This window comes from Streptomyces sp. NPDC058373, from assembly GCF_042723275.1.
In the GTDB taxonomy this organism is placed as follows: Bacteria; Actinomycetota; Actinomycetes; order Streptomycetales; family Streptomycetaceae; genus Streptomyces.
This window is the reverse complement of the sequence record NZ_JBHXJE010000005.1, coordinates 114,515-162,414: the sequence shown is the minus strand read 5'-3', so window position 1 is coordinate 162,414 and position 47,900 is coordinate 114,515. Positions and strand designations below refer to the sequence as shown.

Below are 47,900 nucleotides of genomic sequence, written 5' to 3'. Positions count from 1 at the left end.
CCTCCTAGCCTGGCCGGCGCTTGAGGCCGATCGGTGACGGGCACGGGCGAGCGGCGCTCAGCCACCTCCTAGCCCGGCCGGCGCTTGAGGCCGATCTGTGACGGGCACGGGCGAGCGGCGCCCACCCAAGAGACCGCGCGGACCCCTGCTTGAGCCCCCGGGCGGAGCCCTCACCCCGGGATGTTGTCGAAGGGCGCCGTGAGGGCCCGCAGCAGCCCCGCCAGCTCGGCCCGCTGCGCCGGCGCCAGCTCCGCCAGGATGGCCCGCTCCTGCGCCAGCAGCCCGGCCAACGACCGGTCGGCCCGATCGCACCCCTCGTCGGTGAGACGAACGAGCACTCCCCGCCGGTCACTGGGATCGGGCAACCGCTCGACCAACCCCTTCTTGGCGAGCCGGTCGATCCGGTTGGTCATGGTGCCGGAGGTGACCAGGGTCTGGGTGAGAAGCTGCCCGGGGGAGAGCTGGTAGGGGCAGCCGGACCGGCGCAGCGCGGTCAGCACGTCGAACTCCCAGGGCTCCAGCTGATGCTCGGCGAAGGCGATCCGCCGGGCCCGGTCGAGATGGCGCGCCAGCCTGCTGACGCGGCTCAGCACTTCCAGCGGCTCCACGTCGAGGTCCGGGCGCTCCCGGCGCCACGCTGCGACCAGTCGATCGACCTCGTCCTCCATGCGGATCAGTGTAGTAGGTCTGTCGACGTGAAGTCTCTTGACGTCAAGATATGCATGGAGTGAGGATGGGCACGCCCCGGGGGAGAGCCCACCTCCCCGCTCCATCGGGGCGCCCGGCACCCCATCCCCGAGGAGGGACCCCATGCCCACCTGGGACCCCGCCCAGTACCTGCGCCACGCCGACCACCGCACCCGCGCCTTCGCGGATCTCCTCGCCCGCGTCCCCGAGCCGCCCCGCCCCGCGGGCCGCCCGCTGCGCGTCGCCGACCTCGGCTGCGGCCCCGGCAACTCCACCCGCCTGCTCACCGCGCGCTGGCCCGACGCCCGCATCACCGGCTACGACCACTCCTACGCCATGCTGGCCCGCGCCCGCACCGACCTCGCGGACACCGGGGCCGACTTCGCCCACGCCGACCTGCGCACCTGGACGCCGGACGAGCCGTACGACGTCATCGCCTCCAACGCCGCCCTCCAGTGGGTCCCCGGCCACCAGCACCGCCTCGCCGCCTGGACCGCCGCCCTCGCACCCGGCGGCAGCCTCGCCTTCCAGGTCCCGGGCAACTTCGACGCGCCCAGCCACGCCCTGATGCGCCGCCTCGCCGCGAGCGAGGGGCCGTGGCGCGAGCGGCTGGAGGGCGTCCTGCGCGGCGCCGACGCCGTCCTCGACCCCGCCGGATACCTGCCGTACCTCGCCGGTTCCGGCCGTACGACCGACCTGTGGGAGACCACTTACCTGCACCCGCTCACCGGCCCGGACGCCGTCCTCGACTGGGTGACCGGCACCGGCCTGCGACCCGTCCTCGACGCCCTCGCCGGCGACCCGGCCGCCCGTACCGCCTTCACCGACGCCTACCGCGACCTGCTCCGCCAGGCGTACCCGGTCGCCGGGGACGGCACCACGCCGTTCCCCTTCCGCCGCGTCTTCGCCGTCACCACGCTGCCCCTGGAGGCCCCCTGATGCTCGCCGCCGTCGACCACGTCCAGCTCTCCGCACTCCCGGGCACCGAGGACACCCTGCGCCGCTTCTACGCCGACGCGCTCGGCATGGCCGAGATCCCCAAGCCGCCGGTGCTCGCCGCCAGAGGCGGCTGCTGGTTCGCCTCCGGTGAGGTCCAGCTCCACCTGGGCGTCGACCCCGGCCACCAGCCCTCGCCCAAGGCCCACCCCGGCCTGCGCGTCACCGGCATCGACGCCTTCGCCGCCCGCCTCGCCTCCCACGGCGTCGGGGTCACCTGGGACGACAACCTCCCGGGTCACCGCCGCTTCTACGCCCACGACCCGGCCGGCAACCGCCTGGAGTTCCTGGAGCCCGACCCCGAGGCGTAAGACGCGGGGAGGTACGAGAAGGCGGGCGGACACCGTGGGTGCCCGCCCGCCTTCGTCCCGTACGCCTCAGTTCTTCCGGTGCCCTATCAGCCGGGGCTTCTGCTCCATCGCATCCAGCCCGTGCCAGGCCAGGTTGACCAGATGGGCGGCCACCTCGGCCTTCTTGGGCTTCCGGGCGTCCAGCCACCACTGGCCGGTCAGCGCCACCATCCCCACCAGCGCCTGCGCGTACAGCGGCGCCAGCTTCGCGTCGAAGCCGCGGTTCTTGAACTCGGTGCCGAGGATGTCCTCGACCTGCGTGGCGATGTCGCTGATGAGCGAGGCGAAGGTGCCCGTCGACTGGGCCACGGGCGAATCCCGGACCAGGATGCGGAAGCCGTCGGTGTAGGAGTCGATGTAGTCGAGCAGGGCGAAGGCCGCCTGCTCCAGGAGCTCGCGCGGGTGGCCCGCGGTGAGCGCGCTGGTCACCATGTCCAGCAACTGGCGCATCTCCCGGTCGACCACGACCGCGTACAGCCCCTCCTTGCCGCCGAAGTGCTCGTAGACCACCGGCTTGGAGACCCCGGCCTTCGCCGCGATCTCCTCCACCGACGTGCCCTCGAAGCCCTTGGCGGCGAACAGCGTGCGACCGATGTCCAGCAACTGCTCGCGCCGCTCGGCCCCCGTCATCCGGGTCCGCCGGGTCCGGCGCGGTTTCTCACCGCTGTTACTGGTGCTGGAGTCGGTCGCCACGCCCTCCATCATGCCGGGTCGGCGGTCTTCTGCTTACGGCGGGACTCGATGCGCGACGCCGAGGGCCACCGCACGTCGTACGCCCAGCCCAGCTGCTCGCACCAGCGGATGATCCGCGCCGAGGAGTCGATCTGGCCGCGCTGCACCCCGTGCCGGGCCGAGGTCGGGTCGGCGTGGTGCAGGTTGTGCCACGACTCGCCGCAGGAGAGCACGGCCAGCCACCAGACGTTGCCCGAGCGGTCCCGGGACTTGAAGGGGCGCTTGCCGACCGCGTGGCAGATCGAGTTGATCGACCACGTCACGTGGTGCAGCAGCGCCACCCGGACGAGGGAGGCCCAGAAGAACGCGGTGAACGCGCCCCACCACGACATCGTCACCAGACCGCCGATCAGCGGCGGCAGCCCCAGCGACACGATCGTCCACAGCACGAACTGCCGCGAGATCCGGCGGATCGCCGGGTCCTTGATCAGGTCCGGCGCGTACTTCTCCTGCGGCGTCTGCTCCTCGTCGAACATCCACGCCATGTGCGCCCACCACAGGCCCTTCAGCAGGGCCGGCACCGTCTCGCCGTACCGCCACGGGCTGTGCGGGTCGCCCTCCGCGTCGGAGAAGCGGTGGTGCTTGCGGTGGTCGGCCACCCACCGCACCAGCGGGCCCTCCACCGCCATCGACCCGGCGACGGCCAGCGCGATCCGCAGCGGCCGCTTCGCCTTGAACGAGCCGTGGGTGAAGTACCGGTGGAAGCCGATGGTGATGCCGTGGCACCCCAGGAAGTAGAAGAAGACCATCAGCCCGAGATCCAGCCAGCTCACCCCCCAGCCCCACGCCAGCGGCACCGCCGCCAGCAGCGCCAGGAACGGCACGACGATGAAGAGGAGAAGGGTGATCTGCTCGACCGACCCCTTCCGCTCGCCACCCAGCGTGGCGGACGGCGCCGCACCGGAATCCGGTGGTGAGGTCCGCTGGTCGTCGTCGATCACTTCGGAGGTCGAGGTCATGGGCGCCCCAGAGGGTTGAGGGAATGCGGTCGGTGGCCGAGGAACCGGGAAAGAGGAGGGCATCGGCCACCTACGGTTCCGTAACCTACGGTGACGTAAGTATGGCAGTGACCGGCCCTTCGGCAAGAGGCCCCGGGTGGGGGTGTCTCCTGTCGCCTGCCCCGCCGACCTATCCTTAGACGCGTCGGACAGCGCGGTCCGCCACCTCCAGAACGTGCTCGACACACTGCAAGGAGCCGCACCTGTGAGCAGTGCCGACGCCCAGGCCACCACGACCAGCGACACCGGCCGCCCTGGGCCCACCGAGACCCCTGAGCCCGCCCGCACCACCAGCCCGGAACTCCGCGCCGACATCCGCCGGCTGGGTGATCTGCTGGGCGAGGCCCTGGTACGCCAGGAGGGGCACGAACTCCTCGACCTCGTCGAGCGCGTCCGCGCCTTGACCCGTACGGACGGGGAAGCCGCCGCCGACCTTCTCGGCGGCCTCGAACTGGAGATCGCGGCCAAGCTGGTCCGCGCCTTCTCCACCTACTTCCACCTCGCCAACGTCACCGAGCAGGTCCACCGCGGCCGCGAGCTGCGCGCCCGCCGCGCCGAGGAGGGCGGACTGCTGGCCCGCACCGCCGACCGGCTCAAGGACGCCGACCCCGAGCACCTGCGGGAGACCGTCCAGCACCTCAACGTGCGCCCCGTCTTCACCGCGCACCCCACCGAGGCCGCCCGCCGCTCGGTCCTGGGCAAGCTCCGCCGCGTCGCCGAGCTGCTGGAGACCCCGGTCATCGAGGCCGACCGGCGCCGCCACGACACCCGGCTCGCCGAGAACATCGACCTCGTCTGGCAGACCGACGAACTCCGCGTGGTCCGCCCCGAGCCCGCCGACGAGGCCCGCAACGCCGTCTACTACCTGGACGAACTGCACACCGGCGCCGTCGGCGACGTCCTGGAGGACCTCACCGCGGAGCTGGCCCGGGTCGGCGTCGAGCTGCCCGCCGAAAGCCGCCCGCTGACCTTCGGCACCTGGATCGGCGGCGACCGCGACGGCAACCCGAACGTCACCCCGCAGGTCACCTGGGACGTGCTGATCCTCCAGCACGAGCACGGCATCAACGACGCCCTCGAAGTCGTCGACGAGCTGCGCGGCTTCCTCTCCAACTCCATCCGCTACACCGGGGCCACCGAGGAACTCCTCGCCTCCCTCCAGGCCGACCTCGACCACCTCCCCGAGATCAGCCCCCGCTACAAGCGGCTCAACGCCGAGGAGCCCTACCGGCTCAAGGCCACCTGCATCCGCCAGAAGCTGGAGAACACCAAGGAGCGGCTCGCCCAGGGCACCACCCACCAGCCCGGCCGCGACTACCTCGGCACCGCCGAACTCCTCACCGACCTCACCCTCATCCAGACCTCGCTGCGCGAGCACCGCGGCGGCCTCTTCGCCGACGGCCGGATGAACCGCACCATCCGCACCCTGGCCGCCTTCGGCCTCCAGCTCGCCACCATGGACGTCCGCGAACACGCCGACGCCCACCACCACGCCCTCGGCCAGCTCTTCGACCGGCTCGGCGAGGAGTCCTGGCGGTACGCCGACATGCCGCGCGACTACCGCACCCGGCTGCTCGCCAAGGAACTCCGCTCCCGCAGGCCGCTCGCCCCGAGCCCGGCCCCGCTCGACGCCGCCGGCGAGAAGACCCTCGGCGTCTTCCACACCGTCAAGCGGGCGCTCGCCGTCTTCGGACCCGAGGTCGTGGAGTCGTACATCATCTCGATGTGCCAGGGCGCCGACGACGTCTTCGCCGCCGCCGTCCTCGCCCGCGAGGCCGGACTGATCGACCTGCACGCCGGATGGGCCAAGATCGGCATCGTGCCGCTCCTGGAGACCACCGACGAGCTGCGCGCCGCCGACGTGATCCTCGACGAGATGCTCGCCGACCCCTCGTACCGCCTGCTCGTCTCACTCCGCGGCGACGTCCAGGAGGTCATGCTCGGTTACTCCGACTCCTCGAAGTTCGGCGGCATCACCACCTCCCAGTGGGAGATCCACCGCGCCCAGCGCCGCCTGCGCGACGTCGCCCACCGGTACGGCGTACGGCTGCGGCTCTTCCACGGCCGCGGCGGCACCGTCGGCCGCGGCGGCGGCCCCTCGCACGACGCGATCCTCGCCCAGCCCTGGGGCACCCTGGAGGGCGAGATCAAGGTGACCGAGCAGGGCGAGGTCATCTCCGACAAGTACCTCGTCCCCTCCCTGGCCAGGGAGAACCTGGAGCTGACCGTCGCGGCCACCCTCCAGGCCTCCGCCCTGCACACCGCGCCCCGCCAGTCGGTCGAGGCGCTGGCCCGCTGGGACGCCGCCATGGACGTGGTGAGCGAAGCGGCCCACGTCGCCTACCGCAAGCTCGTCGAGGACCCGGACCTGCCCTCGTACTTCCTCGCGTCGACGCCGGTGGACCAGCTCGCCGAGCTGCACCTCGGCTCGCGTCCCTCGCGCCGCCCCGGCTCGGGCGTCTCGCTCGACGGGCTGCGGGCCATCCCGTGGGTCTTCGGCTGGACGCAGTCGCGGCAGATCGTCCCCGGCTGGTTCGGCGTCGGCTCCGGCCTGAAGGCGCTGCGCGAGGCCGGGCTCGACGGCGTCCTCGCCGAGATGCACGAGCACTGGCACTTCTTCAGCAACTTCGTCTCCAACGTCGAGATGACGCTGGCCAAGACCGACCTGCGGATCGCCCGCCACTACGTCGACACCCTCGTCCCCGACGAGCTGCGCCACGTCTTCGACGCCATCGAGGCCGAACACGCGCTCACCGTCGCCGAGATCCTCCGCGTCACCGGCGGCGAGGAGCTCCTGGACAGCAACCCGGTCCTCCAGCAGACCTTCGCCATCCGCGACGCCTACCTGGACCCGATCTCCTACCTCCAGGTCTCCCTCCTCGCCCGCCAGCGCGCCGCCACCGAACGCGGCGAGGAGCCCGACCCGCTCCTCGCCCGCGCCCTTCTCCTCACGGTGAACGGCGTGGCTGCGGGGCTGCGCAACACCGGCTGACACCCGCCGGCCGACACCGGCCGACACCCGGCGCGCGACGTACGGCGGCGCCCGTCCCCTCCCTCTACGGGCGGGGGCGGGCGCCGCCGGCATTGCCGGTCACCCGTTGTGATGACGATGCCGCATGAGCCCGGTTACGGTGGGGAACGGTTGCTTGACTGCCGTCCATGGGAGGAACCATGACCGCCGAGTCCGTGCAACACCACTGGCCGGTGCCCCCGCAGGACGGGTACACCGTGGACGACCTGCTGACGCTGCCGGACCTCCCGCCGCACACCGAGCTGATCGACGGGAGCCTGGTTTTCGTGAGTCCGCGGCGGGAGTTCCACAGCGTCGTGATCGACCTGCTGGTGGCCGGGCTACGCCAGGAAGCGCCGCCCAGCCTCCGGGTGCGACGCGAGATGACGGTCGTCCTCGACCGCCGCAGCGCCCCGGAACCCGACCTTTGCGTGGTCCGGGCGGAGGCCGTCACCGGGCCCGGACTGACCCGCTTCGACGCGGCTGACGTACTTCTCGCGGTGGAGGTGGTCTCTCCGGACTCCTTGGCACGCGACACGCAGACCAAGCCCATCAAGTACGCCCGCGCGGGCATTCCCCACTTCTGGCTCGTCGACCAGGACCCCCGCAGCGGGCTGCCCGTGGTCCGCACCTATGAACGGGAACCCGTCACCCACAGCTACGTGCCGATCGGGACGTTCCACGACACGCTCAAGACCGACGTGCCCTTCCCCGTCTCACTCGATCTCACGGTGATCGACCGCATGTGAGCAGGACCCCTCACAGCAACAGGAAAGCCCCCGTCAGCAGCAGCGCACCCGCTCCCGCCAGCCCCCACGCCGTCCGGCGCATCCGCATGCCCCCGGCGACGACCACGGCCGCCAGCAGCAGGGCGCCGCCGAGTGGGACCCAGGCGTGGAGCAGGCCGGGGAATTCGCCGCGGACGACCTCGGCGGTGCCGGGCTTGACGACGACGGGCAGCTCGGCGCCCTCATCCGCGGCGACCGAGTGCTCGATGGTGACCTTGCTCCGCTGCACGGCGTTGTCCGAGACCGGCGCGAACGGGCCCGTGCACCGCTCCTCGCCGCACCGCTCGACGGTCATCGTGCCGTGCTCACGGCTCTGCGGGAACATCACGTGCTGGGCGGCGGGCCACGACGCCCACGCCCCCGCGACCAGCAGCAGCAGGGCGAGGACGCCCATCAGGGCCCGCCCGCCGAGCAGCAGCAGCCCGTAGGCGCTCTCCCCGGCGCGGCGGGCGCGGCTGCGCCGGGGCTTCTTCGAGGACGGGGCCGAGGCTGACGAGGGCATGGCGGGATACTGGGCCGTAGCCCCCGGGCCGGTCAATCTTCCGGCCAACCTTCGTCCCCGTGGACGTTCGGTGACGACCGGGGAGGTACGGGACAGGGCCCCCGCGCCCGCGGCTACGAGTTGAAGGCGCTCTGCGCCCGCTCCAGCCCGGCCACGACCAACGCCTCCACGGAGTCGGCGGCACGATCGACGAAGTAGTCCAGCTCCTTGCGCTCCGTCGACGAGAAGTCCTTCAGCACGAAGTCGGCGACCTGCATGCGCCCGGGCGGCCGCCCGATGCCGAACCGCACCCGGTGGTAGTCGGGGCCGAGCGACTTGGTCATGGACTTGAGGCCGTTGTGCCCGTTGTCGCCGCCGCCGAGCTTCAGGCGTAGCGCGCCGTAGTCGATGTCCAGCTCGTCGTGGATGGCGACGATCCGCCCGGTGGGCACCTTGTAGAAGTCCCGCAGCGCGGTCACCGGCCCGCCGGAGAGGTTCATGTACGACTGCGGCTTCGCCAGCACGATCCGCCTGCTGCCCGGGCCGGGCGCGCCGATCCGCGCCTCCAGCACCTGGGCGCGGGCCTTGTGCGCCTTGAACTTCCCGCCCGCCCGCGAGGCGAGCAGGTCGGCGACCATGAAGCCGACGTTGTGGCGGTTGGCCGCGTACTCGGGGCCGGGGTTGCCGAGGCCCACCACGAGCCAGGGGCTGTCGTCCGACACTGACGTTCTCCTCGGAGCGGGGGGAGGGGAAAGGGGAGCCGTACAGCGAACCGCCGTCCCGGCGCGAGGCGCGCGCGGGACGGCGGTGCGGTGCTGCGGGTTACTGCGGAGCCGGGACCGGTCAGGCCTCGGCGCCCTCCTCGGCGCCCTCGGCCGCCTCCTCGGCCTGCGCGGCCAGGATCTGGAGGACGATGGTGTCGTCCTCGACGCCCAGGGAGACACCCTTGGGGAGCTTGATGTCCTTGGCGAGGACGGAGTCGCCCGCGTCCAGACCGGCGATGGAGACGGTCAGCGCCTCGGGGATGTTGGTGGCCTCGGCCTCGACCGGCAGGGCGGAGAGGACGTGCTCCAGCAGGTTGGCACCGGGGGCCAGGTCCCCCTCGGCCACGACCGGGATCTCGACCGAGACGGTCTCGCCGCGCTTGACGGTGAGCAGGTCGATGTGGACCAGGAAGCCCTTCAGCGGGTCACGCTGAACAGCCTTGGGGATGACCAGCTCGGTCTTGCCGGCGACGTCCAGCGCGATCAGGACGTTGGACGTCTTGAGCGCCATCATCAGCTCGTGACCGGGCAGAACGACGTGCGCGGGCTCGGCGCCGTGGCCGTAGACCACACCGGGAACCTTGGACTCACGACGGATCCGGCGGGCAGCACCCTTGCCGAACTCGGAACGGGTCTCCGCGGAGATCTTCACCTCGGACATGTGCACTCCTCGTATAGCGGTACGGACGGTGGTCGTCACTCGGCCACGACTGACACGACCGGCCTGCTACGAAGAGCGCGTCGATAACGGACCACGAGCCGGAAGAACCGGGCTGGCGTCCCTCGCCGAGCAACGTGGGGGAGTCTACCCGGGGGCGGGGAAGCGGCGGAAATCGATCAACCGGCACCATGATCGGGCCGACCGGAGCCCGCACCGGCGACAAGCGGCCGCGACGGTGATCCAGTACCGGGGTGGAATCCGTCATCGCCAGCGCGATAGCCGTCCTGGGCATGCTACTTGGCTCCGTCGCCACCCTCGCCATCCAGCGCGGCACCGTCGAACGCGGCCACCGCTTCACCCGTGACGAGAAGCTCCGCCAGGAACGCCTCGACGCCTACGTCACCTTCGCCGGCGCCCTCGTCGACTACCGCCGCTGCCTGGTCCACCTCTGGTTCTGCCTCCACGAGGCCCCGCCCCCGGAGGACCCGGACGAGGTCCGCATCCGCAGCTACGACCTGCGCACCCGCGCTCGGGAGTCGCTGTTCCGTCTGCAGATGCTCACGGCGGACGAGAGGCTGGGTCGGGAGGGCTCCCGTCTGCTGGACGAGGTCTCCGAGCTGCACAAGGCGGGGACCAGGGAGGAACTGGATGAGGGCCGGGTGCGGACTCGGGACGGGATAGCTGGGCTGGTGCGGGAGGCCAAGGGGCAGTTGTGAGGCGGGTGAGATGGACTCGACGCCAAGAAACCTGGCGCCCCTCAATGCACCTCGATAGCGTTGGCCCGCTCAAGTTGCCCCCATCCGACGGGAGTCCAGCAGTGAACCGCCCAGCCCGGCTCGCGACGGCCGCACTCATCGCGTCCGCAGCCCTACTGCTCACCGCCTGCGGAGGTGGCGACAGCGGTTCCGAGGGAAACGACAAGGTCGCAGGTTCGGACGTCGGCGGTGAGACGTCGGCTCCGCCGACTGCGTCGGCCTCGGCGACCGCCGACCGCCCGAAGATCGAAGTGCCGTCGGATGTCACGTACAAGTTCGAGTGGGGGAGGACCGGCGATCCGGACAAGGACGCCGTGCTGAGTGACGCCGAGCAGCGGATCAGGGCCGTGGACATGGCCATCGCGGAACAGGACCCCCTCCATGGGGCGTACACGTTCTACTCCGAGGGCACGGCCGCGGCGGGAAGCCAGAAGTACATCCAGGAATTCATCGACCACAAGGCCCGCACGACCGGCCTGACTCGTTTCTACGGCGAGAGCGTGACGGTCGAGGACGACGGCACCGCTGCCCTCGTGTACTGCGAGGACCAGAGCAAGGCGTCCAACAAGTTCCTGGAGACCGGCAAGACGGACGCCACATCGGCGACGAAGAACAGTTACGTCCTCTACGCCAGCACTCTGCGCAAGAACAAGGACGGCATCTGGGTCACCGAACGTCTGGACTCGAGCAGGGGGAGCGCGAAGTGCCAGCCGTGATGCGGCGAGGCGGTCCGTTCGTCGTATCAGCTCTGGCGATCACCTTCCTGGCCGCCTCCGGCCCCGCCTACGCCGACAAGGGATTCGGCGGCACGGACGGCGGGGCGGACACGAGCACCGACGCAGGCGTCGACGGAGACACCGTGTCCGTCACCGCTGGAGGCGTCGTCTACGACCGTTCCAAGAACGGCGGCGGCGACTCGACCGGCGCCCTGACGTCCACGACCTCCTGGTCACCGCCCGCCTGCTGGTACGCCCCGAAGTACACCCCGGAACAGCTGCAGAAGTACCTGGAGCCGATCTGGCAGGCCGAGTCCACGGGATACGAGTGGGACGCGGCACAGCGGAAGAAGTACAACGCCGCCGACGAGGAGAAGGGCTTCAACAAGCACAAGTCCGGCAAGGGCTACTGGTGGGACTCGTACGTCGACGACACCTATCCGCCTGGCTGGGACGCCTGCGACGACGGACCCTTCTGGGTGGACACGGGCGACGCCCCGCCCGCCGCGATGCAGAACGCCGTCACACCCGAGATCCTCGCCCAACTCGCCTACGCCGAGGTCCGAGTCCCCGGCACCGAAGTGACCTTGGCCCCCGCGGAGACCACCAAGGTCAACCTGCCGACCTGGACCTGGCTGGACGGCGCCGCCTTCAAGCCCGTCTCCGTCACCGCCTCCGTCCCGGCACTCGGCATCGAGGCGACCGCGACCGCCGAGCCGGTCTCGCTGAAGATCGAGCCGGGTACGCCGGACGCCGTGACCTACCCGCCCTCCGGCACGTGCGAGATCACCGACGGCCGCATCGGCGAGCCCTACGCGAAGGGCAAGGCCGACAGAACACCGCCCTGCGGCGTGCAGTACCAACGCTCCTCGGGCAACGCCACGTTCCCGCTCCAGGCCACACTCACCTGGAAGGTCACCTGGACCGGCAGCGACGGGGCCGGCGGTGACCTTCCCGATGGGGAGTTCGGTGCTACGCAGGATGTGTTTGTACAGGAGATTCAGGCGGTCAATCGCTGACTGGGGGCCGGCGGGGAACCAATTGCAGAGCGGCAGAGAAAATACCTGTGGGTTTGTGAGGCCGGGTTGGATCACCGCTCTCTGAGCGAGTGACCCAGGTAATTCGGTGCCGTTAGACGGTCTTGTACGGCGGGAAGTCGTGCGGCAGGTACTCCCATGGGATGCCGGTGCGGTTGACGTATACGTAAGGCCCGACACCTGGGGAGGTGTCGGGCCTTACGGGTGAACTGTCGGTGCCGAAGCGTTTTTGCGGGGGTCTCCCGTGGTCCGGGGGTGTGCCGCCGCCTCCGCGTGAGGAGGGGTTACTCCTCCTCGAACAGGCTCGTCACCGAGCCGTCCTCGAAGACCTCGCGGACGGCTCGGGCGATCAGGGGGGCGATGGAGAGGACGGTGATCTTGTCCAGTTCCAGTTCGTTGGGGGTGGGGAGGGTGTTGGTGAGGACGAACTCGCTGACCTTGGAGTTCTTCAGGCGGTCGGCGGCGGGGCCGGAGAGGACGCCGTGGGTGGCGGTGACGATGACGTCCTCGGCGCCGTGGGCGTAGAGGGCGTCGGCGGCGGCGCAGATGGTGCCGCCGGTGTCGATCATGTCGTCGACCAGGACGCAGACGCGGCCCTCGACGTCACCGACGACCTCGTGGACCGTGACCTGGTTGGCCACGTCCTTGTCGCGCCGCTTGTGGACGATGGCCAGCGGGGCGCCGAGACGGTCGCACCAGCGGTCGGCCACGCGGACGCGGCCGGCGTCGGGGGAGACGATGGTGAGCTTGGAGCGGTCGACCTTGGCGCCCACGTAGTCCGCGAGGATGGGGAGGGCGAAGAGGTGGTCGACCGGGCCGTTGAAGAAGCCCTGGATCTGGTCGGTGTGCAGGTCGACGGTGAGGATGCGGTCGGCACCCGCCGTCTTCAGCAGGTCCGCGACGAGGCGGGCCGAGATGGGCTCGCGGCCGCGGTGCTTCTTGTCCTGGCGGGCGTAGCCGTAGAACGGGACGATCACGGTGATGCTCCGGGCGGAGGCCCGCTTCAGAGCGTCGATCATGATCAGCTGTTCCATGATCCACTTGTTGATCGGGGCGGTGTGGCTCTGCATCAGGAAGCAGTCCGCGCCGCGCGCCGACTCCTGGAACCGCACGTAAATCTCACCGTTGGCGAAATCGAATGCCTTGGTCGGTACGAGACCGACGCCCAGCTGGTGGGCGACCTCCTCGGCAAGCTCGGGGTGGGCGCGGCCGGAGAAGAGCATCAGCTTCTTCTCGCCGGTCGTCTTGATCCCGGTCACAGCACTTGTCTCCTCAGACGAAATCTTCCGCCGCTGCACCCGCCCCGGTTCGGACACCCCTGACGTGCCAGACCTTGGAACAGCGAGCCAGCCAAATCGCGTGCATCTATCACGGTACGCCGAGTCCGGCGCAGCCGTTTCCGGTCAGCTTTCGGCCGAGGCCTCCTCCGTGCTGGTCTCCGCGGCCTTCGCGGCGGCGCTTCCCGGGCGCTTGCGGGCCACCCAACCGTCGATATTCCTTTGCTGGCCCCGGGCTACGGCGAGAGCACCGGACGGCACGTCCTTGGTGATCACCGACCCGGCGGCGGTGTAGACACCGTCCCCGAGGGTGACCGGTGCCACAAACATGTTGTCCGATCCGGTGCGGCAGTGGCTGCCGATGGTGGTGTGGTGCTTGTTCACGCCGTCGTAGTTGACGAAGACGCTGGCGGCGCCGATGTTGCTGTGGTCGCCGATGGTGGCGTCGCCCACGTAGCTCAGGTGCGGGACCTTGGTGCCCTCGCCGATCGTGGCGTTCTTCATCTCCACGTACGTACCGGCCTTGGCGGCGCGGCCCAGTCGCGTGCCGGGCCGCAGGTAGGCGAACGGGCCGACGCCCGCCTCCGGGCCGATCTCCGCCTGGAGGGCGACCGTGTTGTCGACGCGGGCGCCCTCGCCGACCGCGGTGTCGGTCAGCCGGCTGTTCGGGCCGACCTCGGCGCCGCCGCCGACGTGGGTGGCGCCCAGCAGCTGGGTGGACGGGTGGATCACGGCGTCCTGGCCGAAAGTGACCGTCGCGTCGATCCAGGTGGAGGCCGGGTCGACCACGGTGACGCCGGCGAGCATGGCGCGCTCCAGCAGACGGTCGTTGAGGACGCGACGGGCGGCGGCGAGCTGGACGCGGTTGTTGATCCCGGCGATCTCGCGGTGGTCCGCGGCGACCGAGGCACCCACCCGGTGCCCGGCACCGCGCAGGATGCCGAGGACGTCGGTGAGGTACTCCTCGCCCTGGCTGTTGTCGGTGCGGACGGCGGCCAGCGCCTCGGCGAGCAGGCGGCCGTCGAAGGCGAAGACACCGGAGTTGATCTCGCGTACGGCGAGCTGCTCGGCGGTGGCGTCCTTGTGCTCGACGATCGCGGTGACCGCGCCGTCGGCGTCGCGGACGATGCGGCCGTACCCGGTCGCGTCGGGGACCTCGGCGGTCAGCACGGTGACGGCGTTCTTGTCGGTGGCGTGGCCCTCGGCCAGCGCGGCCAGCGTCTCGCCGGTCAGCAGCGGGGTGTCGCCGCAGACGACGACCACGGTGCCGTCGACCGAGCCGCCCAGCTCGGCGAGGGCGGTGCGGACGGCGTGGCCGGTGCCGTTCTGCTCGCGCTGGTGGGCGGTGCGGACGCCGGGGTGGGCCTCGGCGAGGTGGGCGGTGACCCGCTCGCGGGCGTGGCCGACGACGACGACCAGCTCGCGCGGGTCCAGCTCGCCGGCGGCGGTGAGGACGTGGCCCACCAGGGAACGGCCGGAGATCTCGTGCAGGACCTTGGGAGTGGCCGACTTCATACGGGTGCCCTCACCCGCTGCGAGGACGATGACGGCTGCCGGGCGGATGGCGCTCACGGATGTGCCCTTCGGCTTCGGGTGATGGTCACCCGCAGGATACCGGGGAGGCCGCGGACGGCCCGGGCGCCCCGGAACGCGCAGCGGGTCCCGGCCGCGTACGGCCGGGACCCGCTGGGTGCTCCGGAGAGGAGCCGACGTGCTCCCGGGGAAGGAATCGAACCCTCATTCAATGGACCAAAACCATTTGTCCTGCCATTAGACGACCCGGGACGGTACGCCCGCGCGAGGACCCCATCCATGATCGGTCCCCCGCGCGCGACACCACTATGCCCCAACCTCCGGCCTCGGCGCGACGATCCGCCCGGGTCCGGCGGCTCGTACGGGTACGGGGGGCGGTCGAGGCCCGTCGCGTGGGCCGGGTGCCGCCGGGGGCCGGGGTGGCGCAGGTGGGGCGCGGGACGCGGCACTCGCCGGAATTGTCGCAGGCCGCACCCGTACGCTGGTGCGTATGACCACGACGGGGGAAGAGCACCGCGCGGCCGGGGGGCCGTGGTGGTGGGAGCGGCGGCGAAGCGCCGTGCTGGACGTGGGGCTGGCCCTGGTGTCGGCCCTGGAATGCGGTGTCGAGGGGGTGTCGTTCGCCGAGGGCGCCGGGCTTCCGGCGGGGCTCGGGGTGCTGCTCGGCCTCGTCGCCGGGTCGGTGCTGGTGGTGCGGCGGCGGTGGCCGGTGGCGGTGGTGCTGGTCGCGATCGCGGTCACCCCGGCGGAGATGGGCTTCCTGCTGGCGACGGTCGGCCTCTACACGCTGGCCGCCTCGCAGGTGCCGCGCCGGATCATCGGGGTCACCACGGGGATGGCGCTGGCCGCCACCCTGATCGTCACGCTGATGCGGACCCACCAGGACGTCGGCGGCGACATGGCCGGTACCCGCATCGACTCCTGGGTCGTCCCGCTCATGTCCGTGCTGGCCTCGGTGGCGATGACCGTGCCGCCCGTGCTGCTCGGCCTGTACGTGGGGGCACGGCGCCGCCTGATGGAGAGCCTCAGGGACCGGGCGGACAGCCTGGAGACCGAGTTGCAGCTGCTGGCCGAGCGGGCCGAGGAGCGGGCCGACTGGGCGCGCGGCGAGGAGCGGACCCGGATCGCCCGCGAGATGCACGACGTGGTGGCCCACCGGGTCAGCCTGATGGTGGTGCACGCCGCGGCCGTGCAGGCGGTCGCGCTCAAGGACCCGCAGAAGGCGGTGAAGAACGCCGCGCTCGTCGGCGACATGGGCCGCCAGGCCCTCACCGAGCTGCGCGAGATGCTCGGCGTGCTGCGCGCCGGGGAGGCGCTCGGCGGCTCGGTGCGCGCGGCGGTGCCACTGGCCGCGGTCGGCGTGGCCGCGGCCGCCGCAGCCACCCGCGCGGGCGCCGCCGAGGACGGCCCGTCCCTGGCCGAGCTGGACGAGCTGCTGGGCCAGTCCCGGGCCGCCGGGATGAGCGTCGAGCTGTCGGTGCAGGGTGAGGAGCGGGCGTACGCGCCGGAGGTCGAGCAGACGGCGTACCGGGTGGTGCAGGAGGCTCTGACCAACGTCCACAAGCACGCCGCGGGTGCCGGCGCCGTGGTGCGCCTCGCCCACCGGGGCGAGGAGGTCGCCATGCAGGTCGAGAACGGCCCGCCGCCCGCCCGCGACGGCGCCACCGCCCTGCTGCCCAGCGGTGGCAACGGGCTGGTCGGGATGCGGGAGCGGGTGCAGGCGCTCGGCGGGGTCTTCGTCTCGGGGGAGACCGAGGCCGGGGGGTTCCGGGTGTCGGCCGTGCTGCCCGCGCAGCCGGGGGTGGCTGCGCGGCAGGGGGTGCCTTCGCGGGAGAGCTAGGCGCCGTCGGGGTGGGGCGCCTGATTCCCGCTTGCCTCGGGGTGGGGGTGCGCTTGCCTGCGCGAGGGGTGTCCTCAAGCGCCGGACGGGCTTTGAGATGTCCTCAAGCGCCGGACGGGCTTTGAGATGTCCTCAAGCGCCGGACGGGCTGAGTTTGCGCCCGGGCTCCGTCCTGATTGTGCCGGTCACTGATTGGCCTCAAGCGCCGGCCGGGCTGGAATTTGGCTGAGCCACGCCCAACCGTTCAGCCCCGCCGCGGTCACCCACCGAGGCCACCCCACCATGGCCCCCCGGGGAGGATCACCCCACCGTGAGCCGTATCGGCGGGGTTCCCGTCAGCAGGGTGGTCAGGGCGGCGTCGATGTCGGGGCCGAGGTACCAGTCGCCGGTGTGGTCGACGGCGTAGACGCGGCCCTCGGTGTCGACGGCGAGGAGGGCCTGCGGGGCGGTGCCGTCGCCGGTGGTCTCCTCGCCGAGTGGGCAGAGTTCCGTCTCCAGGGCGCGGCCCAGGTCGCCGAGGGTGCGGGCCATGTGGAGACCGGCCAGCGGGTCGACGCGGAAGGTGCTGGGCGTGGTCTGGCGGCCGGGGCCCTTCGGGGCGATGAGCAGCCCGCCGAACTCCGCCCACGACTCCACGGCCGCCGGGGAGACGGTGTGCTGGTGGCCGCCGGGCGTCGTGTGGGCGCGCAGGGTGTCGGCCCAGACCTCGGCCTGCTTGATGTCCCAGCGGCCCGGCTGCCATCCGGCGGCGCGCAGCGCGGCGTCCACGGTGATCGGGAAGCGCGTGGTGGAGGTGCGGTCGGTCGGCATCAGCTCTGGTCCGGGGAGGGGTCGACGACGTGGACGCCGAAGTGCGCCGCGAGCGCGGTGCAACTGCGGCAGGGCGGGGCGAAGGCGCCGTGCAGCGGGTCGCCGTCCTCGCGGATGCGGCGGGTGGTGAGTTTGGCGTGCTTGAGCGCCTTGCGCGCCTCGCCCGTCGTCATCGGCTTGCGGGCGGCGCGCTTGGAGCGTGCCTCGTCGGCCCCGGCGATGCGGCGTGAGATCAGGATCGTTTCCGCACATCGCCCGGTGAACCGTTCCCGCCGGTCACTGGTGAGCGTGGAGAGGAAGTCCTCGACGAGGGGGTGCAGCTCGGGGGCCCGGTCGGCGCGGCCCGCCGTCGCGGTCAGGGTGAGCCCGCGGCAGGAGAGCGCGGCGGCGACGGCGGGCAGGATGCCGTCCCGCCGGTGGCGCAGGACCGGCACCGGCGCGGTGCTGCTCCAACCGACCCGCGGATCGCCCGCCGCCTCCGGCGAGGCGGCCGGGGCGGGGACGCCGGAGGCGCCGGCGGCCGGTTCGGTCGCGGTGCCGGTGGTGAGGGTGAGGGTGGGGCCGCCGGTCGGTGCCTGCGGCGCGTCCCCGGAGCCGCCGCCGAAGCGGGCGGTCGGCCGGACGGCCGGGCCGGTGAAGCCGAAGGGCCGTTCCCGGGGCCGGGCGGAGGGGCCCGCCGCGAGCGCGCCGAGGTGTCCGGCGTACCCAGGGCGTACGCCGGAGTGTTCCGTGTCCGGGGTACGGCCCGGCGCCGGGCCGGGTGCGCCGGTCCGGCCTGCGGGTGTGTCGTCGTCGGTACTGCGCCAAGCGGTACGCATCGTCGTGCTCGTCCCTCCCGTGCCCGTGGTCGCCGCCACGAGTGCCACGCCCCCGGTTTGCGGGTCCAGCCTGCCAAATCGGGGGGCCCGGAGCGAAGCTGGGGCCGTGTTGGGGCGTGCGTGTCGCGAGGTTGTGGCAGTGCGGGGATACGGTGCGCGCTCCGGGTGCGGCGCCGGGGCGCGGTCAAAGGACGTACCGGGATGGCGTGTTGGTGCTGGTTGGGGCGGGATGCGGCTTTCACGAGGAGGTGGGTGGGTGTGGATACGCGGGGGCGTGGTGGGTCGCACGGAGGAGGGCGGGGGCGCAAGCGCGTACGGGAAGAGGGGTGGGCGGGGCGGACGCGTGTACGGAGGGGGTGCAACCGCCGGGCGGGGCGCGGGCGTCGCACCCAGGGGTGGTTCCGGAGGGCGGCGCGGGCGGTGCTGTGACGGCCGTGCCACCGCCCGCGTCGGGGGCGGGCGGCCGGTGACCCGGCCCGGTACCACCGCATAGGCTGTCGCTGTCCGCGAACCAAACACAGTGCCGCAGGGGGCAACCGCCATGACGACAGGTCGGCTCGGGCAGCAGGCCGCGCCGCCGAACGCGGCCTACGCCGGGCAGGTCGTGCACTTCCCGGACCCGGTCCGCGCGAAGCGCCACCCCGCCGGGGTGCGCGTCGACGGCGACGGCTACCCGGACTTCTCGCCGTTCGCGCGCGCGGCGGCCGAGATCGCCGACCCGCCCGAGGGGTTCGGTGTGGACGAACTGCGCCTGACGGACTACGTGTCGGCCAACGCGGCGCTCGCCGCCGACGGCCACGAACTGTGGGAGACGGTGCCCGCCGTCGCCACCCCGCACGGCTGGACCTGGCACCACGTCCCGCGCACCCGCCGCCTGGAGCTGGTCCCGGTCGAGGTCAAGGCGCTGCTGCGGCATCACGCCGGGCTCGCCACCACCTCGGTCGACCACCAGAAGCGCGGCACCCGCCCGCTCCAGGAGACCCGGCCCGCCCACTTCGCCCTGCCCAAGGGCGGCGTGGCCGTCAGCGAGCAGCAGATACTGGCCGCCGAGGAGGACCTCGGTTACCGCCTGCCGGGCGCCTACCGTGACTTCCTCAAGGCGGCCGGCGGCTGCGCCCCCGCCGGGGTGGCGCTCGACGCGGAGCTCGGCCTCCTCGTCGACCAGCCCTTCCTGACCCTGCGCGACCAGGCCGCCGCCAACGACCTCGTCTACGCCAACAAGTGCCTGCGCGACCACCTCACCAAGGACTACCTGGGCGTCGCCTTCGTCCAGGGCGGCCTGCTCGCGGTGAAGGTGCGCGGCGAGCGCGCCGGTTCGGTGTGGTTCTGCGCCTACGACGACGCACGCGACCAGGACGGCTGGTCGGTGCAGGACCGTGTGGAGCGGCTGCTGCTGCCCTGCGGTGACGACTTCGACGCGTTCCTGGACCGGCTGGCGGGCAGCCCGCCGGAGCTGGAGACCGTGGCCAACCTGATGGTGGACGGCGGCTTCGCGCAGGCCGTCCCGGTGGAGGGGTGAGCCCGATGGTGACCTTCGCACAGGCGCAGGAGCGCGCCGAGGAGTGGATCAACGCCGATCTGCCCGCCTACCAGCACCGAGAGGTGAAGGTCCGCGAATTCGACCTGGGATTCGTGGTGTGGGCCGAGGACCGCGAGGGGGGACCCGTCTCCGACGGCGGCCGCCAGCGCCTGGTCATCGCCCGCGACAGCGGCGACACCACCCTCTGGCCGGGCCTGCCGGTCGGCGAGGTGATCCGCCGCTACGAGGAGGAGTACGGCCGCCCCGAACAGGCCGCCGAGCCGCCCGTACCGCCGCAGCGCGTCGACCTCGAACAGACCTCCTTCCTGCTGAGCCCGCCCGAATGGCTCCAGGAGGCCGCGGACAAGCTGGGCATCCCGGACCGCCGCGGCGAGACCACCGGATCCGGCGAGGGCGCCGGTACGGGTTCCGTTGCCGATGCCGGTTCGACGCCCGGCGGCGGTACGAGCGGGGGTACGGGTACGAGCGGGGCCGCGCCCCAGCCGCCCGCCGCACCCCAGCCGCCCGCCGAGCCCGCCCCGTCCGGGGGCACCCCCGGTGGCGGTACGCCCTGGCCCGCCGCGGCCCAGGCCGACGGCGGGGCCGCCGAGGCGACCCCGTGGGCGGGGACGGACACCACCGAGACCGACGAGGGCCGGGCCGTGCCCGCGCCCGCCACCGTCTTCGCGCCGCCGCTCAGCGGCGCCGACGACGACGGCCGGACGCCGCCGCCCGGGGTCTCCCCGGACGCCAAGACCGCGCTCATCTCCGGCGGCAGCGCCCTGCCGCCCACCGCCGTCGTCCCCGCGCAGGCACCCCCGGCCGCCCCGCCGGCCCAGCCGCCCGCGACGCCCGCCGCGCCGCCCGCCCCCGAGCCGGGCCGCCCGGTCCCGCCCGGCGCCGAGGACATCGCGGACGCCGCGACCAGCAAGGCCCAGGCCGCCCCGCGCGGCCCCCGCAGCACCGGCGCGACCCCGCCGCCTCCGCCCCCGCCGCCGGGCGTCCCCGGCACCCCGGGCGGCCAGGAGTCGCAAGGCGGCGGCGCGGCCTATCTTCCGACCCAACTCGCAGCCCAGCTCCCGGAGTCGGCGGCGTCGGGCCCGTCCGGCGGGGCCGGTGCCCCCGGTACGCCGCCGCCTCCGGCTCCGCCCGGTGCTCCGGGTACGCCCGCGGGCGGGGTGCACCACGCCGCGACGATGCTGGCCGGTCCGGGCCAGAGCGGGAACGTGCCTCAGCCGCCCGGTCCGCCCGGTCCTCCCGGCGCCCCCGGTACGCCGCCGCCTCCGGCTCCGCCCGGTGTCCCGGGTACGCCCGCGGGCGGGGTGCACCACGCCGCGACGATGCTGGCCGGTCCGGGCCAGGGCGGGAACGTGCCGCGGCCCCCCGGCCCGCCCGGCGCGCCGCGTGCCCCCGGTACGCCTCCCGGCGGCGTCCACCACGCGGCGACGATGCTGGCCGGTCCGGGCCAGGGCGGCAACGTGCCCCAGCCGCCCGGCCCGCCCGGTCCGCCGCCGCCGGGCCCCGGCGCCGGTTACGGCTACCCCCAGCAGCCCGCCGGCCTGCCCACCGTCGGCCCCGGCTACCAGGCCGTGCTGCGCTACCGCGCCCAGGACGGTTCCGAGCAGCAGCTCATCCGCCGCTCGGCGCCCGGTACCCCGCACCCCGAGTGGCAGATGCTGCACGAGCTGCGGGCGATGGGCGTACCGCCGCAGCAGGTGCTGGAGCTCCACACCGAGCTGGAGTCCTGCGAACTGCCCGGCGCCTACTGCGCCCGGATGATCCGCGAGACCTGGCCGCAGGCCCGCATCACCTCGATCGCCCCGTACGGCCGTGACCACGCCTCCCGGCAGGAAGGCATGCGTCAACTCCTGGAGCACCAGGGCGAGCTGCACCAGGTGGCGGACGGGCCCGCCCGCCCGGCGCCGGTCCGCGCGCCGCTGCCGCCGGTACCGCCGGCGCCGCAGGTCGGCCCGGACGTCATCGCGCAGGAACTGGCCGGGGCCCTCGGCCCGCAGGGCGTCTTCCGCTTCGACCAGCACGCCGTCTCCCGGCAGGGCGTCCCCGACGTCGTCGCCCACACCCTGGTGTGGGCGGGGCTGCCGCTGGACCTCGGCCCGTTCTTCTGGGCCCAGGCCCAGCCCGGCCGGCCCGTCCCGACCCTCGCCGAGCTGGCCCAGGAACGCGGCGTGCAGCCCGCCTCCGACGCCGGGTCGTACCTGGTCATGGGCAGTGACTTCGGTAAGGCGCTCTGCGTCCAGTACGGCACCGCGCACCTCGTGGCGGTGCCGGTGGAGGCGGGGCCGGGCGGCGCCCCCGTACCGCCGCAGTTCGTCAACACGGGCCTGCCCGAGTTCGTCCGCTGCCTGGCCCTGCTGGCCCGTATGTGGCGCCTGCGCTTCGGCCTCAACCAGGAGCAGGCGGGCCGCTGGACGGTCGACTTCCAGGCCCAGCTCGCCGCCCTCGACCCGGCGGCCCTCGGCTCACCGGAGAACTGGTGGTCGGTGGTACTGGAGCAGATGTGGGACGGGCTGTTCTGACCCCGGGCCCCTGAGCCCCGGCCCGAGGCCCCCGCGCGCGTTGGTTCGCGTACGGGGGGCCTCTGCCGTTCCCGTGTCGGGACCTGGTCCGGGGTCGTCCCAGGTGGGACGGGGTCACCGCTGGCCGGCGTCTGGGACGACCCAGCTTGTCCCGCACTGCCCCGGAACGCTCGACTCCGGACCCGCCGCGCCCGGAGCATCGGTGGAGCCGGGCCGAGGGGCCGGAGCGCGACAACACCCGTGCCCCGCCCGGTGACAGATTCCGCCGATCGCCGAACACAAGGAGCACCCCATGCGCATGCGCCGCATCGCCGCGTCCCTGTCCACCCTCGGACTCCTCGCCGCCGGAGCGGTCGTGGCCACGGCGGGCACCGCCCAGGCCGCCACTTCCTGCAAGGGCTTCTCGACCTACGCCTCGGGCTCGGCCACCCTCTACAAGCCGACCACCACCAACGGCAGCCGCAACACCAACTGCCTCCTCTCCAGCGGCGACGGCTTCAGCGGCGGCCAGCAGGTCAACGCCGTCGGCTACCTCCAGACCTCCCTCAACCGCTGCTTCGGCGCCGGCCTCGCCATCGACGGCATGTACGGCCAGGCCACCGTCAACGCGGTCAAGACCGTCCAGCGCACCAAGGGCCTGCCCGCCGACGGCGTCTTCGGCCCCCAGACCTCCAAGTACATGAACTGGGCCAAGCTCGCCGGCGGTTCGGGCTGCACCTACGGCGGCCGCCCGTAACCCGCCGCCGCACCGCGCGGGTACGCCGGCCGGGGCTCCTCAGCCGTCCCCGGCCGGCCTCCCTTGGTGGTGGTACATCAACGGGGCGCAGGTCGCCGACGAGGAGGGCCGGATGTTCCCGCCCGTCCTCGCCGACATCTCCGCCGGGCCGTCGCTCTCCTCGCACGTGCGGCTGGCGCCCGGCGCCAAGGCGCTCGGACGGGTCGCCTTCGAAGCGCCGAAGGACGCCACCGGCGCTCAGATGCAGAGGGCGCTCGACTCCGGGAGGGCCGACGAGACCGGGCGGTGGAAGCGCAAGTAACCGCCGCGCGGCCTGGAGACCCGGCTTCGGCCGGGCCTTCAGGCACCGGACTTCCTCAGGCGCCCATCCCGCCCGCGAACGGCATCCCCCGCCACACCTCCACACCCGGCGTCAGATAGTCGACAAGTACCGGCAGTTGCGGCGCCAGAGCCAGCGCCGTGATCCCCCGCAGCCTCCCCACCGCGTCCACGAAGCGGAGCACGCCCTCGTCCAGGGGCCGAGCCCCGTTCGCCGCCGCGCCCCTGTTGTACGCCTCGATGTGCTCGGGGCCCAGTGTGGCCAGGTCCCACTCCACGGGGCCCAGCGTGACCAGTTCGAAGTCGGCGTACAGGTCGCCGGTCGTGCTGTGGAAGATGTTGGCGGGCGGGGAGTCGCCGTGGAGGGGCTGGAGGTCGATGCCCGGGAAGGCGGACTCGAAGGCTTCTCGGGAGCGGACGAGGGGCTCCAGGACCTGCCATTCGCGCTGGGCGCGGTCCAGGTCCGGCGCGGCGAGGAGGTCGGGGCGGGAGGCGAGGAGGGTGAGGGAGGCGGTGACGTACTCCGGGTCGGCGGTGGAGAGGAAGGAGAGCGGGCCCGGGTAGGGGCGGAGCGCGGTGTGGAGGGCGGCGGTGAGCCGGGAGTTCGCCACGTAGTCGGGGGCCTTGGAGCGGTCCTCCTCGATGTACTGCCAGAAGGTCGTCGAGAAGCCGTCGCGGCGGACGGGGCGGCGCGGGACCAGGGGGCTCGGCGGGATGACGGGGGCGCCCTGGGCCGCGAGCCAGTGGGCGACGTCGAGTTCGCGCTCCTGGCGGCGGGTGAGGGCCTCGGGGGACTCGGTGTGCGGGAGGACGACCGGCACACGGGCCACGACCGGGGAGGGGGCGAGGTGGACGACGACCGAGAAGAGGTCGTGCAGGATCCGCGGGTCGGTCACGGTGAGGCCGAGGTCGCGGCCGGCTCCGACGGCGGCGTCCACCGCGGCGGAGGTGCGGCGGGCGAGGTCTTCAGGGGTGGCGAAGTCGGTCATGGGGCCACCGTTCCATGGTGGGCGCGGTGGGGGAAACGGGATTGCGGACGGGGGCCGGGCGCGATGGCAGGCGTGCGCCTGGTTCCTGCGGTGCTCGTGGTTCTCGGCCGCTGATCGCGGGGTACGCCCAGCCCATGAAGCGATTCGACGGATACGGCGTCCTGGTCACCGGCGCCGGACAGGGGATAGGCGAGGCAGTCGCGCGGCGGCTGGCCGGTGAGGGCGCGCGGGTGCTCGTGTCCGACCGGGACGGCGAGCGGGCCGAGGAGGCGGCGGCCCGGCTGCGGGCGGAGGGGCGGGACGCCGAGGCGCTGGCCTGCGACGTCGGGGACCGGGCGGCGGTCGAGGCGGCCGTGGGGTACGCGGTGCGGCGGTTCGGGGGGCTCGACGTGCTGGTGAACAACGCCTGCTCCGCCCAGCAGGACACCCCGCTCTTCGAGGACGGCACCGACGAGGTCTGGGAGCGGGACCTCGACATCACCCTCACCGGTGCCTACCGCTGCGCCCGTGCCGCCCTGCCCCACCTCGCGGCGGCCCCCGACGGCCGGGGCGCCCTCGTCAGCGTCGGCTCGGTCAACGGGGAGCAGGACTTCGGCGGCCACGCCTACAGCGCGGCCAAGGCGGGCCTGGCGAGCCTGACGCGTACGCTCGCGGGCCATGCCGCGCCGCGCGGGGTGCGGGTGAACCTGGTCGCGCCCGGGACGGTCGACACCGATGCGTGGGCCGGGCGCGAGGCGGGGCTGGAGGCGGCCGCGGCGCACTATCCGCTCGGCCGGGTGGGGCGGCCCGACGACGTCGCGGCGGCCGTGGCGTTCCTGGCGTCGCGGGACGCCGCCTGGATCACCGGCGTCACCCTGCCCGTGGACGGCGGCATCCTCAACAGCAACATGGGGCTGCTCCGGGCGCTGCACGAGGAGTGAGCACCCGCCGGGCGGGCCGGGTGGCCGTACGCCATCTGCCGTGCCCGCCCTGCGCCGCCGCCCGCCCCGCCGGATCATGCCGACATGAGTGGCGCGGGCGAGGCAGACGCGGGAGAGGCGGGCGGGTGGGGCCCGCCGACGACGCACGGGCCGGTGCGCTGGCGCGGGCGGAAGCGGCGGTGGCCGCGGGTGGTGCTGTGGGTGGTGGTGGCGCTGGTCGTGGTGGTGGCCGGGGCGGGGACGGCGCTGTACTTCTGGGCGGACGGCCGGGTGCGGACCACGGACGCGTTCGGTGAGTACGCGGGGCGGCCCCAGGCCGGTCGGGGCACCGACTGGCTGCTCATCGGCTCGGACAGCCGCGCCACACTCACCCCGGAGCAGCGCCGCGAGCTGCACGTCGGCTCGGACGAGGTGCGCAACACCGACACCCTGATGATCGTCCACCAGGGCGACCACGGGACGACGCTGGTCTCGCTGCCGCGTGACTCGTATGTGGCGATCCCCGGGCACGGGCAGGGGAAGATCAACTCGGCCTTCGCGCTGGGCGGGCCGAAGCTGCTGACCCGGACCGTCGAGCAGGCGACCGGGATCAGGCTGGACCACTTCGCGGAGGTCGACTTCCCCGGCTTCGTCGACGTGGTGGACGCCCTCGGCGGGGTGCGGATCTGCGTGCCCGGGGGCGGGCTGCGCGACGAGCGGTCGGGGGCCGACTTCGCGGCCGGCTGCCAGGAGATGGACGGCGTCCAGGCGCTCAGTTACGTACGGGCGCGGTACAGCGACCCCGAAGGCGATCTCGGCCGGGTGCGGCGCCAGCGGGAGCTGGTCTCGGCCGTCGCGGAGAAGGCGGCGAGCCCGTCGGTGGCGCTCGACCCGTGGCGGGCCGGCCCCTTCCTCTCCGCCTCCCTCGACGCGCTCACCGCCGACCGGCAGGCCGGCGTACGCGACCTGGTCCGGCTCGGCCGGGGGCTGAAGGGCGCGGCCGGGGACGAGGGGCGGGCGGTGACCGTACCGGTGTCGTCACAACCGCAGGTCCAGGGCGCCGGTGACGTGGTCGTCTGGGACCGGCGGCGGGCCGGGGAGCTTTTCGCCGCACTACGCGAAGATCGCCCGATTCCGACTTCTGACCTGAAATGACGCATCCTTGAGCGAAAGGATGTGGTTACGGTGCCACTGAGGTGCCGTGGCAGTCGCGCGAGGGCCGCCATGTGGTGATCGACACGTGGTGATCGACGTGGCCTGATCGGGGTACGCCGTACCGGTGCGTCGCGACCGGCGCGGCACGAGCGGTTCCGAGCGGACCGGGAGGAATCGGACGATGAGCAGTACACCGGTGTCGCCGCACGGCTTCACGACGGTACGGGGACGGGGTTACCGCCCCGCCCAGGCCGACCAGCACGTCGCGGCCCTGGAGAGCGAGCGCGACGAGGCGCACGCGGAGGCCGAGCGGCTCACCGCCCTCGCCGAACGCCTCGGCGCGGAGGCCGCCACCCTGGCCGAGACCGCCGCCACCCTCCCCGAGCCGACCTACGACAACCTCGGCGAGCGCGCCCAGCACCTCTACGCCCTCGTCCAGGAGCAGTCCGAGGCCCTGGACGCCGCGGGCCGCGCCGAGGCCGCCGCCCTCACCGCCGCCGCCGAGCAGGCCGCCGCCGATCTGCGCGAGGCCGCCCGCCGGTACGCCGCCGAGGTGCGCGCCGACGCCGAGCGCCACGCCGACGACCGCCTGGCCGCCGCCCGCGCCGAGGCCCGTCAGCTCCTCGCGGACGCCCGTGCCGAGGCCCAGGCCGAACGCGCGGCGGGGGAAGCCGTGCTCGACGAGGCCCGGCAGCTCTCCGCCCGCACCCTGGACGAGCAGGAACGCGAGCTGGCCGCCCGGAACGCCGAGGCCGAGCGGGAACTGACCGAGCAGGACACCGTCGCCCGCGGCCACGAGGGCGCCCTCGCCGACCACGGCGACGCCGTCCTCGCCGAGGCCCGCCGCCACCACGCCGAGGCCGAGGAGACCGCGCGCCGCACCGACGAGGAGGCGCAGGCCCACGCCGCCGAACTCCTCCAGCAGGCCCAGGCCACCGCCGACCGGGTCGCGGCCGACGCCGAGCGCCTCGTCCGCGACCACGAGGAGCAGCGGGAGGCGCTGCGGGCCCGGATGGAACACATCCGGACAGCGCTGGCCGCGCTCACGGGGCGGGGTGTGGTGGAGGTTCCGGCGGCGGACGACGGGGGATCCGGCGAGGCCGAGCGGGAGGCCGGGGAAGCGGCTCACGCACCGGTGGATCTGCCCGGCGCCCGGCGCGTGGCGGGCGGGGGCGGCGGGGCCGAGTCCGACGTGGCCTGAGTGCCGTAGCCGCACGCCTCAGGCGAGGAACCCCGCCACCGCCGAGGCGAAGCCTCGCGGGTCGTCCACCCACGGGAAGTGGCTGACGCCGGGCAGGACGGTGAGGCGGGCGTCGGGGAAGAGGGCGGTGTACTCGGTGACGGCGGCGGGCGGGGAGTTCAGGTCCAGCTCGCCCGCCACGAGGAGGACCGGGCGGTCGAAGGCGGCCAGGGCGGCGCGGGTCGCGGGCGGGTCGAAGGCACCCTCCGCGCCGTAGGCGGCGGCGGCCTCGGTGCCGCGCAGACCGTCGCCGAGAGCGCGGTGGGCGCGGGCCTCGTCGCTCCAACGGGCGTACATGAAGGGGGCCATGGCCTCCCAGGAGGCGGCCGTGGCCCGTCCGGCGGCCACGTCCTCCAGCGCCGCGTACGCCTCGGGGAACCACGGTTCGTCCTGCCGCAGCCGGGCCGTCTCCGCGCGCACCGGACCGGGCACGTCCATGCCGACGGCGAAGGTGCTCGGGGTGCAGAGCACCAGCCGGTCGACGCGCTCGGGGTGGCGTTCGGCGTACCGGGCGGCCAGGTTGGCCCCGGCGGAGTGGCCCAGCAGGTCGACGCGGTCCACACCGAGGTGACGCCGGAGCGCCTCCACGTCCGCCACGAGCCGGTCGCAACGGTACGAGGCCGGGTCCGCCGGGACCTGTGAGGCGCCGCTGCCGCGCAGGTCGAGCCCGATCAGCCGCCGGTGGGCGGTGAGGCCCCCGAGGTCCCCCAGGTAGGCGGCGGGATGCAGCGGGCCGCCGGGCAGACAGACGAGCGGTGGGCCCTCGCCTGCGGGATGGTAGGCGAGCTGGGTGCCGTCGGGGGCGGTGAAGGTGGGCATGGGGTGGGATTGTGCCATTCGGGCGGGGCGCGGTGACCGCCTTCCTCTGCACGCGGTGCGTACCCGCGCCGCCGTACGTACGCGCACCCGCCGACTCTTTCCCCGCCCAACTCCCTTACGTAGCCCGATGGTTACCCGGCCCTCCCGTGATTCGGTGATGGTGATCTGGGCATGTCACAGCTGCCTGTGTGTCACCCCCCACCGTCCCCAGGAGGACGCCTTGAAACCGGGTTCCCGCCTTCGCAGAGCCGCGTTCACCTTCGCCGCCGCCACCGGCCTCGTCGTCGCCTTCGCCGGCAGCGCCCACGCCGACCCGCCCGCCGCGCTCCCGGCCGCCGCCGACGAGCTGGAGCAGACGTACCAGCCCGCCTACGACTACGACACCGACGGCTGCTACGCCACCTCCGCCATCGGCCCCGACGGCACCCTGAACGGCGGCCTCAACCCGTCCGGCGCCCTCAACGGCCAGTGCCGCGACGCCTGGGACCTCGACGACACCAACACCTACGCGCGCGCCAAGTGCGACGGCGGCTGGTGCGCGGTCCTCTACGGCTCGTACTTCGAGAAGGACCAGGCGGTGGCCGGGAGCGGCCTCGGCGGGCACCGGCACGACTGGGAGCACGTGGTGGTCTGGGTGCAGGGCGGCGAGGCCCGGTACGTGGCCACCTCGGCGCACGGGAACTTCAACGTGCACGACCGCGACGCCATCCGCTGGGACGGCAGCCACCCGAAGATCGTCTACCACAAGGACGGCGCCAGCACGCACTGCTTCCGCGCCGCCAACACCAACGACGAGCCGCCCGAGAACCACCAGGGCACCTGGCAGTACCCGGCCCTCGTCGGCTGGGAGGGCTACCCGCCCGGCCTGCGCGACAAGCTGAGCGAGGCCGACTGGGGCAGTGCCAACTTCGGCCTCAAGGACGCCAGTTTCGGCCAGCACCTGGAGAAGGCGAAGCCGTCGGGCGTCGACTTCGACCCGTACGCCTGACGGGCGGCGCGGCCACGCCCGGCGCCTGAGGGCGGCCGCCGGGGTGCCGGGCGCGGTGCGCCGTGCCCGGCACCTGGGGACCCTCGGCCCCCGGGGGCCGCTCAGAAGAGTTTGAGGGCGAGGCAGAGCGTGGTGGTGCCGCCGAGCAGGCCCGACTCCTGGTACGCGAAGTACAGGCCCAGGCAGTCGCTCTCCCGGTCGAGCTTCTCCGCCACGCGGAACGTCGCCTCGCGGGAGGAGCAGTCGACAGGGCGGAGGTCGGGGTCGATGAGGGTCCCGTCGTTGGCCAGGCAGTCGCCGACGGAGACATCGGTGGAGCCGCCGCAGCCCACCAGTAGGGGGAGCGCGAGCAGAGCGCCGAGCAGCGGTGCGGACCTGGACCTGCGCCCCATGATTCTCTCCCCCCGGCCGACGCCCCCGAGCCGGCCTGCCTCCAGGGTAGGGGCGCGGGCAGGTGTCCGCCACGGCCATGAGGGGGCGGATGCGCCCGGGTCTTCCATTCGGCGTGGTGCAGGGCTCGCGGGTTGCGAAGGCGTAGCGGAGCAGGTGGCGGGCGGCGGCGGTGATCAGGCCGTGGCCCTCGCCCGCGGGTTCGGACCAGAACGCCGATCTCGCAGGTGCCCGAGGCGGTGTCGAAGTGGACGAACATCACGCCGCCGTGTCGCGGAAGCCGATGCGCCGGTAGACGTGCTGGCTCAGGGCGGCGGCGAGTGGCCAGGAGGCGACATCACGGGCACGCGGGCGGCGAGTGCCCGTTACGGGCACCGGGGGCGGGGCGCGTACCCGGTTCGGGCGGAACGCGCCGTATGCCGCCCCCGGTTGCACGAAGCTGCCGAGGTCCTGCAACAACCTGTCAACGCGCGTCCACCACGGGAGAGGCCGGTCCTGGCATGGTCGGACCACCAGCCCGACGGCCCGTCAGGCGGGCGCCCGCATCCCACGGCGCCCCGCCCCCGCTTCGTACAGAGCCACCCCCACCGCCCCGTACCGAGCCACCCCCTCAGCCCTCGGGCGACCCGTCCCGCAAGCGTCCCCCACCTCCTCCGGACCGTGCCGCCCCCCCCCACCACCGCACCTTTGGCCTCACTCCGAGGCGCCGTGCCGCACACCGGCCGGCCCTGTTCGCGCAGTTGCCCATGAGCCATGACCAGACTCTTCAGGGAGAACCGTGTCCGGGAACCGTAAAGCCCACTGTCCGCAGAGCTCCGCCGCCGTCCGGGCCCGCCGGGTCAGGGCCGCCGCCGCCCTCGCCGGGGCCGCCGCCGTCCTCGCGCTGGGCGCCGGGCAGGCCGCCGCGCAGGCGCCGTCCGCCGCACCCTTTGAGGTGGGCACGCTGGTCAACGGCTGGGACGGGGTGCCGGCCGGGCCCCTGGTCAACGGCTGGGACGGCGTCCCGCCCGACGCGGGGGACGGCACGCTGGTCAACGGCTGGGACTAGGCGACGGCATGCGGTTCCAGTTGCTCGGGCCGCTGTCGCTGCACGACGGCCCCGAATCGGTCGTCCTCCAGCCCGCCAAGCCCACCGTCCTGCTGACCGCGCTGCTCCTGCACGCCAACTCGGTGGTCTCCGCCGACTACCTCCAGCGGGCCATCTGGGGGGAGGAGCAGCCGGCCACCGCCAAGGCCGCCCTCCAGACCTGCGTCCTCAGGCTCCGGCGGCTCTTCACCAAGCACGGGGTCACCGAGACGCCGATCGAGGCCGTCCCCGGCGGTTACCGCATCACCGCCGGACCGCACACCCTGGACCTCATCGGGTTCCGGGAACGGGTCCGGCGGGCGGCCGGCCTCACCCACGACCCGCAGGCCGAACTGGCCGCACTCCGCGACGCGTTGGCGCTGTGGCAGGGCCCGCTGCTGGCCAACGTACGCTCCGACCTGCTGCACCGCGACGAGGTGCCGCGCCTCGCCGAGGAGCGGCTGCGGGCCGTGGAGCGCCTCGGTGACCTGCACCTGCGGCTGGGGCGGTGCGGGGAGGCGCTCGGCGACCTGTGGGAGGTGACCCGCGCCCATCCCGGGCACGAGCGGTTCCACGAGCAGCTGGTCGAGGCCCTGTACCGGACCGGGCGCCAGGCCGAGGCGCTGGCCGAGTACCGGCGCGTGAAGGAGTACCTGCTCCAGGAGCTGGGCGTCGACCCCGGCGCCGCGCTCCAGCGGCTGGAGCTGGCCATCCTGCGCGGCGACACCCTCGGCGGGACCGGGCACCCCGGCCGGGCGGCCACCGAGGAGCCCCCGCTCCCGGCCACCCCCGCCGCCTCCGCGCCCGAAGGACCGGAGCTGGTCACCGCCCTGACCCCCGTCCCCGACTTCGCCGGACGCGCCGCCGAGGCGGCCGCGCTCACCACCCACCTCACCGCCGAGGCCGCGCACCGGCCCGGCGGCCCGCTGACCGTCGTCCTCTCCGGCGCGCCCGGCGTCGGCAAGTCGGCGCTGGCCCGGCACGTCGCCACCCAGCTCGCCGACCGCTTCCCCGGCGGGCGGCTGCTGGTACGGATGACCGGCCCCGACGGGCTGCCGTACGACCCGGTGACCGTCGCCGGGCAGCTCACCCGCGCCCTGAAGGCCCGCCCGCCCGGCCGCCGCACCCTGCTGGTGCTCGACGACGCCGCCGGGGCCGACCAGGTACGGCCGCTGCTCGCCGCCTGCTCCGGCGGAGCCGTCGTGGTCACCAGCCGGCGCGGCCTCGCCGGTCTGGTCGCCACCCACGGCGGGCGGGTGGTGCGGCTCGGGCCGTTCCGCCCGGCCGAGTCGCACGCCCTGCTGACCGCCGTCCTCGGCGCGGAGCGCGTCGACGCCGAACCGGACGAGGCCCGCCGCATCGCCGAGAGCTGCGGCCACCATCCGCTGGCCCTGCGCATCATGACGGCCCGGCTGCTGACCCGGCCCGGGCTCGGACTCGCCGACTCGGCGCGCTGGCTCGCCGCCGACCCCGCCGGACGGCTCGCCCTCACCGACGCGCCGGGGCTCTCCGTCCCCGAGGTGCTGGGCGAGGCGCTGGGGCGGCTCGAACCCCGGCTCGCCGACGCCTTCCTGCGGGTCGCCGCACTCGGGCCCGCCGCCGGGGCCGACGACGCGGCGCCCGCGCTCGGGCTCTGCGAGGCGGACGCCGAACAGCTCCTCGACCGGCTCGCCGACGCCGGCTTCCTGGAGGAGGGCCCGCCCGGCCCGTACCGCACGCTGCCGCTGCTGCGGGCCTGGGCCCGGCGGCGCGCCCCCGACCTGCCCGCCGTGCACCCGCCGAGCCGACCCCGCGCGCACCGCCCCGAACTCCCGCGTCCCGCAGAGAAGGTGTGACCCCCTGATGGCTGACCCCATGACCGACCCCGCCCCGGCGACCGCCACCGCCCCCGCCGCCGACGCCTTCGACGCGCTCGCCGCCACCCGGCCCCGGGTCCGCCGCGACGTGCTCTTCACCCGGACGCCCGGCGGGGTCCTCTTCCACAACGCCGACGGCGGATTCCACCTCACCGGCCGCACCGCCTACCGGTTCGCCTCCCTCGTCCTGCCGCACCTGACCGGACGCCACCGCCTCGACGAGGTCTGCGCCGGGTTCGGCCCGGCCCAGCGGGCGATGGCCGCCGAACTGGTCCGCACCCTCTACGCCCGCGACTTCGCCCGCGACATCCCCGAGGCCGACGCCCTGCGCCCGGAGCCGGAGGACGCCGCCGGGCAGCGGTTCGCCGCGCAGATCGCCTACATCGACCACTACTCCGACGCGGCCCCCGACCGGTTCGCCCGCTACCGGGCCGCCCGCGTCGCCGTCCTCGGCACCGACGAGACGGCCCGCTGGGTCGCCCTCGGGCTGGTCCGCAACGGGTGCGGGTCGCTGGGGCTCGCCACCGCCTTCCCCGACGTGGCGGCCGAGGCGGCCCAACTGGCCGAGGAGGGCTGCCCGGTGAGCCTCGACCGGCTGCCCGACCCGGCCGAGGGGCCGGGCTGGGCGGCGCTGGACGGGTACGACGTGGTCGTGGTCACCGGTCCCGGCGCCGCCGGGCTCACCCACCGGCTGCTCACCGAGGGCGTCCCCGAGGGCCGCACCCTGCTGCCCGCCTGGGCCTTCGGTGAGCGGCTCGTGATGGGGCCGCTGACCGCCGGCGCCGCCCCCACGGCGAGCGGCGGCTGCTGGTCCTGTGCCCTGCTCCGCCTCGGCGCCAACGTCGACGCGGGAACCGCCGCCGCGCTGTGGAGCGAGGTCGCGGGCGGCGCCCGGGGCGCCGACGCGGGGGCGCCGGGGCCGCTGACCGGGCCGGTCGCCGCGATGTGCGGGAACCTCCTCGCGTACGAGGTGTTCCGGCTGACCAGCGGCGTGCAGCCGGCCGAGACGCGCGGGCAGGTGCTCATCCAGGACCTTGAGTCGCTGGACGTCGTCGCCGAACCCGTGCCCCCGCACCCGCGCTGCCGCCACTGCGCCCCCTCCGGTGTCCCGGTGACCGCCCCCGGGACGCCGGAGGTCCCCCGTACGCCGAGCGTGGCCGGCGCGGAGGAGGCACAGGAGGTGGTGGACGCCCTCAACCGGACCGCGAGCGCGCTGGTCCGCCCGCACACCGGCGTCTTCACCCGCTTCGACGACGACGACCTCACCCAGACCCCGCTCAAGGTCAGCCGCGTCGAAGTCGCCCTGCCCGACGGCACGGTGCGCGCCGTCACCGCCGTCGACATCCACCACCTGGCCGGGGCCCGCACCCGGACCCTGCACCGGGCCGCCGCCCTCTACGTCGACCGCACCGTCCCGGCGCCGACGGCCGACGAGCAGCAGGGCACGCCGGTCCACCCCGCCGCGCTGGCGACGTACGGCGGCACCGACGACAGCCCCGTCACCACCTGGACCCCCGCCCTCTCCCTGCGCACCGGCGCACCCCACCGCGTACCCGTCGCCGCCGCCCGCCCCTTCGGCCCGCACAACCGGCTCCGCACACACCTCGCCGCCACCGCCGGAGCGGGCGCCGGGGGCAGCGCCGCCGAGGCCGCCGGGGCCGCGCTGCTCTCCGCCCTCGCCCACACCGCCGTGCTCGACGCGGTCCGGGGCACCCCGGCCGCGCCCCTCGCCGAGGACCCGGCCGCCGACCCGGAGCTGGAGTTCCTGCACAAGACGGCCGCCGCGCTCGCCCTCGACGTGGAACTCCTCGACCTCACCGGCGACGGCCCCGCCCCCGTCGTCCTCGCCCGTGAGCCCGGCGGACGCTGGGCCGTCGCCGCCGACCTGACCCGGCGTGAAGCCGCCCGCGCCGCCCTGCGCGACCTGCTCGGCACCGCCCAACTCGCCGCCGAGGCAGGGGAGGAGCCCGACACCGGCGACCCGTTCGTCACCGACCTGGCGCCCGCCGCGCTCGCCGTCGCCGGGGAGCAGGGCGGGCCGCTCGACGCCGCCACCACCTTCCCCGAGATCCTGGCCCGCCTCGGGGAGCGGGGCCGCGACGCCCTGTACCTGGACACCACCTCCGCCGACCTCGCCACCGGCCACCTCGCCACCGCCCGCGTCCTGCTGACGGTGCCCGCCCGTGAGGACGGCTCCGATGCCCGCTGACACCCTCGACCAGGCGGCGGCACCGGGCCGCACCGCCGGCCCCGTCGCCGCCTTCGCGGCCGGGCTGCGCCGCGCCCTCGCCGCCCACGGCACCCCCGTACCCCTGGACCTCGCCCCGCTCGGCGTGCACGACGCGTTCCGGGCGCCGGTCGGGGCGTACGAGGCGGGGGCCGTGCCGGTGCGGCTCTACGGGCGGCAGGCCGTGGTCGGGCCGTTCCCCGGGGACGCCTCGGCCCTGGCCCAGCCCTGCCCGCGCTGCCTGGAGCGCCGCTGGCAGGCGGTGCGCAGTGTGACGCTGCGGGAGGCGCTGGAGCTGGGGGCGGGGACGCGGGCGGCGGGGGAGAACCCGTACCTGACGCCGTTCGGCGCCGACGCGGTGGCCGCGCTGATCGCGGCGCGGCTCGGCGGGCAGGGCCCCAACACGGGGGAGTTCGCCGCCGTGCACCTGGTCGACCTCCAGACGCTGCGGACCCGCCACCACCCGCTCGTCCCCGACCCGGAGTGCCCGCGCTGCTCCGTCGCCGAGGAGGACACCGCCGAGGCCGCCACGCTCACGCTCGGGCCCGCGCCCAAGCACCGGCCCGGCAGCTTCCGCGTCCGCGACCTCGGCACGTACGAGCTGCCGATCCAGCCCTACGCCAACCCGCTCTGCGGCTCCCTCGGTCCCTCCGTCGTCCAGGACGTCTCCTCCGGGTCGACCTCCGCCACCGTCGGCTGCTTCTCGATGCGCTCCGGCGACTACCTCCGCGAGACCTTCTGGGGCGGCCACGCCGACACCTTCGGGCAGAGCCTGCGCATCGGGGTGCTGGAAGGGCTGGAGCGGTACGCGGGCATGCGGTCGCGGGCGAAGAAGGCCGAGGTCAGGGCATCGCTCGACCAGCTCGTGGCGCGCGGGGAGCAGGTGGTGGACCCGCGCGTCGTCGGCCTCTACGACGCCGCCTTCCACGCCGCCCACCCGCACGTGCCGCCGTTCACCACCGACCGCGAGATCCCGTGGGTGTGGGGGTACTCGCTCCGCGACGAGCGGCCCGTCCTCGTGCCGGAAGTGCTGACGTACTACCACGCGCCCGGGCTGGAGAACCGGTTCGTGCAGGAGTCGTCCAACGGCTGCGCCACCGGTGGCTGCCTGGAGGAAGCCGTCTACTGCGGCCTCATGGAGGTCGTCGAACGCGACGCCTTCCTCCTCGCCTGGTACGGACAGGCCGCCCTCCCCGAGATCGACCCGGCGACCAGCACCAGCCCCGCCACCCGCCACATGGTCGACCGGCTCGCCCTCTACGGCTACGAGGCCCGCTTCTTCGACACCCGGATCACCTTCCCGATCCCCGTCGTCACCGGCGTCGCCGTCCGCCCCGACGGCGGCCTGGGCCGCATGTGCTTCGGCGCAGGGGCCGGGCTCGACCCCGAGGCGGCCATCGCGGGCGCCCTCTGCGAGATCGCCACCGACGCCGTCAACCTGCCGGGCCGCACCGTGCGCGACGAGGCCCGGCTGCGCGCCATGGCCGACGACTTCCACCGCGTCGAAGCCCTCCACGACCACCCGCTCGCCTACGGCATCCCCGAGATGGGCGACCACGCCCACTTCCTCATCGGCGAGCCCGGAGCACCCCGCCCACCGAAGCGCTCCCTCACCGAGCTGTACGGCGACGGCTCGCTGCCGCCCGTCTCCGACGACCTCCGCGACGACCTCGCGCGCTGCGTGGACGCCGTCACCGGCGCCGGGTTCGACGTGGTCGTCGTCGACCAGACCATGCCCGAGCAGCGGGCGCTGGGCCTGCGGACCGTCAGCGTCCTCGTCCCCGGACTGCTCCCCATCGACTTCGGCTGGACCCGCCAGCGCGCCCGCCACATGCCCCGCCTGCGCACCGCCCTGCGCGAGGCGGGACTGCGCGAGCGCGACCTGACCGACGCCGACCTCAACCCGGCCCCGCACCCCTTCCCCTGACCGGGGACCGCCCGACGCCCAGCCAGCCGCCCCGACAACCCAGGGAGCCTTCCGTGGGGTACGCCTACGACTACGCCGCCGCCATCATGCGGCGCGGCCGGGTCCACATGGAGCCGGTCGACCACGTGCCGAACTGGGCCGACGGCCCGCGCAAGACCAAGCACTACCCGGGCACCGACCTGCTGCCGCTCCCCGACTCCGGCTACCCCGCGGACGCCGCCCTCGACCAGGGCCTCGCCCCCGCACCCCTCGCCGAGCCGGGCCGCTTCGACCTCGCCGCGCTCTCCGGGATGCTCCGCGACTCCTACGGCCTCACCGGGCGCCGCCTCGGCGTCCAGGCCAACACCGACCTCGACGCCCTGCCGCACTACCCGCTCGCCAACTTCTCACGCGGCTCGGCCTCCGGCGGCGGCCTCTACCCGGTCAGCGTCTACTGGGTCTCCGGCCCCTCCGCGCCCGTGCCGCCCGGCGTCCACCACTACGCCACCCGCCACCACGCCATGCGCCGCCTGCTCACCGGCGACGCCACCGGCGAGGTCCGCGCCGCCCTGGAGGCGGCCGGGCCGGGCGCGCCCGGCGGGGCCGACGCCACCGACCAGTACCTCGTCCTGTCGATCAAGTACTGGCAGAACGCCTTCAAGTACAACAGCTTCTCCTTCCACGCCGTCTCCATGGACCTCGGCGCCTGCGTCCAGACCTGGCGCCTGTGGGCCCGCGCCCGGGGCCTGGAGGTGGAGCCCGCCCTCTGGTTCGACGAGGAGCGGCTCGCGCGGCTGCTCGGGGTGCGCACCCAGGAGGAGGGGATCTTCGCCGTCGTGCCGCTGAAGTGGCGCGGTGCCACCGGCGCCGCCGCGCCTCCGGCCGCCCCCGTCGCGGTCCGGCACCAGGACGTCGAGCGCTCCCGGACCGTCCTCACCTTCGAGGCCGTCACCCGCATGCAGGCCACCACCGCCGAAGGCGCCCTCGACCGGCCCGCCCCCGGCGCCCTCGCCCCGGCCGCCGCCCACCCGGCCGAGCCCGCCCTGCCCGAGGCCCCGCTGCCCGCCGCCGCGCCGCTCACCGCCGACGTGCGGACCGCGCTGCGCCGGCGCCGCAGCAGCTTCGGCCGGTTCGACGCCTCCCGGCCGCTCGCCGCCGCCGACCTCGCCGCCTGCTGCCGGGCCGCGACCGACGGCTCGTACCTCGGCGGCGACACCGGCACCGGCGCCGGAGGCGAACGCCTCGCCGGGCTGTACGTCTTCGTCAACCACGCCGAAGGGCTCGCCCCCGGCGCGTACGCCTACGACCCCGAGGCGCACACCCTGCGGCTGGTCAAGGCGGGCGCCCCCGGCACCTTCCTCCAGAAGAACTACTTCCTCTCCAACTACAACCTGGAGCAGGCCGGAGCCGTGCTGGTGCCGACCGTCCGCACCACCGCCGTCCTGGACGCCGTCGGCGACCGGGGCTACCGCCTGGTCAACGCCACCATCGGCGCCGTCGCCCAGTCCGTGTACACCGCCGCCTCCGCGCTCGACGTCGGCTGCGGGGTGGCGCTGGGCTTCGACAACATCTCGTACATCGAGGAACTGGGCCTGGAGGCCACCGGCGAGGCCCCGCTGCTGATCATGATGGTCGGCCACGAGCGGCCCGCCCCCGCCGACTACCGCCACGAGCTCGCGTGACTTCCGGAAGGGGCACCCCCATCGCCATGCCCGCGCCCGCCGACCCCGCCCCGCGGCCCGGCCGCCCCCGCGAGGCCTTCGTGCTGCGCACCGCCGGGCTCCCCGTCGAGACGGTCCACCCACTGCGCGCCCCCGGCGCCCGCCGCTGGGCCGACGACGTGCTCGACGCCGCCGCCCGCCTCACCGCCGACGGCGAGGCCCTCGGCGACCTCCTCCACCCGCTGATCGGCGCCACCGACGACGACGCCGAGCGCCGGGCCCTGCTGAAGCTCCGCCGCGAACTCTTCAACAACCGCCTGCCCAAGGCGCCCGAGGAGGCCCGCGCCCTGGTCGCCGCCCGAGACCCGCGCACCGCCGAGGCGCTGGCCGACTGGCTGGAGCGCCGCACCGCGCTGGCCGCCCGGGAGGCCGAGGGCGCCGGAGTGCTCGCCTCCGAGACGGCCCGCGCCCGCGCCGCCCTCTGCGCCGCCGCCGGGGAGGACCGGCTCCGCAAGGGCCTGCTGCTCGCCTCGCCCACCCTCGACGCGGGGCTCGACGAGTACGTCCGGCGCACCGCCGCCGACCCGGCCGCCGCCCCCGGCAAGAAGCACCGCAAGATCGAGCGCTCGCTCCTCTCCTACCTGTACCGCACCGCCTGCAAGACCAGCCCCTTCTCCACCTTCACCGGCGTCGGCCTCGGCACCTTCACCGACGGCGCGCCGCACCGGGGAACCGGCGCCTTCCCGCTCGCCGTCGCCGACACCTGGCGCGCCGCCGCCCGGCTCAACACCGCCGCCGTCGGCCGGCTCGCCGCCACCGTCCTCGCCGACCCGGCCCGCCGCGCCGACCTGCCGGTCACCGTCGCCTCCGGCTGGGGGCGCGAGGCGGACCGGGTGCGGTACGTGCGGCGCTGGGTCACCGAGGGCGACGAGGCCACCGCCGTCACCTTCGACTCCGTCAAGGACCGCCTCTTCTACCTCCGCCGCAGCGGCACCCTCGACCGGCTCCTCGGCCACTTCGAGGAACACGGCACCCTGCGGTACGGCGCCCTCTCCGCCTGGCTCGCCGCCGACCGGGGGGCCACCGAGGCCGACGTCGCCCAGTACCTCGACGCGCTCCTCGCCCTCGGCCTGGTCCGCGTGCCCTGCCTCGACGTCACCGTCCACGACACCGACCCGCTCCGCGCCTTCCAGGCGGCCCTGCGCGGCGTCGGACGCCCGTGGGCCGACCGCCTCGCCGACAAGCTGGAGCCCGCCGCGGCCTGCGTCGACAAGTTCGCGGACGCCGGCCCCGGCCGCGGGCGGCTGCTGCTGGAAACCTTGCGCGGCGAACTGGACGCTGTTCAGCGGTCGCTGGGTGCCGAGTCCGGTCGCGTCCCGCAGACCGTGCTCTACGAGGACTGTGCCGTCCCCGCAGGCGAGCCCACCGGCCTCACCCTCTCCGCCGACCGCTGGGCGAAGACCGCCGGGGAGCCGCTGGCCCGCCTGGAGCGCGTCCTGCCCGCCTTCGACCTGACCCTGCCGCACCGGCTCACCCTCAAGGGCTTCTTCACCGCCCGGTTCGGCCGGGGCGGGCGGTGCGACGACCTGGTCAAGCTGGTCCACGACTTCCACGAGGACTTCTTCGACCAGTACCTCTCCTTCACCTCCCAGCGCCCCGCCTTCGGGCCCGACGGCGACCACAACCCCGAGGAGAACTGGCTCGGCCTGCCCGAGCTGAAGTCCCTGGACGCCGCCCGCGCCGCCTTCCTCGCCGGGATGCGCGAACGCTGGGCCGCGCACGAGGGCGACGGCGACCTCGTCCTGGACGAGGAGCTGCTGGAGGCCGCGGCCGAGCCGCTGACCGGCATCGCCCCCGCCTTCGCACCGATGAGCCACCACGTCCAGCTCGCCGACCGGCCCGAAGGCCCGATCGCCGTCCTCAACCGCTCCTACGGCGGCCTCTCCTTCCCCTTCAGCCGCTTCACCCACCTCTTCGAGGGCCTGGGCGAACGGCTCCTCGCGGCGGGCGCCGCCACCGCCCCGCCCGGCGCCGTCCTCGCCGAGGTCACCGGCGGACCCGTCACCTCCAACCTCAACCTGCACGCCCGCCTCACCGAGTACGAGATCGTCGGCCCCGGCGAGAGCGGCACCCTCGACCCGGAGTTCCGGCTCGGCCTGGACGACCTGTTCCTCGTCCACGACGAGGAACAGGACCGCCTCGTCCTGCGCTCCGCCCGCCTGGAACGCGAGGTGATCCCCGTCTATCTCGGCTACCTCGTCCCCCTCGCCCTCCCCGAACTCCCGCGCACCCTGCTCCTGCTCTCCCCGACATCCATGGCCCCGCTCAACGTCTGGGGCGGCGTCCCCGACCGCCCGCCCGTCGACGGCGTCACCCACCGGCCCCGGGTCCGCCACGGCAGCCTGGTCCTCGCCCGCCGCAGCTGGGGCGTGGACGCGAGCACCCTGCCGCTGCGCGCCCCCGGGACCGACGAGGCCGCCTGGTTCCTCGGCTGGCACCGCTTCCGCCGCGCCCACGGCCTGCCCGCCCGGGTCTACGCCACCGTCTCCGACAGCGGGGCCCGCGGCGCGACCGGAGCCAAACCGAGCTACGTCGATTTCGACAGCCCACTCTCGCTCGCCGCCTTCGAGGCGCTGCTGCGCACCGAGAAGGCCCGCGCCGTCTTCCGCGAGGCCCTTCCCGACGAGGACGGGCTGCACGCCGTCTCGCCGCGCGGCCGCCACGTCACCGAACTGGCCGTGGAGACCCTGCCCGCCCCCACCCCCGCGAGGACCGCGCCATGACCGACCTGACCCTCCCCGCCACCGGGGCCGCCACCAAGACCGGCGCCTGGCAGGCCACCCACGTCTTCTACGCCGCCAACCCGCGCCCCTTCCTGCTCACCTGCGTCCGCCCGCTCGTCGCCGCCCTGGAGGAGGAAGGGCTGATCAGCGGCTACTTCTTCATCAACTACTGGCTGGAGGGCCCGCACGTCCGGCTGCGCCTCAAGCCGAGCACCCCCGAGGCCGAGTCCGAGGTCCGCCGCCGCACCGAGGAGGCCGTCGACACCTTCCTGCGCGAACGCCCCGCGCTCTACGAGGTCGACGCCGGATTCCTCAACGACTTCTACAACACCCTCTTCGACATCGAGTTCCCCGGCGCCGAACGCGGCCACTACACCGGCGCCGACGGCCGGATGAACATCCGCCCCAACAACAGCCGCAGCGCCGAACCGTACGAGCCCGAGTACGGCAAGTACGGCGGGCCCGCCGGGATCGAGCTGGCCGAGTGGCACTTCCGGCACTCCAGCGACCTGGTCATCGACGCCTTCGCCACCATCAACCTCCACCTGCGCACCGTGCTGCTCGGCACTGCCGCCCAGCTGATGATGGTGATGGCCGCGACCTTCCTCCCCGACGAGGCCGAACTCACCGACTACCTCGACAGCTACTACGAGTTCTGGCACCGCGCCTTCCCCGGCACCAACTTCATCGGCACCGACGAGTACGACCGCAACTACGCGGCCCTAGCCCCCGGCCTCACCGAACGCTTCACCCGCGTCCGCGCCGCCACCGCCCCGGCCGCCCCGGACGGCGAACGGCCCCGGCTGCCCGGTTTCCTCGCCGGGTGGGCCGAGCACTGCGCCGAACTGCGCGCCCGCGCCGAGAAGCTGACGGTCGACGGCGACCTGGTCTTCCGCTCCTGGGACGGCACCCGCGACGAGCGGGTCACCGACCCGGCCGTCGCGCTGCCGCTGCTCCTCTCCCCGTACATGCACATGACCAACAACCGGCTCCACGTCACCATCCGGGACGAGGCGTACCTCTCGCACGTCCTCGGCCGGGTGCTGCGGGAGGGCGCCGCGTGAGCGCGCCCGCCGAACGGGCCGTGCCGGGCGCCTACCGGCCCGCCCTGCGCGAGGGCGTGCTCGTCGGCGGGCCGCTGTTCGACGGCCCGGTCACCGTCCACCTCGTCAAGGACACCGGCAGCGGCCACTCCTTCAAGGTCGGTCCGCGCGAGGCCTTCCTGCTCGCCCGGATGGACGGCACCCGCGCCCTGGACGACCTCGGCGCCGAGTACGCCGCCGCCCACGGCAAGCGGCTCGGCGAGGCCCAGTGGCGCCAGCTCCTCGCCCTGCTCGGCACCCGCGGCCTGCTCGACGGCGGCCCGGGCCCGGCCGCCGCCCCGGCCGGGCCCGCCGTACCGCGCACCCTGTGGCGCGGCACCCTGCGCCTGGTCGCCGACGCCGACACCACCACCGCCCGCCTCCACCGGGTCCTGCGCCCCCTGTTCCACCCGGCCGCGCTCGTCCCGCTGCTGCTCCTCGTCCTCGCCCTGGAGGCCGCGCTGGTGGTGCGCGCCGGGGAGGCGCTCGACGCCGCCTGGGCGCTGCTGAGCAACCCCGTGCTCCTGGTCGCCGCCGCCACCCTGCTCTGGCTCTCCACCGCCCTGCACGAACTGGCGCACGGTGTCGTGGCCCGGCACTACGGCGGCACGGTGGCCGAGATCGGTCTGCGGTGGCGGGTGCCCGTGGTCATCATGTACTGCACAGTCGACAACTACCCGTACCTGCCGACCCGTTGGGCGAGAATCGCGACGGCCGTCGCCGGAGCCGTCATGAACCTGCTCTTCCTGCTGCCGTTCGGCGCGCTCTGGCTCCTCGCCCCGCCCGACGAGGCCACCCGCGACGCCTGCGCCGCCCTCGTCCTGCTGGGCACCGTGCAGGCCCTCGCCATGCTGATCCCGCTGCCGCCGCTCGACGGGTACCAGATCGCCGGGCAACTCACCCGCACCCTCGGCCTGTTCACCGCCTCCCGCACCTACATCGGGCTCGCCCTGCGCCGCGAGTCGGCCGCCGCGGCCTACCCGGCCCCGGCCCGCCGCGCGTACCTGGCCTACCCGGCGGCGGTGCTGCTGGTCCTCGCGGGCATCGGCCTCGCCCTCTGGGCCGCCGCCCGCCACCTGCTGGCCGGGAGCTGACCCCAGCGCCCCCGACGTGGACCCCGCACACCCCGCACACCCCGCACACCCCGAAACGAGGAGCACCACATGACCCCCCAGCCCCACGACCCCGCCGCAGACGAGGCCACCGACGGCGCCGTCGTCCTCGACGGTGTCCGCAAGACGTACGGGCGGACCGAGGCCGTCGCCGGGGTGACCCTCACCGTCGCCCGCGGTGAGTTCTTCGGGCTGCTCGGGCCCAACGGCGCGGGCAAGACCACCCTCGTGGAGATCATGGAGGGCCAGCGCAAGGCCGACGCCGGGACCGTCACCGTCCTCGGCCGCCACCCCTGGCCCCGGGACACCGCGCTGCTCCCGCGGATCGGCGTGCAGACCCAGTCCAGCGCCTTCTTCGTCCGCCTCACCGCCCGCGAACACCTCACCACCGTCGCCGCCCTCTACCGGGCCGGCCGCGACGCCGCCGAGAAGGCGCTCGCCCTGGTCGGCCTCACCGACCACGGCGACGTCCGGGTGGACGACCTCTCCGGCGGCCAGCGCCAGCGCCTGGCCATCGCCTCCGCCCTGGTCCACGACCCGGAGCTGATCTTCCTGGACGAGCCGACCGCCGCCCTCGACCCGCAGGCCCGCCGCGACCTGTGGAAGGTGCTGCGTGACCTCAAGGGCGCCGGCCGCACCATCGTCTACACCACCCACCACCTGGACGAGGCCGAGGCGCTCTGCGACCGGGTCGCCATCCTGGTCGGCGGTGCCGTCCGCGCCCTCGACAGCCCCGGCCGCCTGATCGCCGCCAGCAGCGCCGCCACCCGGCTGCTGGTCCCCGCCGACCGGCTGAGCCCCGAGGAGGGCGCGACGCTGCCCGGCGTCCTGCGGGCCGCGCTCGACGGCGACATGACGGTCCTGGAGACCGAGGACTCCGGCCCGGTCCTCGCCGCCGTCGACGCCCGCGGCGGCCTGCACGGCGTGCAGACCCGCACCCCCAGCCTGGAGGACGTCTACCTCACCCTCACCGGCGAGACGTCCCCCGCCCCGGACCCGGCCCCCGCCGAGAGCTGACCGGCGCCCGCCCCCCACCGCTCACGCACCCCGCACCACCACCCACGGAGACCCCATGAGCGCCTACGCCGCCCTCAGCCAGGCCGGATACCGGGCCTACACCCGCGACAAGACCACCCTCTTCTTCACCTTCGCCTTCCCGCTGATCTTCCTCGTCGTCTTCGGCCTCATCTTCAGCGGCCAGGAGGTCGAGCAGTCCGGCCGCCCCTACATCAGCTACATCGCCCCCGGCGTCCTCTCCTGGGGCCTGGGCAACGCCGCCGTCTTCGGCGTCGGCTTCGTCCTCATGCAGTGGCGGCGCGACGACATCCTCCGCCTCATCCGGATGACCCCGACCCCGGTCTCCGCCGTCATGGCCTCCCGCTACGTCCTGGCGCTCGGCATCGGCGCCGTGCAGGCGGTGCTCTTCGTCGCCGTCGCCATGCTGCCGCCGTTCGGCCTGGAGCTCTCCTCGGGCTGGCCGTGGGCCTTCCTCGTCCTGGTCATCGGCGTCACCGCCTTCCTCGCCCTCGGCGTCATCGTCGGCTCCTTCACCCGCACCCCGGAGGCGGTCGCCGCCGTCGCCAACTGCGTGATGCTGCCGATGGCCTTCCTCTCCGGCTCGTTCTTCCCGCTCGACGCGATGCCCGACTGGATGCAGGCCCTCTCCCGGGCCTTGCCGCTGCGCTACCTCAACGACGGCGTCTCGGCCGCCCTCACCGGCTCCGGCACCACCGGCGACATCCTGCTCTCCTGCGGAATCCTCGCCGGGTTCGCCGTCGTCTTCACCGCCGTCGCCCTCAAGACCTTCCGCTGGTCCGACCGCACCTGAGGGCCGCGCAGGCACCGGTCCTCACGGGCCGGGCGGGGAGCGTGAGCGCCCCCGCCCCGGCCCCGCGTTCCTCCCCGCCCCGGCCTGTCAGGAGCCCGCCATGCCCGCCACCCCCGCACCCGCCGCCGCCCTGCCCGCCCCCGCGCCGCCCCCCGAGCCCCGCCCGCTGGACGCCGCCCGCGACCAGCTCCAGGCCGCCCTGACCGCCCGCCACGCCGCCCTGCCCGAGGCCGAACGCGCCCTGCTCCCGGCCCCCTCGGTCGTCCCGCTCGGCGCCGCCGACACCCTCGGCACCGGCGCCCGGGACCCGTACGCGGGGCAGCGCCCCCGCGCCACCGTCCACCTCACCTCGCGCGCCGTGCTCACCGGCCCGTGGCTGCCCGCAGGGGCCGGTCCCGAGGCCGCCGGGGCGTGCGGGCAGTGCCTGGCCATGCGGTGGCAGCGGCTGCGGGGCCGGACCGAGCGGGAGGCGCTGGAGCGCCGGCACGTGCCGCGGGGCGCCGTCGGCTGGCCGGTCGTCACCGACTGGGCCGTGGACGCCGTCTGGGCCGCGTACCGGGCCGTCCACCGGCCGGGCCGCGCCGCACCCGCCGCCGAGGAGCCCGCCGACCGGGGCCTGCCCCGGGTGACCCGCACCGACCTCGCCACCCTCGCCACCGCCACCTTCCCCCTCCTGCCCGACCCGCTCTGCCCGGCCTGCGTCACCCCGCGCCCCGACACCGCCGAGGCCGCGCGGCTGCGCCTCGACCCGGCGCCCAAGCCCGACCCGGGCACGTACCGCGTACGCCCCCTCGGCGCGTACGCCCTGCCGACCGCCGCCCTCGCCAACCCGGTCTGCGGCGCCCTCGGCGCGGACACCTGGATCAACCCGGCTTCCACCACCACCGCCCCCGTCGCCGGCACCCACTTCGTCCGCGGCTACGCCGGACTCACCGACGTCACCTGGTCCGGCCAGGCCAACCGCACCGCCACCAGCCGCCGCCTCGCCTTCCTGGAGGGCCTGGAGCGGTACGCGGGCACCCACCGCAGGCGCGGCACCGACCCGGTGACCGGCAGCTACCGCGACCTCGCCGCCGACGCCCTCGACCCGCGTACCTGCGGGGTGTACGCCCCCGAGACGTACGCCGACGACCCGCTGGTCAGCCCCTTCGACCCGGACCGGGCCATCCCCTGGGTCTGGGGCCACTCGCTCCGCGACGACCGGCCCGTCCTCGTTCCGGCGCGGCTCGCCCACTACAGCGCGGGTGTCGACGCCGACAACTTCGTCTTCGAGTGCTCCAACGGTTGCGCCACCGGCTCCGGCCTCGCCGAGGCGATCCTTTTCGGCCTTCTCGAAAGAGTGGAACGTGACGCGTTCCTGCTCGCCTGGTACGGCCGCGCCCGCCTCACCGAGATCGACCTCGCCACCGTCGCCGACCCCGAGGTCCGCGCCATGACCGACCGGGCCGCGCTGCATGGCTACGCCGTCCACGCCTACGACACCCGGATGGGCCCGCCCGTCCCCGTCGTCACCGCACTCGCCGTCCGCCGCGACGGCGGCCCCGGCACCCTCGCCTTCGCCGCCGCCGCCGGGTTCGACCCGGCCGAGACCGTCGCCTCCGCCCTCTCCGAAGTCCTCACCTACATCCCGCACCTGCCCTACCAGGTCACCGAACGCCGCACCGAACTCGCCGCCATGGCCGCCGACTTCACCCTCGTACGGGAACTCAAGGACCACGCCCAGCTCTACGGCCTCCCCGAGATGGCCCACCACGCCGCGCCCTTCCTCGACCCCCTCGACCACCTCCCGCTGGCGGACGCCTTCGCCGACTGGACCGCCGTACGCCCCCGCACCGGCGACCTCCGCGACGACCTGGCCCTGCTCACCGGTGCCCTTGCCCGGCAGGGCCACGACGTCATCGCCGTCGACCAGACCACGCCGGAACAGGCCCGCGCCGGCCTGCGGACCGTCGCCACCGCCGTCCCCGGGCTGCTCCCCATCGACTTCGGCTGGACCCGGCAGCGGGCGCTCACCATGGACCGCCTCCGCACCGGCCTGCGCACCGCCGGGCGCCGCCCCGACGACCTGCCCGCCGACGCCGTCCACCGAGCCCCGCACCCCTTCCCGTGACCGCTCCCGCCGAGCGCGCACGAAGGCCCCTGCCCCGGCGGTGGACGCCGCCGGGACAGGGGCCGTACGCGCGATCGGCCGGATCAGGCCGAGCAGGAGGTGGTGCTGGTGGTGCTGGAGCAGGTCGACGTCGAGGAGCAGGACGTCGAACCGGCGAGCACGACCTCGGCCGCGTCCGAGTAGTCCGAGATCTCGAAGGTCTCCGACTCCAGCTCCAGGATCTCGTCGGCGAGGGTGGCCAGCTCGGTCTTGGGGGTCATCGCGTACTCCCTGCGGTCCCAGGGGCCCACCGGCCGCTCCGGCGGAACTCACCTGCTGACGCCATCCCAGCCCCACCCGCTGTCAGATCCGCCTCCAGGGCGCTGTCACCCGCTGACAGCGCCCTGACAGCGGAACGAGACGCCGCTGACACGGCCGCCGCGCACG

At 74.4% G+C, this 47,900-nt stretch carries 41 protein-coding genes and 1 tRNA gene; 27 read left to right on the top strand and 15 right to left on the bottom strand.

All coding sequences use genetic code 11. From position 1 onward, the window contains the following. Nucleotides 1–170: 170 nt before the first annotated feature. Nucleotides 171–668, bottom strand: a complete 498-nt coding sequence (locus ACFWMZ_RS05715; RefSeq protein ID WP_383175780.1) for a MarR family winged helix-turn-helix transcriptional regulator — start codon at nt 666–668, stop codon at nt 171–173. A 142-nt stretch (nt 669–810) separates the two neighbouring features. Between ACFWMZ_RS05715 and ACFWMZ_RS05710 the strand changes: the two genes are divergently transcribed. Beyond that, nucleotides 811–1,626 carry a trans-aconitate 2-methyltransferase gene (locus ACFWMZ_RS05710; protein ID WP_383175783.1) on the top strand — a complete coding sequence of 272 codons (816 nt, stop codon included), beginning with the start codon at nt 811–813 and terminating at the stop codon, nt 1,624–1,626. Beyond that, entirely contained in the window at nt 1,626–1,994 is a 369-nt protein-coding gene (locus ACFWMZ_RS05705; RefSeq protein ID WP_383175786.1) for a VOC family protein, read from the top strand. The genes ACFWMZ_RS05710 and ACFWMZ_RS05705 overlap by 1 nt, the downstream gene beginning before the upstream one ends. A gap of 66 nt (nt 1,995–2,060) precedes the next feature. On the opposite strand, the gene ACFWMZ_RS05700 is transcribed toward ACFWMZ_RS05705, so the two are convergent. Then, nucleotides 2,061–2,738 (bottom strand): TetR family transcriptional regulator, encoded by a 678-nt coding sequence (locus tag ACFWMZ_RS05700; RefSeq protein WP_383175788.1) that lies wholly within the window; start codon nt 2,736–2,738, stop codon nt 2,061–2,063. Continuing rightward, nucleotides 2,735–3,724 carry an acyl-CoA desaturase gene (locus tag ACFWMZ_RS05695; protein WP_383175791.1) on the bottom strand — a complete coding sequence of 330 codons (990 nt, stop codon included), beginning with the start codon at nt 3,722–3,724 and terminating at the stop codon, nt 2,735–2,737. Before ACFWMZ_RS05695 ends, ACFWMZ_RS05700 begins: the two co-directional genes overlap by 4 nt. 352 nt (nt 3,725–4,076) lie before the next feature. On the opposite strand from ACFWMZ_RS05695, the gene ppc reads away from it, so the two are divergent. Together ppc and ACFWMZ_RS05685 are read left to right on the top strand one after the other, a co-directional pair. After that, nucleotides 4,077–6,755 (top strand): phosphoenolpyruvate carboxylase, encoded by a 2,679-nt coding sequence (ppc, locus tag ACFWMZ_RS05690; protein WP_383175963.1) that lies wholly within the window; start codon nt 4,077–4,079, stop codon nt 6,753–6,755. A 179-nt stretch (nt 6,756–6,934) separates the two neighbouring features. After that, a complete protein-coding gene (locus ACFWMZ_RS05685; protein ID WP_383175794.1) occupies nt 6,935–7,522 on the top strand; it encodes a Uma2 family endonuclease in 588 nt (195 codons plus the stop codon). A 10-nt stretch (nt 7,523–7,532) separates the two neighbouring features. Here ACFWMZ_RS05685 and ACFWMZ_RS05680 read toward each other — a convergent pair whose 3' ends face one another. The 3 genes from ACFWMZ_RS05680 to ACFWMZ_RS05670 form a co-directional block, all read right to left on the bottom strand. Then, a complete protein-coding gene (locus ACFWMZ_RS05680; protein ID WP_383175797.1) occupies nt 7,533–8,063 on the bottom strand; it encodes a hypothetical protein in 531 nt (176 codons plus the stop codon). Between the two features lie 113 nt (nt 8,064–8,176). Then, nucleotides 8,177–8,764 carry an aminoacyl-tRNA hydrolase gene (gene pth / locus ACFWMZ_RS05675; RefSeq protein ID WP_383175800.1) on the bottom strand — a complete coding sequence of 196 codons (588 nt, stop codon included), beginning with the start codon at nt 8,762–8,764 and terminating at the stop codon, nt 8,177–8,179. Between the two features lie 121 nt (nt 8,765–8,885). Beyond that, nucleotides 8,886–9,467: a 50S ribosomal protein L25/general stress protein Ctc gene (locus ACFWMZ_RS05670; protein WP_383175803.1), complete on the bottom strand. Its 582-nt coding sequence runs from the start codon at nt 9,465–9,467 to the stop codon at nt 8,886–8,888. A gap of 251 nt (nt 9,468–9,718) precedes the next feature. On the opposite strand from ACFWMZ_RS05670, the gene ACFWMZ_RS05665 reads away from it, so the two are divergent. The 3 genes from ACFWMZ_RS05665 to ACFWMZ_RS05655 all read left to right on the top strand — a co-directional run bounded on the left by ACFWMZ_RS05665 (nt 9,719) and on the right by ACFWMZ_RS05655 (nt 11,957). Then, nucleotides 9,719–10,183 (top strand): hypothetical protein, encoded by a 465-nt coding sequence (locus tag ACFWMZ_RS05665; RefSeq protein WP_383199666.1) that lies wholly within the window; start codon nt 9,719–9,721, stop codon nt 10,181–10,183. A 290-nt stretch (nt 10,184–10,473) separates the two neighbouring features. After that, nucleotides 10,474–10,938 (top strand): hypothetical protein, encoded by a 465-nt coding sequence (locus ACFWMZ_RS05660; protein ID WP_383199664.1) that lies wholly within the window; start codon nt 10,474–10,476, stop codon nt 10,936–10,938. Beyond that, nucleotides 10,926–11,957, top strand: coding sequence for a hypothetical protein (locus ACFWMZ_RS05655; protein WP_383175811.1), 1,032 nt, complete (start codon nt 10,926–10,928; stop codon nt 11,955–11,957). Before ACFWMZ_RS05660 ends, ACFWMZ_RS05655 begins: the two co-directional genes overlap by 13 nt. Nucleotides 11,958–12,259: 302 nt before the next feature. On the opposite strand, the gene ACFWMZ_RS05650 is transcribed toward ACFWMZ_RS05655, so the two are convergent. The 3 genes from ACFWMZ_RS05650 to ACFWMZ_RS05640 form a co-directional block, all read right to left on the bottom strand. Continuing rightward, nucleotides 12,260–13,234: a ribose-phosphate diphosphokinase gene (locus ACFWMZ_RS05650; protein ID WP_383175814.1), complete on the bottom strand. Its 975-nt coding sequence runs from the start codon at nt 13,232–13,234 to the stop codon at nt 12,260–12,262. A 144-nt stretch (nt 13,235–13,378) separates the two neighbouring features. Continuing rightward, nucleotides 13,379–14,824, bottom strand: a complete 1,446-nt coding sequence (gene glmU / locus ACFWMZ_RS05645) for a bifunctional UDP-N-acetylglucosamine diphosphorylase/glucosamine-1-phosphate N-acetyltransferase GlmU (protein ID WP_383175817.1) — start codon at nt 14,822–14,824, stop codon at nt 13,379–13,381. Between the two features lie 142 nt (nt 14,825–14,966). Next, a tRNA-Gln gene (locus ACFWMZ_RS05640) sits at nt 14,967–15,037 on the bottom strand. A 238-nt stretch (nt 15,038–15,275) separates the two neighbouring features. On the opposite strand from ACFWMZ_RS05640, the gene ACFWMZ_RS05635 reads away from it, so the two are divergent. Continuing rightward, entirely contained in the window at nt 15,276–16,625 is a 1,350-nt protein-coding gene (locus tag ACFWMZ_RS05635; RefSeq protein ID WP_383175820.1) for a sensor histidine kinase, read from the top strand. Nucleotides 16,626–16,925: 300 nt separating this feature from the next. On the opposite strand, the gene ACFWMZ_RS05630 is transcribed toward ACFWMZ_RS05635, so the two are convergent. Both ACFWMZ_RS05630 and ACFWMZ_RS05625 read right to left on the bottom strand, forming a co-directional pair. Beyond that, nucleotides 16,926–17,435, bottom strand: coding sequence for an SUKH-3 domain-containing protein (locus ACFWMZ_RS05630; protein WP_383175823.1), 510 nt, complete (start codon nt 17,433–17,435; stop codon nt 16,926–16,928). Further along, entirely contained in the window at nt 17,435–18,253 is an 819-nt protein-coding gene (locus ACFWMZ_RS05625; RefSeq protein WP_383175827.1) for a YwqJ-related putative deaminase, read from the bottom strand. The genes ACFWMZ_RS05630 and ACFWMZ_RS05625 overlap by 1 nt, the downstream gene beginning before the upstream one ends. 541 nt (nt 18,254–18,794) lie before the next feature. On the opposite strand from ACFWMZ_RS05625, the gene ACFWMZ_RS05620 reads away from it, so the two are divergent. From ACFWMZ_RS05620 to ACFWMZ_RS05605, 4 genes are all read left to right on the top strand, one after another. Next, nucleotides 18,795–19,772 carry an SMI1/KNR4 family protein gene (locus tag ACFWMZ_RS05620; protein ID WP_383199662.1) on the top strand — a complete coding sequence of 326 codons (978 nt, stop codon included), beginning with the start codon at nt 18,795–18,797 and terminating at the stop codon, nt 19,770–19,772. Nucleotides 19,773–19,777: 5 nt separating this feature from the next. Beyond that, nucleotides 19,778–22,309: an SUKH-4 family immunity protein gene (locus ACFWMZ_RS05615; RefSeq protein ID WP_383199660.1), complete on the top strand. Its 2,532-nt coding sequence runs from the start codon at nt 19,778–19,780 to the stop codon at nt 22,307–22,309. A 292-nt stretch (nt 22,310–22,601) separates the two neighbouring features. Next, nucleotides 22,602–23,045, top strand: a complete 444-nt coding sequence (locus ACFWMZ_RS05610; protein WP_383175835.1) for a peptidoglycan-binding protein — start codon at nt 22,602–22,604, stop codon at nt 23,043–23,045. A gap of 112 nt (nt 23,046–23,157) precedes the next feature. Then, on the top strand, nt 23,158–23,346 hold the full coding sequence (locus ACFWMZ_RS05605) for a hypothetical protein (protein WP_383175838.1): 189 nt from the start codon (nt 23,158–23,160) through the stop codon (nt 23,344–23,346). Between the two features lie 55 nt (nt 23,347–23,401). Here the strand turns inward: ACFWMZ_RS05605 and ACFWMZ_RS05600 are convergent, their stop codons facing one another. After that, complete coding sequence (locus ACFWMZ_RS05600; RefSeq protein ID WP_383175841.1) at nt 23,402–24,352, bottom strand: phosphotransferase family protein; 951 nt, start codon at nt 24,350–24,352, stop codon at nt 23,402–23,404. Between the two features lie 134 nt (nt 24,353–24,486). Here ACFWMZ_RS05600 and ACFWMZ_RS05595 point away from each other — a divergent pair, with 134 nt between their 5' ends. The 3 genes from ACFWMZ_RS05595 (at nt 24,487) to ACFWMZ_RS05585 (ending at nt 27,607) form a co-directional block, all read left to right on the top strand. After that, nucleotides 24,487–25,272, top strand: a complete 786-nt coding sequence (locus ACFWMZ_RS05595) for an SDR family NAD(P)-dependent oxidoreductase (RefSeq protein WP_383175844.1) — start codon at nt 24,487–24,489, stop codon at nt 25,270–25,272. 189 nt (nt 25,273–25,461) lie between these two features. Beyond that, nucleotides 25,462–26,406 carry an LCP family protein gene (locus ACFWMZ_RS05590; RefSeq protein WP_383175965.1) on the top strand — a complete coding sequence of 315 codons (945 nt, stop codon included), beginning with the start codon at nt 25,462–25,464 and terminating at the stop codon, nt 26,404–26,406. A 181-nt stretch (nt 26,407–26,587) separates the two neighbouring features. Further along, complete coding sequence (locus ACFWMZ_RS05585) at nt 26,588–27,607, top strand: cellulose-binding protein (RefSeq protein WP_383199658.1); 1,020 nt, start codon at nt 26,588–26,590, stop codon at nt 27,605–27,607. Between the two features lie 18 nt (nt 27,608–27,625). Here ACFWMZ_RS05585 and ACFWMZ_RS05580 read toward each other — a convergent pair whose 3' ends face one another. Beyond that, nucleotides 27,626–28,465: an alpha/beta fold hydrolase gene (locus ACFWMZ_RS05580; protein WP_383199656.1), complete on the bottom strand. Its 840-nt coding sequence runs from the start codon at nt 28,463–28,465 to the stop codon at nt 27,626–27,628. A 220-nt stretch (nt 28,466–28,685) separates the two neighbouring features. Between ACFWMZ_RS05580 and ACFWMZ_RS05575 the strand changes: the two genes are divergently transcribed. Further along, the gene (locus tag ACFWMZ_RS05575; protein WP_383175853.1) at nt 28,686–29,453 is read left to right on the top strand and encodes an NPP1 family protein; all 768 of its coding nucleotides are present in this window, start codon (nt 28,686–28,688) and stop codon (nt 29,451–29,453) included. 101 nt (nt 29,454–29,554) lie between these two features. Here ACFWMZ_RS05575 and ACFWMZ_RS05570 read toward each other — a convergent pair whose 3' ends face one another. Further along, nucleotides 29,555–29,845, bottom strand: a complete 291-nt coding sequence (locus ACFWMZ_RS05570) for a hypothetical protein (protein ID WP_383175856.1) — start codon at nt 29,843–29,845, stop codon at nt 29,555–29,557. A 776-nt stretch (nt 29,846–30,621) separates the two neighbouring features. Here ACFWMZ_RS05570 and ACFWMZ_RS05565 point away from each other — a divergent pair. The 11 genes from ACFWMZ_RS05565 (at nt 30,622) to ACFWMZ_RS05515 (ending at nt 47,474) form a co-directional block, all read left to right on the top strand. Further along, nucleotides 30,622–30,891, top strand: coding sequence for a hypothetical protein (locus ACFWMZ_RS05565; RefSeq protein ID WP_383199654.1), 270 nt, complete (start codon nt 30,622–30,624; stop codon nt 30,889–30,891). 8 nt (nt 30,892–30,899) lie between these two features. Next, the gene (locus tag ACFWMZ_RS05560; protein WP_383199652.1) at nt 30,900–32,744 is read left to right on the top strand and encodes a BTAD domain-containing putative transcriptional regulator; all 1,845 of its coding nucleotides are present in this window, start codon (nt 30,900–30,902) and stop codon (nt 32,742–32,744) included. A gap of 7 nt (nt 32,745–32,751) precedes the next feature. Next, nucleotides 32,752–34,974 carry a TOMM precursor leader peptide-binding protein gene (locus ACFWMZ_RS05555; protein WP_383199650.1) on the top strand — a complete coding sequence of 741 codons (2,223 nt, stop codon included), beginning with the start codon at nt 32,752–32,754 and terminating at the stop codon, nt 34,972–34,974. Then, nucleotides 34,964–36,919, top strand: a complete 1,956-nt coding sequence (locus ACFWMZ_RS05550; protein WP_383199649.1) for a TOMM precursor leader peptide-binding protein — start codon at nt 34,964–34,966, stop codon at nt 36,917–36,919. The genes ACFWMZ_RS05555 and ACFWMZ_RS05550 overlap by 11 nt, the downstream gene beginning before the upstream one ends. 53 nt (nt 36,920–36,972) lie before the next feature. Beyond that, nucleotides 36,973–38,580, top strand: a complete 1,608-nt coding sequence (locus ACFWMZ_RS05545; protein WP_383175871.1) for a SagB family peptide dehydrogenase — start codon at nt 36,973–36,975, stop codon at nt 38,578–38,580. Next, entirely contained in the window at nt 38,577–41,342 is a 2,766-nt protein-coding gene (locus tag ACFWMZ_RS05540) for a lantibiotic dehydratase (RefSeq protein WP_383199647.1), read from the top strand. The genes ACFWMZ_RS05545 and ACFWMZ_RS05540 overlap by 4 nt, the downstream gene beginning before the upstream one ends. Next, the gene (locus tag ACFWMZ_RS05535; protein WP_383175877.1) at nt 41,339–42,406 is read left to right on the top strand and encodes a lantibiotic dehydratase C-terminal domain-containing protein; all 1,068 of its coding nucleotides are present in this window, start codon (nt 41,339–41,341) and stop codon (nt 42,404–42,406) included. Before ACFWMZ_RS05540 ends, ACFWMZ_RS05535 begins: the two co-directional genes overlap by 4 nt. Continuing rightward, on the top strand, nt 42,403–43,518 hold the full coding sequence (locus ACFWMZ_RS05530; protein ID WP_383175880.1) for a site-2 protease family protein: 1,116 nt from the start codon (nt 42,403–42,405) through the stop codon (nt 43,516–43,518). Before ACFWMZ_RS05535 ends, ACFWMZ_RS05530 begins: the two co-directional genes overlap by 4 nt. A gap of 69 nt (nt 43,519–43,587) precedes the next feature. After that, on the top strand, nt 43,588–44,553 hold the full coding sequence (locus ACFWMZ_RS05525) for an ABC transporter ATP-binding protein (RefSeq protein ID WP_383199645.1): 966 nt from the start codon (nt 43,588–43,590) through the stop codon (nt 44,551–44,553). Nucleotides 44,554–44,608: 55 nt separating this feature from the next. Then, complete coding sequence (locus ACFWMZ_RS05520) at nt 44,609–45,364, top strand: ABC transporter permease (protein WP_383175887.1); 756 nt, start codon at nt 44,609–44,611, stop codon at nt 45,362–45,364. 100 nt (nt 45,365–45,464) lie between these two features. Continuing rightward, entirely contained in the window at nt 45,465–47,474 is a 2,010-nt protein-coding gene (locus ACFWMZ_RS05515) for a TOMM precursor leader peptide-binding protein (RefSeq protein WP_383199643.1), read from the top strand. 83 nt (nt 47,475–47,557) lie between these two features. Here ACFWMZ_RS05515 and ACFWMZ_RS05510 read toward each other — a convergent pair whose 3' ends face one another. Beyond that, nucleotides 47,558–47,734 carry a thiazolylpeptide-type bacteriocin gene (locus ACFWMZ_RS05510; RefSeq protein WP_026048345.1) on the bottom strand — a complete coding sequence of 59 codons (177 nt, stop codon included), beginning with the start codon at nt 47,732–47,734 and terminating at the stop codon, nt 47,558–47,560. Nucleotides 47,735–47,900 lie beyond the last annotated feature (166 nt).

Excerpts from the sequence above, each read along its gene's own strand:
- ACFWMZ_RS05715 (WP_383175780.1), bottom strand. The coding sequence starts at position 668 with ATGGAGGACGAGGTCGATCGACTGGTCGCAGCGTGGCGCCGGGAGCGC.
- ACFWMZ_RS05710 (WP_383175783.1), top strand. The coding sequence starts at position 811 with ATGCCCACCTGGGACCCCGCCCAGTACCTGCGCCACGCCGACCACCGC.
- ACFWMZ_RS05705 (WP_383175786.1), top strand. The coding sequence starts at position 1,626 with ATGCTCGCCGCCGTCGACCACGTCCAGCTCTCCGCACTCCCGGGCACC.
- ACFWMZ_RS05700 (WP_383175788.1), bottom strand. The coding sequence starts at position 2,738 with ATGATGGAGGGCGTGGCGACCGACTCCAGCACCAGTAACAGCGGTGAG.
- ACFWMZ_RS05695 (WP_383175791.1), bottom strand. The coding sequence starts at position 3,724 with ATGACCTCGACCTCCGAAGTGATCGACGACGACCAGCGGACCTCACCA.
- ACFWMZ_RS05685 (WP_383175794.1), top strand. The coding sequence starts at position 6,935 with ATGACCGCCGAGTCCGTGCAACACCACTGGCCGGTGCCCCCGCAGGAC.
- ACFWMZ_RS05680 (WP_383175797.1), bottom strand. The coding sequence starts at position 8,063 with ATGCCCTCGTCAGCCTCGGCCCCGTCCTCGAAGAAGCCCCGGCGCAGC.
- ACFWMZ_RS05670 (WP_383175803.1), bottom strand. The coding sequence starts at position 9,467 with ATGTCCGAGGTGAAGATCTCCGCGGAGACCCGTTCCGAGTTCGGCAAG.
- ACFWMZ_RS05635 (WP_383175820.1), top strand. The coding sequence starts at position 15,276 with ATGACCACGACGGGGGAAGAGCACCGCGCGGCCGGGGGGCCGTGGTGG.
- ACFWMZ_RS05630 (WP_383175823.1), bottom strand. The coding sequence starts at position 17,435 with ATGCCGACCGACCGCACCTCCACCACGCGCTTCCCGATCACCGTGGAC.
- ACFWMZ_RS05625 (WP_383175827.1), bottom strand. The coding sequence starts at position 18,253 with ATGCGTACCGCTTGGCGCAGTACCGACGACGACACACCCGCAGGCCGG.
- ACFWMZ_RS05620 (WP_383199662.1), top strand. The coding sequence starts at position 18,795 with ATGACGACAGGTCGGCTCGGGCAGCAGGCCGCGCCGCCGAACGCGGCC.
- ACFWMZ_RS05615 (WP_383199660.1), top strand. The coding sequence starts at position 19,778 with ATGGTGACCTTCGCACAGGCGCAGGAGCGCGCCGAGGAGTGGATCAAC.
- ACFWMZ_RS05610 (WP_383175835.1), top strand. The coding sequence starts at position 22,602 with ATGCGCATGCGCCGCATCGCCGCGTCCCTGTCCACCCTCGGACTCCTC.
- ACFWMZ_RS05605 (WP_383175838.1), top strand. The coding sequence starts at position 23,158 with ATGTTCCCGCCCGTCCTCGCCGACATCTCCGCCGGGCCGTCGCTCTCC.
- ACFWMZ_RS05600 (WP_383175841.1), bottom strand. The coding sequence starts at position 24,352 with ATGACCGACTTCGCCACCCCTGAAGACCTCGCCCGCCGCACCTCCGCC.
- ACFWMZ_RS05595 (WP_383175844.1), top strand. The coding sequence starts at position 24,487 with ATGAAGCGATTCGACGGATACGGCGTCCTGGTCACCGGCGCCGGACAG.
- ACFWMZ_RS05585 (WP_383199658.1), top strand. The coding sequence starts at position 26,588 with ATGAGCAGTACACCGGTGTCGCCGCACGGCTTCACGACGGTACGGGGA.
- ACFWMZ_RS05580 (WP_383199656.1), bottom strand. The coding sequence starts at position 28,465 with ATGCCCACCTTCACCGCCCCCGACGGCACCCAGCTCGCCTACCATCCC.
- ACFWMZ_RS05570 (WP_383175856.1), bottom strand. The coding sequence starts at position 29,845 with ATGGGGCGCAGGTCCAGGTCCGCACCGCTGCTCGGCGCTCTGCTCGCG.
- ACFWMZ_RS05560 (WP_383199652.1), top strand. The coding sequence starts at position 30,900 with ATGCGGTTCCAGTTGCTCGGGCCGCTGTCGCTGCACGACGGCCCCGAA.
- ACFWMZ_RS05555 (WP_383199650.1), top strand. The coding sequence starts at position 32,752 with ATGGCTGACCCCATGACCGACCCCGCCCCGGCGACCGCCACCGCCCCC.
- ACFWMZ_RS05550 (WP_383199649.1), top strand. The coding sequence starts at position 34,964 with ATGCCCGCTGACACCCTCGACCAGGCGGCGGCACCGGGCCGCACCGCC.
- ACFWMZ_RS05535 (WP_383175877.1), top strand. The coding sequence starts at position 41,339 with ATGACCGACCTGACCCTCCCCGCCACCGGGGCCGCCACCAAGACCGGC.
- ACFWMZ_RS05525 (WP_383199645.1), top strand. The coding sequence starts at position 43,588 with ATGACCCCCCAGCCCCACGACCCCGCCGCAGACGAGGCCACCGACGGC.
- ACFWMZ_RS05520 (WP_383175887.1), top strand. The coding sequence starts at position 44,609 with ATGAGCGCCTACGCCGCCCTCAGCCAGGCCGGATACCGGGCCTACACC.
- ACFWMZ_RS05515 (WP_383199643.1), top strand. The coding sequence starts at position 45,465 with ATGCCCGCCACCCCCGCACCCGCCGCCGCCCTGCCCGCCCCCGCGCCG.
- ACFWMZ_RS05510 (WP_026048345.1), bottom strand. The coding sequence starts at position 47,734 with ATGACCCCCAAGACCGAGCTGGCCACCCTCGCCGACGAGATCCTGGAG.